The 55084-nt window shown below is 57.5% G+C and carries 65 protein-coding genes (2 of these 65 running past the window's edge); 26 read left to right on the top strand and 39 right to left on the bottom strand.

The window, feature by feature from the left end; all coding sequences use genetic code 11:
* Nucleotides 1-2115: the 5' portion of a DNA topoisomerase IV subunit A gene (parC, locus tag AC2FH9_RS18920; RefSeq protein WP_496872586.1), read on the bottom strand. It extends 234 nt beyond the left edge of the window; the window shows 2115 of its 2349 coding nt (coding positions 1-2115); it begins with the start codon at nt 2113-2115; its stop codon lies off the left edge, out of view.
* A gap of 201 nt (nt 2116-2316) precedes the next feature.
* Between parC and AC2FH9_RS18915 the strand changes: the two genes are divergently transcribed.
* From AC2FH9_RS18915 to AC2FH9_RS18890, 6 genes are all read left to right on the top strand, one after another.
* A complete protein-coding gene (locus AC2FH9_RS18915; RefSeq protein WP_246097307.1) occupies nt 2317-2919 on the top strand; it encodes an SH3 domain-containing protein in 603 nt (200 codons plus the stop codon).
* A gap of 67 nt (nt 2920-2986) precedes the next feature.
* Nucleotides 2987-3814: an SDR family NAD(P)-dependent oxidoreductase gene (locus AC2FH9_RS18910; protein WP_496872585.1), complete on the top strand. Its 828-nt coding sequence runs from the start codon at nt 2987-2989 to the stop codon at nt 3812-3814.
* An 80-nt stretch (nt 3815-3894) separates the two neighbouring features.
* Nucleotides 3895-4098: a twin transmembrane helix small protein gene (locus tag AC2FH9_RS18905; protein WP_142639289.1), complete on the top strand. Its 204-nt coding sequence runs from the start codon at nt 3895-3897 to the stop codon at nt 4096-4098.
* Complete coding sequence (locus AC2FH9_RS18900; RefSeq protein ID WP_281973486.1) at nt 4099-4671, top strand: cob(I)yrinic acid a,c-diamide adenosyltransferase; 573 nt, start codon at nt 4099-4101, stop codon at nt 4669-4671.
* Nucleotides 4672-4935: 264 nt separating this feature from the next.
* Nucleotides 4936-5694, top strand: a complete 759-nt coding sequence (locus AC2FH9_RS18895; protein ID WP_271951297.1) for an electron transfer flavoprotein subunit beta/FixA family protein — start codon at nt 4936-4938, stop codon at nt 5692-5694.
* Nucleotides 5694-6623, top strand: coding sequence for an electron transfer flavoprotein subunit alpha/FixB family protein (locus AC2FH9_RS18890; protein WP_142639283.1), 930 nt, complete (start codon nt 5694-5696; stop codon nt 6621-6623). Before AC2FH9_RS18895 ends, AC2FH9_RS18890 begins: the two co-directional genes overlap by 1 nt.
* Before the next feature lie 61 nt (nt 6624-6684).
* Here AC2FH9_RS18890 and AC2FH9_RS18885 read toward each other — a convergent pair whose 3' ends face one another.
* Nucleotides 6685-7506, bottom strand: coding sequence for a DUF6473 family protein (locus AC2FH9_RS18885; RefSeq protein ID WP_496702987.1), 822 nt, complete (start codon nt 7504-7506; stop codon nt 6685-6687).
* 162 nt (nt 7507-7668) lie between these two features.
* Between AC2FH9_RS18885 and AC2FH9_RS18880 the strand changes: the two genes are divergently transcribed.
* Nucleotides 7669-8544, top strand: coding sequence for a 3-hydroxybutyryl-CoA dehydrogenase (locus AC2FH9_RS18880; RefSeq protein ID WP_496698409.1), 876 nt, complete (start codon nt 7669-7671; stop codon nt 8542-8544).
* 65 nt (nt 8545-8609) lie between these two features.
* Here the strand turns inward: AC2FH9_RS18880 and AC2FH9_RS18875 are convergent, their stop codons facing one another.
* The 7 genes from AC2FH9_RS18875 to AC2FH9_RS18845 are packed head-to-tail and all read right to left on the bottom strand — an operon-like array spanning nt 8610 to nt 14033.
* Nucleotides 8610-9509: a lysophospholipid acyltransferase family protein gene (locus tag AC2FH9_RS18875; RefSeq protein WP_271951305.1), complete on the bottom strand. Its 900-nt coding sequence runs from the start codon at nt 9507-9509 to the stop codon at nt 8610-8612.
* 39 nt (nt 9510-9548) lie between these two features.
* Nucleotides 9549-9818 carry an HPr family phosphocarrier protein gene (locus AC2FH9_RS18870; RefSeq protein WP_142639277.1) on the bottom strand — a complete coding sequence of 90 codons (270 nt, stop codon included), beginning with the start codon at nt 9816-9818 and terminating at the stop codon, nt 9549-9551.
* Complete coding sequence (locus AC2FH9_RS18865; protein ID WP_496872582.1) at nt 9815-10228, bottom strand: PTS sugar transporter subunit IIA; 414 nt, start codon at nt 10226-10228, stop codon at nt 9815-9817. Before AC2FH9_RS18865 ends, AC2FH9_RS18870 begins: the two co-directional genes overlap by 4 nt.
* Nucleotides 10225-11118, bottom strand: a complete 894-nt coding sequence (gene rapZ, locus AC2FH9_RS18860; protein ID WP_271951311.1) for an RNase adapter RapZ — start codon at nt 11116-11118, stop codon at nt 10225-10227. Before rapZ ends, AC2FH9_RS18865 begins: the two co-directional genes overlap by 4 nt.
* Nucleotides 11103-11573 (bottom strand): HPr kinase/phosphorylase, encoded by a 471-nt coding sequence (locus AC2FH9_RS18855; RefSeq protein ID WP_496707234.1) that lies wholly within the window; start codon nt 11571-11573, stop codon nt 11103-11105. Before AC2FH9_RS18855 ends, rapZ begins: the two co-directional genes overlap by 16 nt.
* 4 nt (nt 11574-11577) lie before the next feature.
* Nucleotides 11578-13296: a sensor histidine kinase gene (locus AC2FH9_RS18850; protein WP_496750787.1), complete on the bottom strand. Its 1719-nt coding sequence runs from the start codon at nt 13294-13296 to the stop codon at nt 11578-11580.
* Nucleotides 13297-13328: 32 nt separating this feature from the next.
* On the bottom strand, nt 13329-14033 hold the full coding sequence (locus AC2FH9_RS18845) for a response regulator transcription factor (protein WP_142639269.1): 705 nt from the start codon (nt 14031-14033) through the stop codon (nt 13329-13331).
* A 347-nt stretch (nt 14034-14380) separates the two neighbouring features.
* Here AC2FH9_RS18845 and AC2FH9_RS18840 point away from each other — a divergent pair, with 347 nt between their 5' ends.
* From AC2FH9_RS18840 to AC2FH9_RS18830, 3 genes are all read left to right on the top strand, one after another.
* Nucleotides 14381-15979, top strand: coding sequence for a phosphoenolpyruvate carboxykinase (locus tag AC2FH9_RS18840; RefSeq protein WP_142639267.1), 1599 nt, complete (start codon nt 14381-14383; stop codon nt 15977-15979).
* A 273-nt stretch (nt 15980-16252) separates the two neighbouring features.
* Nucleotides 16253-16630, top strand: a complete 378-nt coding sequence (locus AC2FH9_RS18835; protein ID WP_246097302.1) for a hypothetical protein — start codon at nt 16253-16255, stop codon at nt 16628-16630.
* Nucleotides 16631-16666: 36 nt separating this feature from the next.
* Nucleotides 16667-17209 carry a hypothetical protein gene (locus tag AC2FH9_RS18830; protein ID WP_496698419.1) on the top strand — a complete coding sequence of 181 codons (543 nt, stop codon included), beginning with the start codon at nt 16667-16669 and terminating at the stop codon, nt 17207-17209.
* Here AC2FH9_RS18830 and AC2FH9_RS18825 read toward each other — a convergent pair.
* Nucleotides 17206-17970, bottom strand: a complete 765-nt coding sequence (locus AC2FH9_RS18825; RefSeq protein ID WP_496692203.1) for a sulfite exporter TauE/SafE family protein — start codon at nt 17968-17970, stop codon at nt 17206-17208. The two genes, AC2FH9_RS18830 and AC2FH9_RS18825, sit on opposite strands and share 4 nt — an antisense overlap.
* 144 nt (nt 17971-18114) lie before the next feature.
* On the opposite strand from AC2FH9_RS18825, the gene AC2FH9_RS18820 reads away from it, so the two are divergent.
* Together AC2FH9_RS18820 and AC2FH9_RS18815 are read left to right on the top strand one after the other, a co-directional pair.
* Nucleotides 18115-19806: an acyl-CoA dehydrogenase family protein gene (locus tag AC2FH9_RS18820; RefSeq protein ID WP_496872579.1), complete on the top strand. Its 1692-nt coding sequence runs from the start codon at nt 18115-18117 to the stop codon at nt 19804-19806.
* A gap of 214 nt (nt 19807-20020) precedes the next feature.
* Nucleotides 20021-20575 carry a hypothetical protein gene (locus AC2FH9_RS18815; RefSeq protein WP_496692201.1) on the top strand — a complete coding sequence of 185 codons (555 nt, stop codon included), beginning with the start codon at nt 20021-20023 and terminating at the stop codon, nt 20573-20575.
* A 2-nt stretch (nt 20576-20577) separates the two neighbouring features.
* Here AC2FH9_RS18815 and AC2FH9_RS18810 read toward each other — a convergent pair whose 3' ends face one another.
* Nucleotides 20578-21807, bottom strand: coding sequence for an SGNH/GDSL hydrolase family protein (locus tag AC2FH9_RS18810; RefSeq protein ID WP_496750794.1), 1230 nt, complete (start codon nt 21805-21807; stop codon nt 20578-20580).
* 232 nt (nt 21808-22039) lie between these two features.
* Here AC2FH9_RS18810 and AC2FH9_RS18805 point away from each other — a divergent pair, with 232 nt between their 5' ends.
* Nucleotides 22040-22432: an META domain-containing protein gene (locus tag AC2FH9_RS18805; RefSeq protein WP_142639257.1), complete on the top strand. Its 393-nt coding sequence runs from the start codon at nt 22040-22042 to the stop codon at nt 22430-22432.
* Here the strand turns inward: AC2FH9_RS18805 and recO are convergent.
* From recO to folK, 13 genes are all read right to left on the bottom strand, one after another.
* Entirely contained in the window at nt 22416-23141 is a 726-nt protein-coding gene (gene recO / locus AC2FH9_RS18800; RefSeq protein ID WP_496703725.1) for a DNA repair protein RecO, read from the bottom strand. The genes AC2FH9_RS18805 and recO overlap by 17 nt on opposite strands.
* Nucleotides 23142-23237: 96 nt before the next feature.
* Nucleotides 23238-23612 carry a SemiSWEET transporter gene (locus AC2FH9_RS18795; protein WP_496698429.1) on the bottom strand — a complete coding sequence of 125 codons (375 nt, stop codon included), beginning with the start codon at nt 23610-23612 and terminating at the stop codon, nt 23238-23240.
* 97 nt (nt 23613-23709) lie between these two features.
* Nucleotides 23710-24039 carry a DUF1491 family protein gene (locus tag AC2FH9_RS18790; protein ID WP_496690317.1) on the bottom strand — a complete coding sequence of 110 codons (330 nt, stop codon included), beginning with the start codon at nt 24037-24039 and terminating at the stop codon, nt 23710-23712.
* Entirely contained in the window at nt 24036-24944 is a 909-nt protein-coding gene (era, locus tag AC2FH9_RS18785) for a GTPase Era (RefSeq protein WP_496690318.1), read from the bottom strand. The genes AC2FH9_RS18790 and era overlap by 4 nt, the downstream gene beginning before the upstream one ends.
* A gap of 202 nt (nt 24945-25146) precedes the next feature.
* Nucleotides 25147-25827, bottom strand: a complete 681-nt coding sequence (gene rnc, locus AC2FH9_RS18780; protein WP_142639249.1) for a ribonuclease III — start codon at nt 25825-25827, stop codon at nt 25147-25149.
* Complete coding sequence (gene lepB / locus AC2FH9_RS18775) at nt 25824-26663, bottom strand: signal peptidase I (protein ID WP_271951346.1); 840 nt, start codon at nt 26661-26663, stop codon at nt 25824-25826. The genes rnc and lepB overlap by 4 nt, the downstream gene beginning before the upstream one ends.
* A 57-nt stretch (nt 26664-26720) precedes the next feature.
* The gene (acpS, locus tag AC2FH9_RS18770; protein WP_496872575.1) at nt 26721-27140 is read right to left on the bottom strand and encodes a holo-ACP synthase; all 420 of its coding nucleotides are present in this window, start codon (nt 27138-27140) and stop codon (nt 26721-26723) included.
* Nucleotides 27137-27760 carry a LysE family translocator gene (locus tag AC2FH9_RS18765; RefSeq protein WP_271951355.1) on the bottom strand — a complete coding sequence of 208 codons (624 nt, stop codon included), beginning with the start codon at nt 27758-27760 and terminating at the stop codon, nt 27137-27139. Before AC2FH9_RS18765 ends, acpS begins: the two co-directional genes overlap by 4 nt.
* On the bottom strand, nt 27757-28503 hold the full coding sequence (locus AC2FH9_RS18760; protein ID WP_142639241.1) for a pyridoxine 5'-phosphate synthase: 747 nt from the start codon (nt 28501-28503) through the stop codon (nt 27757-27759). Before AC2FH9_RS18760 ends, AC2FH9_RS18765 begins: the two co-directional genes overlap by 4 nt.
* On the bottom strand, nt 28496-29194 hold the full coding sequence (locus AC2FH9_RS18755) for a DUF2062 domain-containing protein (protein ID WP_142639238.1): 699 nt from the start codon (nt 29192-29194) through the stop codon (nt 28496-28498). The genes AC2FH9_RS18760 and AC2FH9_RS18755 overlap by 8 nt, the downstream gene beginning before the upstream one ends.
* A gap of 16 nt (nt 29195-29210) precedes the next feature.
* A complete protein-coding gene (locus tag AC2FH9_RS18750; RefSeq protein WP_142639236.1) occupies nt 29211-31343 on the bottom strand; it encodes a RelA/SpoT family protein in 2133 nt (710 codons plus the stop codon).
* A gap of 26 nt (nt 31344-31369) precedes the next feature.
* On the bottom strand, nt 31370-31723 hold the full coding sequence (gene rpoZ, locus AC2FH9_RS18745; RefSeq protein WP_142639234.1) for a DNA-directed RNA polymerase subunit omega: 354 nt from the start codon (nt 31721-31723) through the stop codon (nt 31370-31372).
* A gap of 94 nt (nt 31724-31817) precedes the next feature.
* Entirely contained in the window at nt 31818-32387 is a 570-nt protein-coding gene (gene folK, locus AC2FH9_RS18740) for a 2-amino-4-hydroxy-6-hydroxymethyldihydropteridine diphosphokinase (protein ID WP_496842536.1), read from the bottom strand.
* A 140-nt stretch (nt 32388-32527) separates the two neighbouring features.
* On the opposite strand from folK, the gene AC2FH9_RS18735 reads away from it, so the two are divergent.
* From AC2FH9_RS18735 to AC2FH9_RS18710, 6 genes are all read left to right on the top strand, one after another.
* Nucleotides 32528-33097 (top strand): LabA-like NYN domain-containing protein, encoded by a 570-nt coding sequence (locus AC2FH9_RS18735; protein WP_142639223.1) that lies wholly within the window; start codon nt 32528-32530, stop codon nt 33095-33097.
* 190 nt (nt 33098-33287) lie between these two features.
* Nucleotides 33288-34238: a 4-hydroxy-3-methylbut-2-enyl diphosphate reductase gene (gene ispH / locus AC2FH9_RS18730; RefSeq protein ID WP_496872573.1), complete on the top strand. Its 951-nt coding sequence runs from the start codon at nt 33288-33290 to the stop codon at nt 34236-34238.
* Entirely contained in the window at nt 34235-34687 is a 453-nt protein-coding gene (locus AC2FH9_RS18725) for a DUF3429 domain-containing protein (RefSeq protein ID WP_282022242.1), read from the top strand. The genes ispH and AC2FH9_RS18725 overlap by 4 nt, the downstream gene beginning before the upstream one ends.
* Nucleotides 34684-35268 carry a class I SAM-dependent DNA methyltransferase gene (locus AC2FH9_RS18720; protein WP_496872572.1) on the top strand — a complete coding sequence of 195 codons (585 nt, stop codon included), beginning with the start codon at nt 34684-34686 and terminating at the stop codon, nt 35266-35268. The genes AC2FH9_RS18725 and AC2FH9_RS18720 overlap by 4 nt, the downstream gene beginning before the upstream one ends.
* On the top strand, nt 35261-35728 hold the full coding sequence (rnhA, locus tag AC2FH9_RS18715; RefSeq protein ID WP_496872571.1) for a ribonuclease HI: 468 nt from the start codon (nt 35261-35263) through the stop codon (nt 35726-35728). Before AC2FH9_RS18720 ends, rnhA begins: the two co-directional genes overlap by 8 nt.
* Nucleotides 35725-36354, top strand: a complete 630-nt coding sequence (locus AC2FH9_RS18710; RefSeq protein ID WP_496872570.1) for a trimeric intracellular cation channel family protein — start codon at nt 35725-35727, stop codon at nt 36352-36354. The genes rnhA and AC2FH9_RS18710 overlap by 4 nt, the downstream gene beginning before the upstream one ends.
* A 7-nt stretch (nt 36355-36361) precedes the next feature.
* On the opposite strand, the gene AC2FH9_RS18705 is transcribed toward AC2FH9_RS18710, so the two are convergent.
* Genes AC2FH9_RS18705 through def (AC2FH9_RS18685) form a run of 5 tightly spaced genes read right to left on the bottom strand, consistent with a single transcriptional unit; the run spans nt 36362 to nt 38769 of the window.
* The gene (locus AC2FH9_RS18705) at nt 36362-36598 is read right to left on the bottom strand and encodes a GlsB/YeaQ/YmgE family stress response membrane protein (protein ID WP_496698443.1); all 237 of its coding nucleotides are present in this window, start codon (nt 36596-36598) and stop codon (nt 36362-36364) included.
* A 1-nt stretch (nt 36599) separates the two neighbouring features.
* Complete coding sequence (locus tag AC2FH9_RS18700; RefSeq protein ID WP_142639214.1) at nt 36600-36836, bottom strand: hypothetical protein; 237 nt, start codon at nt 36834-36836, stop codon at nt 36600-36602.
* Nucleotides 36837-36842: 6 nt separating this feature from the next.
* Entirely contained in the window at nt 36843-37757 is a 915-nt protein-coding gene (gene fmt, locus AC2FH9_RS18695; RefSeq protein WP_496698444.1) for a methionyl-tRNA formyltransferase, read from the bottom strand.
* A gap of 2 nt (nt 37758-37759) precedes the next feature.
* On the bottom strand, nt 37760-38254 hold the full coding sequence (gene def / locus AC2FH9_RS18690) for a peptide deformylase (RefSeq protein ID WP_496698445.1): 495 nt from the start codon (nt 38252-38254) through the stop codon (nt 37760-37762).
* Entirely contained in the window at nt 38251-38769 is a 519-nt protein-coding gene (gene def, locus AC2FH9_RS18685) for a peptide deformylase (RefSeq protein ID WP_496698446.1), read from the bottom strand. Before def (AC2FH9_RS18685) ends, def (AC2FH9_RS18690) begins: the two co-directional genes overlap by 4 nt.
* A gap of 94 nt (nt 38770-38863) precedes the next feature.
* Here def (AC2FH9_RS18685) and AC2FH9_RS18680 point away from each other — a divergent pair, with 94 nt between their 5' ends.
* Nucleotides 38864-40036: a MalY/PatB family protein gene (locus AC2FH9_RS18680; protein WP_496692190.1), complete on the top strand. Its 1173-nt coding sequence runs from the start codon at nt 38864-38866 to the stop codon at nt 40034-40036.
* 35 nt (nt 40037-40071) lie between these two features.
* Here the strand turns inward: AC2FH9_RS18680 and AC2FH9_RS18675 are convergent, their stop codons facing one another.
* Nucleotides 40072-40425, bottom strand: a complete 354-nt coding sequence (locus AC2FH9_RS18675) for a hypothetical protein (RefSeq protein ID WP_142639206.1) — start codon at nt 40423-40425, stop codon at nt 40072-40074.
* A gap of 212 nt (nt 40426-40637) precedes the next feature.
* Here AC2FH9_RS18675 and AC2FH9_RS18670 point away from each other — a divergent pair, with 212 nt between their 5' ends.
* On the top strand, nt 40638-41627 hold the full coding sequence (locus tag AC2FH9_RS18670; RefSeq protein ID WP_496872569.1) for a glutathione S-transferase family protein: 990 nt from the start codon (nt 40638-40640) through the stop codon (nt 41625-41627).
* Here AC2FH9_RS18670 and AC2FH9_RS18665 read toward each other — a convergent pair.
* A complete protein-coding gene (locus tag AC2FH9_RS18665) occupies nt 41609-41971 on the bottom strand; it encodes a response regulator transcription factor (protein ID WP_271951393.1) in 363 nt (120 codons plus the stop codon). The two genes, AC2FH9_RS18670 and AC2FH9_RS18665, sit on opposite strands and share 19 nt — an antisense overlap.
* Nucleotides 41972-42153: 182 nt before the next feature.
* Between AC2FH9_RS18665 and cobD the strand changes: the two genes are divergently transcribed.
* The 3 genes from cobD to AC2FH9_RS18650 are packed head-to-tail and all read left to right on the top strand — an operon-like array spanning nt 42154 to nt 45211.
* Nucleotides 42154-43119 carry a threonine-phosphate decarboxylase CobD gene (gene cobD, locus AC2FH9_RS18660; RefSeq protein ID WP_496872568.1) on the top strand — a complete coding sequence of 322 codons (966 nt, stop codon included), beginning with the start codon at nt 42154-42156 and terminating at the stop codon, nt 43117-43119.
* Nucleotides 43116-44036 carry an adenosylcobinamide-phosphate synthase CbiB gene (gene cbiB, locus AC2FH9_RS18655; protein WP_496872567.1) on the top strand — a complete coding sequence of 307 codons (921 nt, stop codon included), beginning with the start codon at nt 43116-43118 and terminating at the stop codon, nt 44034-44036. The genes cobD and cbiB overlap by 4 nt, the downstream gene beginning before the upstream one ends.
* Before the next feature lie 11 nt (nt 44037-44047).
* Nucleotides 44048-45211, top strand: coding sequence for a lytic murein transglycosylase (locus AC2FH9_RS18650; RefSeq protein ID WP_496872566.1), 1164 nt, complete (start codon nt 44048-44050; stop codon nt 45209-45211).
* A gap of 20 nt (nt 45212-45231) precedes the next feature.
* Here the strand turns inward: AC2FH9_RS18650 and AC2FH9_RS18645 are convergent, their stop codons facing one another.
* The 5 genes from AC2FH9_RS18645 to AC2FH9_RS18625 all read right to left on the bottom strand — a co-directional run bounded on the left by AC2FH9_RS18645 (nt 45232) and on the right by AC2FH9_RS18625 (nt 51834).
* The gene (locus tag AC2FH9_RS18645; RefSeq protein ID WP_271951405.1) at nt 45232-46029 is read right to left on the bottom strand and encodes a class II glutamine amidotransferase; all 798 of its coding nucleotides are present in this window, start codon (nt 46027-46029) and stop codon (nt 45232-45234) included.
* A 161-nt stretch (nt 46030-46190) separates the two neighbouring features.
* The gene (locus AC2FH9_RS18640) at nt 46191-46541 is read right to left on the bottom strand and encodes a hypothetical protein (protein ID WP_281973514.1); all 351 of its coding nucleotides are present in this window, start codon (nt 46539-46541) and stop codon (nt 46191-46193) included.
* A gap of 54 nt (nt 46542-46595) precedes the next feature.
* A complete protein-coding gene (locus tag AC2FH9_RS18635) occupies nt 46596-50051 on the bottom strand; it encodes a chromosome segregation SMC family protein (RefSeq protein ID WP_496872565.1) in 3456 nt (1151 codons plus the stop codon).
* Between the two features lie 140 nt (nt 50052-50191).
* Nucleotides 50192-50599 (bottom strand): hypothetical protein, encoded by a 408-nt coding sequence (locus tag AC2FH9_RS18630; protein WP_496872563.1) that lies wholly within the window; start codon nt 50597-50599, stop codon nt 50192-50194.
* 44 nt (nt 50600-50643) lie between these two features.
* Nucleotides 50644-51834 (bottom strand): aminotransferase-like domain-containing protein, encoded by a 1191-nt coding sequence (locus AC2FH9_RS18625; protein ID WP_496872561.1) that lies wholly within the window; start codon nt 51832-51834, stop codon nt 50644-50646.
* A gap of 150 nt (nt 51835-51984) precedes the next feature.
* On the opposite strand from AC2FH9_RS18625, the gene AC2FH9_RS18620 reads away from it, so the two are divergent.
* Both AC2FH9_RS18620 and AC2FH9_RS18615 read left to right on the top strand, forming a co-directional pair.
* A complete protein-coding gene (locus AC2FH9_RS18620; protein WP_496698462.1) occupies nt 51985-52755 on the top strand; it encodes an FCD domain-containing protein in 771 nt (256 codons plus the stop codon).
* Nucleotides 52755-53249, top strand: a complete 495-nt coding sequence (locus AC2FH9_RS18615; RefSeq protein WP_496698464.1) for a metal-dependent hydrolase — start codon at nt 52755-52757, stop codon at nt 53247-53249. Before AC2FH9_RS18620 ends, AC2FH9_RS18615 begins: the two co-directional genes overlap by 1 nt.
* Here AC2FH9_RS18615 and AC2FH9_RS18610 read toward each other — a convergent pair.
* The 3 genes from AC2FH9_RS18610 to AC2FH9_RS18600 all read right to left on the bottom strand — a co-directional run.
* Nucleotides 53246-54106, bottom strand: a complete 861-nt coding sequence (locus AC2FH9_RS18610) for a glycosyltransferase family 2 protein (protein WP_496872558.1) — start codon at nt 54104-54106, stop codon at nt 53246-53248. The two genes, AC2FH9_RS18615 and AC2FH9_RS18610, sit on opposite strands and share 4 nt — an antisense overlap.
* Nucleotides 54107-54283: 177 nt before the next feature.
* Entirely contained in the window at nt 54284-54844 is a 561-nt protein-coding gene (locus AC2FH9_RS18605; RefSeq protein WP_496698468.1) for a F0F1 ATP synthase subunit B, read from the bottom strand.
* A 5-nt stretch (nt 54845-54849) separates the two neighbouring features.
* Nucleotides 54850-55084, bottom strand: partial view of a F0F1 ATP synthase subunit B' gene (locus AC2FH9_RS18600; RefSeq protein ID WP_271951428.1) — the 3' end only. The gene runs 317 nt beyond the window's last position; only the last 235 of its 552 coding nucleotides appear in the window; the start codon falls outside the window, past its right edge; it ends in the stop codon at nt 54850-54852.

The following is a 55084-nucleotide window of genomic DNA, read 5'->3' as shown; positions in this document are numbered from 1 at the left end:
GCGGGTCATTTCAGGCAGTTCCTCGGTCGGGAAGACCAGAAACTTGCCGTTCTGAGAAACCACTGCAACGTGGTCACCTTCGATCGGCTTACAGATAATCGCTGTTTCGTCGCCTTTGACGTTCAGCACCTGTTTGCCGTTTCGGGTCTGTGCCAGCACGTCATCCTCGGGCACGGTGAAGCCGTTACCCGCATCCGAGGCCACCAGCAGCTTGCGCCCCGGTTTGTGGATCAGGATGTCGATTATCTGCGCCTCATTCGGCAGGTCGACCATCAGGCGCAGCGGCTCGCCCATACCCCGACCGCCGGGCAGATTCGCGGCACTGATGGTATAGAATCGACCGTTCGAGGCAAAGACCAGCAGCCGATCGGTGGTTTCCGCATGGAAGATAAACCGTGGCCCATCGCCATCCTTGAACTTCAACTCACGGTTCAGGTCGATATGGCCGGTCATAGCGCGAATCCAGCCCATCTGAGAGCAGACAACCGTGATCGGTTCGCGGTCGATCATCGCTTCAAGCGGGACCTCTTCGACCTGACCGGCTTCGGCAAACTGGGTGCGCCGCGCGCCGCCCTCATAATCCTTGCCGAACGTTTTCTTGGTCTCTTTCAACTGCTCGGCGATGCTGGCCCATTGCAGGCTTTCGTCGGCTAGAAGATCTTCGAGATTGGCACGTTCCAACATCAGCTCATCGCGTTCGCGAACCAGCTCCATCTCTTCCAGACGGCGCAAGCTGCGCAGACGCATGTTGAGAATTGCGTCGACCTGAACCTCGGACAGCTCGCCCTCGCCCGGTGTGGGCGAGACATAGTCGGCCTCATTGGTGGCGCGGACATGGTCGATGCCCCAGTCTTCGCGCATCAGCGCAGCCTTGGGGTCATCGTCATAGCGGATAATGTCGATCACGCGGTCAAGATTCAGGAAGGCAATGATAAAGCCCTCCAACACCTCCAGCCGATGGTCGATCTTGCCCAGACGGTGGCGCGACCGGCGCAGCAGAACCTCTTGCCGATGATCAAGGAAGGCACGAAGCACTTCTTTCATCGAGCAGACTTTGGGCGTCACCCCGTCGATCAGCACGTTCATGTTCAGGCTGAACCGCACCTCAAGGTCTGAGTTACGATAAAGCATGCCCATCAGCACCTCGGGGTCCACGTTCTTGGAACGCGGCTCAAGGATCAGGCGAATGTCATCTGCGGATTCGTCACGAACGTCGCCAAGGATCGGGATTTTCTTGGTCTGAATCAGCTCGGCGATCTTTTCGATCAGCTTCGATTTCTGAACCTGATAGGGAATTTCGGTGACGACGATCTGCCACTGACCGCGGCCCAGATCCTCGACCTCGAACTTACAGCGCAGGCGGAATGACCCGCGCCCGGTGCGATAGGCCTGCGCGATATTCGCAGGCGGTTCAACGATTACGCCACCGGTTGGGAAATCCGGTCCGGGCACGTAGTTCAGAAGCGTATCGTCGCGCGCATCCGGCGTCTTGATCAGATGCAAACAGGCGTCACACAGTTCCGAGATGTTATGTGGCGGGATATTCGTCGCCATGCCCACCGCAATACCGCTGGAACCATTGGCCAGCAGATTCGGAAATTGCGCGGGCAGAACCACCGGTTCGGTCAGCGTGCCGTCATAGTTGTCACGGAAATCGACAGCATCCTCGTTCAGACCCTCAAGCAGAGCCTCGGCCACGATGGTCATCCGAGCCTCGGTATAACGAGAGGCCGCCGGGTTATCGCCGTCGATATTGCCGAAATTCCCCTGCCCGTCGACCAGCGGATAGCGCACATTAAAATCCTGCGCCAAACGCGCCATCGCGTCATAAATCGCGGCATCGCCGTGCGGGTGATAGTTGCCCATCACGTCACCAGAGATCTTCGCCGATTTACGGAAGCCACCCGTCGCGCTCAGTCGCAGTTCGCGCATCGCATAGAGGATTCGCCGATGCACCGGCTTCAAACCATCCCGTGCATCGGGCAAGGCCCGGTGCATGATGGTGGACAGCGCATAGGTCAGATAACGTTCACCAATCGCGCGGCGCAGCGGTTCGGCTACTTCGCCCCCGTTTTCGGGGGCCACCATATTGGGGTCGTCGATCGTATCATTCATAGATGATGTGATACGACGCAAGGGCGCGCGGGTAAAGCAAGCAAGACATATTTTACTGGGGACAAGTGGCGCTTTTTGCAACAGGGGGAGGCAACCCCCCGATTTCCCCCGTTTTTCGACTTGGGTCGCGAATTATGCTAGGATGTCTGACATTAGTCTGCTGCCTTTTTTTGTTTTGATTGATCGACCGGGGGATGCGCCATGACGCGCCTGATTGTAATGAGTTTCGCTGCACTTGGCTGGTGCTTTTACGTCATGAGTGGCGGGCCTAATTTCGAGCCGCGCGGTGTGCGATCGGAACAGCCTGTGCGAGTCGCCTCGAAAGCGGCCCCCAAAACCGTAGCACCGTCTCCGGCAAAAGAGCTTGTGACAAATGTCGCTATGCGCTCGCCGGTCGTGCGCGAGCGCCCGATTGATCCCCAGCCAGCAGTCGCAGCGATTGTCGCAGAACCCGCCAGTCTGGACACTTTCAACGCGCTTTCGGTGTTTGACGATCAGACTGCCAGCATCACGCTTGCGTCTCTGGAAGACGGTGTGACTGGCCTGAAGCAAATCACCAAGGACGTGCAGCCTGAACCCGCCGCCCAGCCTGAACCCAGGAAAGATATCCGGGAAATCTCCGGGACCCGCGTGAACATGCGTGACGGCCCTGGAACGATCTACCCGATTGTTGGCAAAGCGCGCATCGGCCAGAAGGTCGAGGTGCTAAGTGACTCGGGCACCGGATGGTTGCGACTGCGCGTGTTGCCGCAGCAACAGGTGGGGTGGATTTCGACCTCTTTGGTCAGAAAAACACCAGACTGACGTGGAGCAATGATTGTTCCCATACTCTGTGCACCCTAGCTTGGGCTGGTTCAGAATCGGGAAAATCATGCAGAAGACCATTTTAATTACTGGCTGCTCATCGGGCATCGGACTGGATGCGGCGCATGGGATGCGCGCGCGGGGTTGGCGCGTGTTTGCCTCGTGCAAACAACAGCGCGATTGCGACCGGTTGCGGGCGCAGGGGTTTGAAAGCCCGCGCATTGATTATACCGACACGGCCAGCATATCCTCGGGTTTGAACGAAGTGTTGGAGGCCACCGGAGGCACCCTGGACGTGCTGTTCAACAATGGCGCACATGGCCTGCCCGGCGCGGTCGAGGACCTGCCGACCGAAGGCCTGCGTCAGATTTTCGAGGCGAACTTCTTTGGCTGGCACGAACTGACCAGGCAGGTCATCCCGATTATGCGCAGTCAAGGACACGGGCGAATCGTTCAGAACTCTTCGGTGCTGGGTCTGGTGGCCTATCCGTGGCGCGGCGCCTATGTGGCCACGAAATATGCAATCGAAGGGCTGACGGATACACTGCGCCTGGAACTGGCTGATACGGGGATCAAGGTCATTTTGATCGAACCCGGCCCGATCACATCTAAAATCCGCGAAAACTCAATCCCGTTCTTCGAGCGGTTCATCAACTGGCAAAACTCGGCCCTGCGCGAGCGTTATGAGTCCTCTTTGTTGAAAAGACTGTATGAATCGTCGGGGCCGGATCGGTTTGAACTGCCCGCATCAGCGGTTACGACCAAGCTGGCCCACGCCGTAGAATCCAAGCGCCCGCGCCCCCGATACTATGTGACAACACCTACATTTATCGCCGGTTGTTTGCGCCGCATCCTGTCGACACGTGCGATTGACCGCATCCTTGCAGGGGTCTGAGGCGAAATAACCCGTTCGCTTTTGGCACGCACGGGGCTAGATGATAGCCCTAGGCAAACAGAAACGCGGACGGTGTACTCATGGACCTAATGATGGTCATTTTGCTTTTGGCCATGGCGGCGGTTGTCGTCGTATTGGCGCTTGGCATCTCGAATTTTGGCAAAAGCGGCAGGGACGCGGCACTGAAAAGCAACAAGTATATGCGCCTGCGTATCCTGTTTCAGTTCATCGCCGTGATTCTGATCGTGCTTTACGTCTGGCTGCGCGGTCAGGGAGGTCAGTAAATGGTCGTATTGAACAAGATTTACACCCGCACCGGTGATGATGGCAAAACCGCACTCGGCAATGGCGAACGCGTTGCCAAATACTCGGGCCGCGTCACCGCTTATGGCACCGTTGACGAGTTGAACGCCTTTGTCGGCGTCGCCCGGACCGAGGCAGACGGGGATGTCGAAGCTGCACTCGCCCGCATTCAGAATGACCTGTTTGATCTGGGCGCGGATTTCTGTCGTCCCGACATGGAAAAGGATGCCGAAGCAGACTATCCGCCTCTGCGCATCGTGCCCTCGCAGATTGACCGGCTCGAGGTTGAAATCGACGCGATGAACGAAGCCTTGGAACCGCTGCGCAGTTTCATCCTGCCCGGTGGCTCGCGTCTTGCGGCGCATCTGCATGTATGTCGAACCGTATCTCGCCGGGCCGAACGGCTTGCGGTTGAGCTGACCAACATGGAGCCGGTCAACGAAACCGCAGTCAAGTACCTGAACCGTCTGAGCGACTGGTTCTTCGTCGCAGCCCGTTGTGCCAATGAAAACGGAACCGAAGATGTTCTGTGGGTTCCGGGCGCGAACCGCTGAAAGCGGCGTTGCGTCCAGTGGACGCGGCGGCGACCGGAAGGGCGAAGCCCCGGTCCGACGGGCGGGCGCAAACCGATAGCTTCCTGCCTTTTGGGTGGGTGTGTGGTGCTTGGTCACGTCAAAAATAGCAAAACGCGACGTCCGTTGCAGATGACGTGACGATTTTGCCCTGTTGCCGCCTGAATTGAATCGCTATTCAAGCCCTCATGAACATTGGTGGAGTCGCGACGCGGCTTGCCGTTTTTTGTGAGGAGCTAGCGCAAAATGAAGGTACTCGTGCCTGTCAAACGCGTGATTGACTATAACGTTAAAGTTCGCGTCAAAGCGGATGGCAGCGGTGTCGATCTCGCCAATGTCAAAATGTCGATGAACCCGTTCGACGAAATTTCTGTCGAAGAGGCAATCCGTCTGAAAGAAGCCGGCAAGGCAGACGAAGTCGTCGTTGTTTCTATCGGCGTAAAACAAGCCCAGGAAACACTGCGCACTGCGCTGGCCATGGGCGCGGACCGTGCCATCCTGGTCATTGCTGCAGATGATGTCCACCAGGACATCGAACCCCTGGCCGTTGCCAAGATCCTGGCCAAAGTGGTCGAGGAAGAGCAGCCCGGTATCGTTCTTTGCGGCAAGCAGTCTATCGACAACGACATGAATGCAACTGGTCAGATGTTGTCAGCACTTTTGGGCTGGTCACAAGGCACCTTTGCGTCCGACATCGACATCGACGGCGACAGCGCAAAGATCACTCGCGAAGTCGATGGTGGCATGCAAACCATCAGCGTCAAAATGCCGACAATCGTGACCGTGGACCTGCGCCTGAACGAGCCCCGTTACGCGTCGCTGCCCAATATCATGAAGGCGAAGAAAAAGCCGCTGGACGAGAAAACCGCCGCTGATTACGGCGTCGACGTCTCGCCGCGCCTGGAAGTCGTCAAAACCGAAGAACCACAGGCACGTGCCGCTGGCATCATCGTCGGCTCGGTAGACGAGCTTGTCGCGAAACTCAAAGAAGCGGGGGCTGTGTAATGGCTGTTCTTCTTCTCGCCGAAGTCAACAATGGTGAACTGGCGCTGGACGCAACCGCCAAAGCTGTAAACGCAGCAAAGGCACTGGGTGATGTAACCGTTCTGGCCGCAGGCGGTTCCGCTGCTGCTGCCGGTGAAGCTGCCGCCAAGATCACCGGCGTCTCAAAGGTTCTGGTCGCCGAGGACGAATCGCTGGGCCATCGCCTGGCAGAATCCACTGCTGCGCTGATCGTAGGTCTTGCTGATGGTTATGAGCACATCGTTGCCCCCGCCACCACCGATGCCAAGAACGTTATGCCGCGCGTTGCCGCGCTGCTGGACGTCATGGTCATCTCGGACGCGTCCGGTGTCGTCGACGGCTCGACCTTCGAACGCCCAATCTATGCGGGCAACGCGATCCAGACCGTCAAATCTGTGGACGCCAAAAAAGTCGTCACTTTCCGAACCGCAAGTTTTGATGCTGCGGGCGAAGATGGCTCGGCAGCCGTTGAGACCATCTCGGTCGGCGAGAACCCCGGTCTATCGTCCTGGGTCGAAGACAAGGTAGCTACAAGCGACCGCCCCGAGCTGACTTCGGCTGGCGTTGTTGTGTCGGGTGGCCGTGGTGTCGGTTCTGAAGAGGACTTCAAGCTGATCGAAGGTCTCGCTGACAAGCTGGGTGCCGCAGTAGGCGCATCGCGCGCCGCAGTCGACTCGGGCTATGCTCCGAACGATTGGCAGGTGGGTCAGACCGGCAAGGTTGTTGCCCCGGATCTGTATGTCGCTGTCGGCATCTCGGGTGCGATTCAGCATCTGGCAGGTATGAAAGACTCGAAAATCATCGTGGCGATCAACAAAGACGAAGAAGCGCCGATCTTCCAGGTTGCCGATTACGGTCTGGTCGCCGACCTGTTCCAGGCCGTTCCGGAACTGACTGAGAAACTCGGCTGATCAACGGGCTAGACTTTTCAACGAAGAATCTTGCATTGGGCCCGCCATCGGCGGGCCCTTTTCATTGCAGGTTTCTGATCGGACCGACCAAGGCGTCAGCAATCGACCTGTGTGCCGCAGGACCTATCATATATTCCGCCATGGGCTGTTGCAGTGTTCCAAACAGCATATCTTCAAGCTCATCGGACTGCCCCGACACGCTGACCGTCACCTCAACGATCTCGGCGCTGAGAGGGCGCAGGGCCTCGATCATCTGTGGCGTGATCCGAATATCAGCACCGTGCTTGGGCTGATCACTTTCTGCCTCACGCAGGACCTGCAAATTCAACAAGACAACAGGCGCTTCAAGCGCCTCAACAAGCCCCCCAATGCGGTCGATCCAATTCCGTCGCAGCTCTTCTGCGATTACCTCGAACCGCGCATCATTGCGGCCCTGCAACAAAATCATCAGGTGATGTACGAAATGGACATCGGCAAAGTCGATCTCGGGATAGAGAGATTTCAGATCCTCTGTTGGAGCCAGAAAACGGTCGTTGCGTCGGGGATGAACCCGGTAGAATCGATTGGACTGCCCCAATATGTCGCTAAGCTGCACCACGCAGAGCTCTGCTTGGTTCAGTAAACCCTTCAACTCCGTGTCATCGCACAGCGCATCTACGCCGCAAAAAAGACTTCCGAAATTCAGGCATCGCCTGTCCAACCTCTCTTCGAGAACTGCCGCGAATGGCTGCTCGACGAATCGCCCGAATGTTTCGGTCCCACCTGCGCAGGCCACAAATGACGTTTCCAGCGAACGCATTGGTCCACGAAACCACAATCGTGACTCACCGTATTGGCACACGTCATGCTCGAGTCGCCCCGAGCCAGCTTGATGATAGCTCATATCACTCACCCAATTTTCACCCGGATGCCATCTTGCAGCCGCAAGTCTTGAGAATCTCCTAATGTGCGCATTTGAAGCAAAGTCGAACGGTCTGATCCCCTTGCCGCCCGCCCCGATCTGCCGATAGTGTCATCCTACCCCGTGGCACAGAGGCATCAAAAAATGGATGTAAAATCAGTCGGAGTGATTGGCGCAGGCCAAATGGGCAATGGTATCGCCCACGTACTGGCTTTGGCGGAATATGACGTTCTGCTGAACGACGTTAGCCAGGACGCGCTGAACAGCGCCATGGCGACGATTGAAGGAAATATGGCGCGCCAGGCATCGCGCGGAAAAATTTCGGATGAGGAGATGCAATCCGCGCTGAAACGCATCACGACCACAATGGAGCTGCCACAGCTGGGCCAGACTGACCTGGTGATCGAGGCCGCAACCGAGCGTGAGACCGTCAAACAAGCCATTTTCGAAAGTTTGCTGCCACATCTGCAACCGCATACTATCCTGACGTCAAATACGTCATCTATTTCGATCACACGTCTGGCGAGCCGAACAGACCGGCCCGAACGCTTTATGGGTTTTCACTTCATGAACCCAGTTCCGGTGATGCAACTGGTTGAACTGATCCGGGGCATTGCTACGGATCAACCAACATTTGCTGCCTGTAAGGCCGTTGTAGACCGCCTGGGCAAAACCGCCGCCAGCGCCGAAGATTTCCCGGCTTTCATTGTCAACCGCATCCTAATGCCGATGATCAACGAGGCCGTATACACCCTGTATGAAGGCGTGGGGAATGTTCAGTCGATTGACCAATCGATGAAATTGGGCGCAAACCACCCGATGGGACCACTAGAACTGGCTGACTTTATCGGCCTGGACACCTGTTTGGCCATTATGAACGTGCTGCATGATGGATTGGCCGATACCAAATATCGCCCTTGTCCGCTGTTGACTAAATATGTCGAAGCGGGCTGGCTGGGACGTAAAACGCAGCGTGGTTTTTATGACTATCGGGGCGATGCCCCAGTGCCGACCCGGTAAAGGCCACCGCCCGGAATTCATCCGGGCGCAGCCACGAGATTGTCCTGATCAGGTGAAATTGCAGGTCAGAGCTTGGTTGCCTGCCCCAGACCCAGCGTGTGTTTTCTGAGCCAAGCCATAAAGCCGCGCGGATCTCGTTCCAGCAGCTGCATATCCTCATCCGAGATCGGTTCTCCGATCACCGGGGATTGCGGTTTGTTGCAGGATCGAACGATCTCGTGCAGCAACAAACCCTGGCGCAGAATCGCAGAAAGCTTGTTGGCGATCTGGTAGGCACGCGAATTCCTGCCAGGGAAAAAGATCGGCAGGACCTGCGCGCCGGATCTACGGATCATTTTGGCCGTGAACACGTTCCACTCACGCTCGATCACCGGCCCGAACCAGTCATCCGAAGACATCACGACGCCTGAAGGGAACAAGGCCACAACGCCCCCGTTTTTTAGATGCTCCATCGCATTGCCGCGCATCTCAAGCATCTTGGCCTGTGCCTCGGGATCGTGCGGGAAGGGCACCGGAATCATGAACGACGTCGCCGCCTCGTCCAAACCTGTCAGAACCGAACGGGTCAAGATCCGATAGTCGCTGCGGACCCTGCCGATCAGCTCTGCCAGAATCATGCCGTCGACCATGCCATGGGGATGGTTGGCTACGACGACCACGGGCCCCGTTTTCGGAATACGCGCGATCTGTTCCTCTGGCGTGGTCAGGTCGATGCCCATTATGTTAAGCGCACCTGCCCAGAACCGTTGGCCGCGGAATTGTTCATTCTGCTTCTCGAACTTGTTAACCATACCCAAAATGGTCAACTTACCCGTACACCATTCAATGGTGCGGATCGCTGTTGCAGTCCAAGGGTCGTCGAACGAGTTTGCGTAGGTCAGGGTCTTACGATCATAAATCTCGCCCTGGTCCTTGGTCCCATCCACCACCGGGCCTGTCTTGGTCTCGTGCGTTGTTTCCGCCAATTCCTGGTTATCCCGTTCTTCGTATCACGGCGGGTGCGGTCAGAAACCTTCTCCGAACTTGTCGTTCACCAGAGTCTCCAACGCATCAGCCAACGCCTCAGCATCCGGTCCGGACGTCTCGACGTCAATAGTCGTTCCGCGAGACGCTGCCAACATCAAAAGACCCATAATGCTGTCGCCGGATGCGGAAAGCCCATCTTTCGACACCTCGGCCTGAGCGTCGAACCCTTCTACCAACTCGACCAGCTTGGCCGAGGCACGGGCATGCAGGCCCTTTTCATTGATAATTTTCAAGCTTCGGGTGGTCATTCTTTTTCTGTCCGGTTCTCGTCAAACGTCACATTTTGCGCATTGATATACTTACGTCCAGCTTCCATTGCCTGCCGCACGGCTTCGCCAATCGGCAGGTGGCGGGATTTGGCCAGTTTTATCAACATGGGAAGATTTGCGCCGTAAAGGATACGGCGATCCTGCGGCGCGCAGGCACGCAGGCTGAGATTCGACGGGCTTCCGCCAAACAGATCGGTCACGACGACAACACCGTCACCAACATCAACACTGTCGGCGGCCGCACAGATTTCCGATTGCTTCGCTTCGCGATCATGATCGGCCTCGATCGAGATCGCGGCCAGGCCGGGCTGATTGCCGACCACATGCTGCATCGCGGCCAAATATTCTTTGGCCAGCCCACCATGTGCTACGAGTACGATCCCGATCAATCCGGCCTCACATTCAACGATCGTCTTTCCATTTCGCGATGCCTAATTGCCACTTGCTGCCCCCCTTCTGCAAGGGCCTTTGCAACCGCTTCGGCCATTGCAACCGATCTGTGTTGCCCTCCGGTACAGCCAAAGGCCACGGACAGGTAGGCTTTGCCCTCGGCCCGGTAGGCGGGCAACAACAAAGTCAGCAGGTCAACCACCCTTTCGAAGAAAGGCGCATAGTTCGCGTCGGTTTGAATATAGCTCGCCACATCCGAATTGCGACCATCTTCGGCCCGTAGCTCGGGACGCCAGTACGGGTTGGTGAGAAAACGGCAGTCAAAGACCATATCCAATCCGCGAGGCAAGCCACGCTTATAGGAAAATGATTCGATGGTTACCGCCAGATGCCGCCCACCCTGAGGTGCAAACCAGCGCTCAACCTCTTCGCGCAGTTGGTGAACATTCAGTGGCGTGGTGTCGATCAACGTATCTGCAAGTTCACGAATTGGGGCCAGCGACTCTTTTTCCTGGCGCACTCCGGTTTCAGGGCTGGCATCCGCAGACACCGGGTGACGTCTGCGGGTTTCCGAATACCGACGCAGAAGGACTTCATCGCTGCAATCGAGATAAAGCGTGGTCAGGTCAACCTGTTCCATCCACCGAAGCTTAGCCAGCAATTCGATGACGCCAATCGTGGAAAAATCGCGGTTGCGCGCATCAATACCCAGCGCCATGGGACGGTCGGTTTTTGGCCCGTCTAATAGACGCAGCAAAAGACCCATGGGAAGGTTGTCGATGGCCTCGAACCCCAGATCCTCTAACACACGGATTGCGGTGGACCGGCCTGCGCCGGATGGGCCGGTGACAAGTACGATGCGTCTTTGGGTCGTCATTGATTGGGCCATTCCGGGTCTGCACACCCGTTTTTCATCAGTAGCAAGAGCGCTGCTGGTAAATTGGAGACGCCAGCGCCCCGAAGCAAGGGAACAGTTTGCCTCAGGATAAGAATTGAACGGGGTTCTGGCAGGCGCTCGGGTTCTTCTTGCGCCATGTCCACCACAAAGCCAACCGGCACCGGCCCAACCGAGACTGCCCGCAACAGGCCAAGACCTCTTGCCTCGATCAGTCCACCGATATTTGGAGCCGCCTCTGCCAGGGCGAGATTGCCATCCATATACAACCGAACCCGATCGTCCGCGACCAGATCGGCCCCCAACGCCATCATCTGCAAAGACAGCGCTGACTTCCCGGTGCCCGAAGGCCCCACGATCAAAACAGCACGGTCTGCTACCGCGACGCAAGAGGCGTGAACGATGGCAGTATCATGGTGTTCAACAGAGGAGAGTGCGGACGTGCTCACCGCATCAAACCGGCAGGCCCACGACAAATCGCGCGCCTTGAGGGTCTGATGTTATGTCCGCTTCGGTCGGGCGGATATTTTCGGCCCAAATCACCCCGCCATGCGCCTCGACGATCTGCTTGGAAATTGCCAGACCCAACCCCGAATTATTGCCGAAATGCTCGGCTGGCCGCTGGGAATAGAACCTTTTGAACACTTTGGTCAGGGCTTGCTCGGGGATGCCTGGGCCGGTGTCTTCAACAACAACCAGAACCCGATCCTCGCGCCGGCGTACCCACACACGTATGGCATCGCTTTCTTCGCAGAAGGAAATCGCATTGGTGATCAGGTTTACGAACACCTGCGCCAATCGCGCCTCAAGCCCGGTCACGGTGATTGGTTCGGGCGGCAGATCAGTGATGTAATCGATTCCCTTGGCGCGCGCATCCTCGCCCAGATACTGACCGAGGTTTCCGATCAGGTTCAACAAATCAAATGGCTGCTCTTCCTCCTTGACCAGTTCGGCATCCAGGCGCGAGGCGTTCGAAATGTCGCTGACCAGACGATCCAGCCGACGGACATCATGTTCGATCACCCCCATCAGCTTGTCGCGCTGGTCGTCTCTTTTAACCATGCGCAACGTGCCCACAGCGGATTGAAGGCTGGCTAGGGGGTTTTTGATCTCATGCGCCACATCTGCCGCGAATTGTTCGTTTGCATCAATCCGGTTGTACAGCGCGGTAACCATGCCGCGCAAAGCTCGGCTGAGTCGTCCGATTTCGTCCGGTCGCGCGCTCAGATCGGGGATGCGGATGCGGCCCGGGTTGACCCCCGCACCGCGGTCTTTGCCCATCTCGGCGGCGGATGCCAAGTCGGCCAACGGGTTGGCGATGGTCGATGCTAGGACAAGGCTCAATCCGACTGACACCAAAAGCGCCACGACGAACATGCGCAGGATCCGCTCTTGATCACGGCGGGCCAATGCGTCGATTTCTCCGGCGGGACCGGCCATGGCAACCGCGCCAACGGGCTTTCCATCCAGTTGGATCGGGGCCGCAGCAACGATAACCGTTTCGCCTGCGTCATCCTGAACCGCCTGAACCTGAATATGCCCGGTCAGCGCCTGTGGAATTATGGCCTGAACGCGTTGGGCCAAGGTTGGCGCTTCGCTGGTTTCATCTTGCTTGAACACTTTGGACAGCCCGGTCCAGACCGCGTTCAAGGCATCACTGATCAGTGTGCTTCCAGTCTGCGCATCAGCTTCTGAGCGCAGCATGACCGGCATCTCTGAGACCGCAGGCGCGCCGCGCGTCCAACCAATCAGCGTCCCACGAGCATCGTAAACAAAGACTTCACCGCCGACCGGCAGGCTGAGACCAGCCAACGTATCTTTGACATCCAGGATGGCCGCGTCGCGGGTAATGCCAGTCACATTCTGTCGCAGCTGGGTTTCAAATACGTTGCTGACCAACTGCGCATCACCAACCAGGTTCCGGGCGGTTTGCTGCACCTGTTCTTCTCGCGAATTATCCAGATATAGCAATCCGGTGACCAGAATCACCAATGCAATCATGTTGAATGTGATGATCTTGCGCGCCAGAGGCGAGCCCCGCAGGGAAAACAGATTGCGGCGGCCGCGTCTGGCCCTGAGTTCGGCGGAATCGTCGTTCTGGGGGATGACCCAGTCATCCCCCAGAACGACGTCACCGTCGCGTAACTCGTTTTCTTGCTCAGTATCGCGCACGAGACCCAGTAACCCCTTAACTTAGGCCACGCTTATTCTTCGTTGTACCGATACCCAATACCATACAACGTTTCGATGGCCGAAAACTCCGGATCAGCAGCGCGCATCTTTTTGCGCAGACGCTTGATGTGGCTGTCGATCGTGCGGTCATCTACATAGACCTGATCGTCATAGGCAACATCCATCAGCTGATCGCGGCTTTTGACAAATCCCGGACGCTGCGCCAAGGCCTGCAGTAGCAAGAACTCGGTCACTGTCAAAGAGACATCCGATCCCTTCCAGCTCACCGCGTGGCGCAAGGGGTCCATCCGCAATTCGCCCCGTTCCATCACCTTGGCGTCGCCTGTGTTGGCAGCCACGGGATCACCCGAGGTCGCTTCCTGACGGCGCAGCAAGGCCCGTATCCGTTCTACCAGCAACCGTTGCGAAAAGGGCTTTTTGACATAATCATCAGCACCCATGCGCAAACCCAGAACTTCGTCGATCTCGTCATCTTTCGAAGTCAGAAAGATCACCGGCATCTGAGTCTTCTGCCGCAGTCGCTGCAGCAAATCCATGCCATCCATACGCGGCATCTTGATATCCAGCACTGCCATATCGGGCAGCTTCTTGTTAAACGCATCCAGAGCAGCCTGCCCGTCGTTATACGTTTCTACCTCGAAACCCTCGGCTTCGAGCGTCATGGATACGGACGTCAGAATGTTCCTGTCGTCATCCACCAGTGCAATCTTTGACATCGGGTTAACCCCTATTCCTGCTCTCATACGAAACAATTCGCTTATTTGTAGGGCATTTTTGTCGTTTTTATGGCCGCGAATCAATCGCCATCTACGAATCGTGCGATTGTTGTCACACACATGCGGCAAAAAAGCCGTTAATGGCCTTCGAAAAGTGTCTGTATTTCCTGCAGAAAAAACATGGTGGCGCTAAACCTGAACTTGGTTGCGCTAACTGCGCCAAACCGTCCTGTTCACGCACTAAACGACCATGATAAGACCCGCCCAATCGCCGGTTTTCCCGGTACACTGCCCCAAGAGCGCACCTTGGCCAATCTGCCGCCGCGCCGCCACAGGAGAAGACAAACATGACATCTGGACGGGTGAACCCGCAATTCCGCCTCGAAGATCAGGGCATCGAGGGTCTGGGCAATGTCTATTACAACTTCATGGAACCGGCACTGATTGAAGAAGCCCTCAAGCGGGGTGAAGGTACACTTGGCAATGGCGGAGCTTTTCTTGTCAGTACCGGCAAGTTCACTGGCCGTTCTCCCAAGGACAAACATGTTGTCCGCACCGACAGTGTCGCCGATTCGATCTGGTGGGAAAACAACGCCGAGATGAGCCCCGAGGGTTTCGAAACGCTTTATGCCGATATGATCGAGCACATGAAGGGTCGTGACTATTTTGTGCAGGATCTAGTCGGTGGCGCCGACCCCGCTTATTCGATCAACGTGCGCATGGTCACCGAACTGGCATGGCATAATCTGTTCATCCGTCACTTGCTGCGCCGCCCGGATCGTGAAGACCTGGATGAGTTCATCGCGGATTTCACAATCATCAACTGTCCCAGCTTCCAGGCTGATCCGGCCAAGCACAACTGCCGTAGCGAGACAGTGATCGCACTGAACTTCGACCGCAAATTGATTCTGATCGGCGGCACAGAATATGCCGGTGAAAACAAGAAGTCCGTCTTCACCCTGCTGAATTACATGCTGCCCGAAAAAGGCGTGATGCCGATGCATTGCTCGGCGAACCACGCGGTCGGCAATCCCGTTGATACCGCAGTCTTCTTTGGCCTCTCGGGAACTGGCAAGACCACCCTGTCCGCTGATCCGGCCCGCACCTTGATTGGCGATGACGAACATGGATGGTCAGACCGTGGCACTTTCAACTTCGAGGGCGGGTGCTATGCCAAGACGATCAACCTGAACGCCGAGGCCGAACCCGAGATCTATGCAACCACCAGCAAATTCGGCACCGTGATCGAGAATATGGTTTTCGATCCCGAGACCAAGGAGCTGGATTTCGAAGATGACTCGCTGACCGCAAACATGCGTTGCGCCTATCCGCTCGAGTATATCTCCAATGCCTCGAAAAGCGCGTTGGGCGGGCATCCGAAGAACATCATCATGCTGACTTGTGACGCGTTTGGTGTTCTGCCCCCGATTGCGCGGCTGACCCCCGCTCAGGCGATGTACCACTTCCTGTCGGGCTTCACCTCGAAGGTTGCTGGCACAGAGCGCGGCGTGACCGAGCCCCAACCCACATTCTCGACATGCTTTGGCGCGCCGTTCATGCCGCGTCGCCCAGAAGTCTATGGCAACCTGCTGCGCGACAAGATCGCCCAGCACGGCGCGACCTGCTGGCTGGTGAATACCGGCTGGACTGGCGGCGCCTATGGCGTTGGCAGCCGGATGCCGATCCGTGCGACCCGCGGTTTGCTGACTGCCGCTCTGGATGGATCGCTTCGGGATGCGGAATTCCGCAAGGATGCGAATTTTGGCTTTGATGTGCCGGTTTCCGTCCCCGGTGTCGCCGAAGTTCTGCTGGATCCGCGTCGCACCTGGGACGACCAGGCCGCTTTCGATAAACAGGCTGAGAAGTTGGTTCAGATGTTTGCTGAAAACTTTGAGCAGTATCTGCCTTTCATCGACGAAGACATCAAAGCCGTAGCAATCGGTTAATGTTGCAAAAGGGGGCAAACCTCTCCCCTTTTTTTCGGACAGCACATCTGTTGGCAATCGTCCTTATACGTCTAACGTAAGGTGTCCTTACAAATTCGTTGCCCGATTTGCCGGTTTAAGCTATCCAATGATGTCATTAAGACAAATTCGCCCGACGCAATCGCGCCGGGCGTTGTCTAAAAATACCTTGGGTAACTCAGCCGCGCGCTCACATTCGCGAATTGAGAAACCTAATCAGATAGCAAGTGTATGCCAATGGGGATGAGTGTCAATATGAGACTTTCTGAACATTCAGATTTCAGTTCGTCTCATACCGCTGCTTTGTCGCAGCGCGTGACATGGGAAACGACAGGTAACGAAATGACTGAAATCTTGAAACTGACCGAACTGCGCAAACTGATGCAAAGCATGGAGCGCACGTTGGGGCTGGAACAACTCTCACCGGTAGAGCGCGATATCTATTACGCCGCCGAAGAACTGTCCAAAGCTGACCAGGAAGTTCGGACATTTGGGTTGATTGAACACACGCTTGTGCAAAGCGTCTCGCGCCCGACCTTTTTTCGTGCGCTGAAGTCGCTGGTGCAGAAGGGGTATTTGTCACAAAGCGGTAGCGCGAACCGTGGACGGTATGTTGTGCATGCGCCTAAGTAGTAAAGCGTTTGATCTGCGCATTGCTGGCTGACCGCCGTGCGCAGATGGGCCTCTGAAACGTTCTTTGCCTCACTGGCCTACGTGATTGCCTCGTTCCTTACGTTCGAGGTTCTGATGCCACTGCAGAACGTATTCTTCCCCGAATATCCCAGCAAGGCCAGCTTGCTGTTTCTCCCGCATGGTGTGCGTGTGCTCTCTGCTTGGTTGTTGGGGTGGCGGGCGATTTTTGCGCTCTTGCCCGGGGTCTTTCTTGTGTTTGCCTTTCTCGGCGGAAGCGACGTCTTCCTGCCCAACCGTCTGGCCGCCATTGCAATCGCCGTCACAACCGTTCCTGCTGTATTTTACCTATGCAAATGGGTCGGCTTCGATCTGTTTCCCCACCCGGACCGCAAACCATGCTGGTCCTGCGTCATGGGGGTCGGGATCGTCACGTCAATATTGGTGTCCGTGCTGACCAATCTGGCTTTTGGCAGCGGTGGGTTGGAATATATCGCCTTCCTGATCGGCGATATCTCGGGCCTGTTCTTTCTGATGCTGGGGCTCTATTTCACGCTGCGCGCGATAGATCGGCGTGCCTAGCCCATCAGCCCGCGCCGCAACAGGTTCAGCCCTGCGATAAGCAGCACGAACAGGGTGATCTTTCGAAACAGCGCCTGATCTATGCGCGACTGCAGTTGCAACCCCACCCACATGCCCGCAAGCCCCGGCAGCACCAAAGCAGCCGAGAACGGAGCGGTTTCGGCGCGGAAAATCCCGGAGCCCATATGCGCGAACAGCAACGCCAACGCCCCCAAACCATAGATGACCCCCTGCACACGCATCTGCACCGCTTTCGGGGTGTTTAAGGCGGTCAGATAGGCCACGGTTGGTGGCCCCCAAATTCCAGACATCCCCCCGACAAAGCCTGCAACCGCGGCGATCATGGCCTCTATTCGGGCAGATGGGCTGGCCAATTTCAGACGCAGACCCAATACCTGGATCAATGCAAAGACTGTCACCGGGATGCCAATCATCAACAAAAAAGTTGATGCTGGCACAGCGCTGACCAACTGAGCACCAATCAGCAGAAACACCAACCCGACAACCAGAAATACACGGAACTGACGGATCGAGGACACGGCGGCCGGAACACCCCCGCGCAATGCCTGCACCCCATTTGTCACCAGGGTTGGCAGAATAAGCCCCGCGATCGCCATATCCGGCGAAAGGAACATGCTCAGCCCCGAGATCAGAACCATTGGCATGGCAAACCCGACCATGCCTTTGACCCAACCGGCAATGAAGGCAACCCCACAGGCCAGCAGCAGTTCTTGGGCAGAGAGCATAGAAAACAACGTCATGTCCCCCTGATATCACTCCTGACGGGTGCTGCACTGCAAAAATGATCAAGCAACTTTAGAACTTTTTAGTCGCATAATTCGTATTTTTGTTGCGCTGCACGTGCAGCATGATATGACCAGACGACTTTAGGAGAAAGCTGATTCATGGCCCATGACGGACAGGATATGACCCAGATGATTACATCCGCGATTTTGCCCGAGCTTCTAACGCTGACACGTGCGGCTCTGCCCGCCGTGGACACCGTATTCGAACGCGCCCGCGAGTCGGTCCGCGCGATGGTGACAGAAGATGGTCGCGTGTCCGGTGCTCTGATCGAGGCCAATCAGACCGCCGCTCATGGGTTGGCATGGCTGGCAACATACAACCAGTCGCTGCAGCAGATGCAACGCTGGGCCGATGCTTTGGAGGCAGAAGGCAAATTCGGCGAGATCGAACAGCTGCTGCACCAAATCGCCTTTGGTGAATACCTGCATCAGGTCGCGGGCGGCATCCCAATGAACCAGGGCGAGATTTTGCGTCTTCAGGACATGGGTCTGGGCTGGGACGCGCTGTCCGGTTTCCAATGCGCCGAAGTTCAGACACTGATGGCACAGGCCAATTCACAGGCCGCACGCGGTCGCTTGGTTGAACTGATGGAAGAACAGGCCGGTGCCACGATGTTCGGAACGTCGGGCCTGGACGAAGAACTGGAAATGATCCGCGACCAGTTCCGCCGCTATGCCCAGGAAAAAGTCGAACCAAACGCCCATGATTGGCACCTTAAGGATGAGCTGATCCCGATGGAGATCATCGAGGAGCTTGCCGAGATGGGTGTATTTGGCCTGACCATCCCCGAAGAGTTCGGAGGGTTTGGTCTTTCCAAGGCCTCGATGTGCGTGGTGTCCGAAGAATTGTCGCGCGGCTATATCGGCGTCGGATCGCTGGGCACCCGGTCCGAGATCGCAGCCGAGCTGATCATTGCCGGTGGAACGGATGAGCAAAAAGCGCAGTGGTTGCCCAAGATCGCCAGCGCCGAGATTCTGCCGACGGCTGTTTTCACCGAACCCAACACGGGCTCGGACCTGGGCAGCCTGCGCACCCGTGCGGTCAAGAATGCGGATGGTGATTACGAGATCACCGGCAACAAGACCTGGATCACCCATGCGGCGCGAACCCATGTGATGACTTTGCTGGCACGCACCAACTCTGACACCTCCGATCATCGCGGCCTGTCGATGTTCCTGGCGGAAAAGACGCCCGGCACGGACGACAACCCCTTCCCCACCCCCGGCATGACTGGCGGTGAGATTGAAGTGCTGGGTTACCGCGGCATGAAGGAATACGAGCTGGGCTTTGATGGCTTCAAGGTCAAGGGTGAGAACCTTTTGGGTGGCGAAGAAGGCAAGGGATTTAAACAGCTCATGGAAACCTTCGAATCCGCCCGCATCCAGACCGCAGCCCGCGCCATCGGTGTGGCCCAAAGCGCGCTGGACATCGCCATGCAATATGCGCAGGACCGCAAACAGTTCGGCAAGTCGCTGATCAACTTCCCCCGCGTGTCCGGCAAGCTGGCGATGATGGCCGTCGAGATCATGATCGCACGACAGCTGACCTATTTCTCGGCTTGGGAAAAAGACAACGGTCATCGCTGCGATCTTGAGGCCGGGATGGCCAAGCTGCTGGGCGCCCGCGTGGCCTGGGCTGCTGCCGATAACGGCCTGCAGATCCACGGCGGCAACGGCTTTGCACTGGAATACAAGATCAGTCGCGTGCTGTGTGACGCACGTATTCTCAATATTTTTGAAGGGGCTGCCGAAATTCAGGCACAGGTGATCGCGCGGCGTCTGCTGGGCTGACCTGTTACGGCAATCCTGTTTCCCCAACTCGACCCGGCGCACGCGCCGGGTTTTTTTTGCCCGCAATACTACAATCTTCTGTTCCCAGTATTATTATTGATACCTGCCCTCATGTCCACGCTCGACCATGACCAGCCGCAGCACAAACTTCCCCCTATCACTGCGTCGATTATCCCGGTAGATCAGCGATTGATCACGAACCAGCGGCGAACACATGACCCGATCCATTCTTGTCCTTCTGGCCACGCTTGCGGCACTGGCCCTTGCCGGCTGTGCCACCCCTCAACCGACCGCAACGCAGAACGACATAGACGAGCTGGCGCTCGCCATCCGTTCTATGGGCCCTAAGGTTGATCCAGCCGAGGCACAGAAGGCGGCCACCATTGCCTATACCTATTCGCAGCGTCTGGCCCGAGAATGGCAGGTCACCGACCCGGCCATCATCCACAACGCCAAGGTCATCAACGGATTTCGTGAGCGCGGCCTGTGCAACGACTGGGCCGAAGCGATGACCAGCCGTTTAAGGGCCGAAAACTTCCGCACCCTGGAAATGCACTGGGCTACATCACCGCCAACGCCGCTGAGGATCATCCACCATTCCGCAGTGATCAGCGCAAAGGGCGACACGATGTTCGAGGGCATCGTCCTTGACCCATGGCGCAACAGTGGCGCGCTGACATGGGCGCCAACGCGCGAAGATACGCGATACAACTGGCGTACCCGCATGGAGGTGCGCACCGCTTTGCTAAACGGAGAGCAACCCTACTGAGTTTAGGACGGGGTCTTACACTGGCTGATCCGTTCCGCCACCACGGGCAGCATCCGCGCAGCCACCAGCTTTGACCCTTCGGGCGTCAGATGCGTGTAATCGACATACAGCACCTTGTCTTTGTGGAGGGGGCCGCCGATCTCGGCAATATCGGTGAAAGGCACATTGGCCTCTTCAAACAAAGCAGGGAAATCGACCCGCGCGCGATGCATCAGATCTTCGCGTCCCGGCTTGTACCAATCCCGCGTGAGCTGGGCGATTTCGCGGTCGGTCTTGCTTAGGACATTGGTGTCCTCATAGACGACCTCAGGCTGCAAAAAGACGTGATAGCAAAACCCGTGGTAGTCGCCGAATGTTTCGATCAGCTTGTAATTGCGCAAAAATCCGACCTTTGCAGTCTGCGCAAGCTCTGCTGAAAAGTCTCTTTGCAAGGCGGTAACATCCCCATACGTGATATTTTTGGGGATTTCATAGCGGTCGAACAAGCCTTGCGTAAATTTCGAAGCCAGTTTGAAGGTATAGGAATACTGCGCCGGGTACCGCAGGAACGCATAGGCTGAAAAGAAGGGTTTGCGATCATTCAAGGCGTCAATCATGCGTGCGGACGAGTAAGCATAACTTTGGACCGGATTGTCGACCCCAACATTGTAAAAATCATTGTGGCCATCCAGAAACACAATCATGTCCGGGCTGTACTCATATAGCGTCTCGTACAGGTACAACACATGTTGAAAACTGTGATACGCAACAACTCCGGCGTTGATCACCTCAATCGTCACACCGGGCATCTGATCGCCCAACCGCTCGCGCAGGTCCTGCTGCAGGAAATACGCAACCGTTTCCTGATTGGCGAGCGTTGGGTGGTCAGGATAAATACTGCCCTGCGATCCGATGGCATAAGCAGTTGAGCCACCCATCAGAAAAATGCGGAACGTGTCGTCGGGTTTTGGCTGTTCAATCAGCGTATCGTGGCGGAACCCTTGATCGGAATGGATACGCTGCCCGCCAGTATCAAATCCTCGCTGATAGTCTGGGTTCAGTTTGTGACCACGGATCGAAGAGTATAGATGTCGCTCTGCCGTATTGCCCAGCGTGTTGTCATACACATAAACCACGGTGAAATACGAAAGCAGTTCAACCAGCAGGAAGAGAAAGAGGGCATAGATCAAAATCATAAAAAACTTGGTTACAGGTCGCATCCGCCCCATGCCAACATCATCATTTCCGCTCACTACGAAGCTCCAATTCTATCAGGTCAAAATCAAATAAACCTGGCGTATATACCGGTGTAAAAATTCCACCTAACTGCCCAAATCTTAGGAAAGGCCCGTTATTCGCTTTCAATATGTCCAAGATGTTTTGCAAGTCAACGGTCACCATTGTATCCGATTCTTTACCTAGTCGGTTCAAAACAATGCGTCCAAGCCCAGGAAACTGTTCTTCGCTGAATTCAGGAATTCTGCCATGTTGCGTTACATAATGCTGCTTTCCCTTTCCGGATTACTCCAATGTCAGAAGGATGAAACCGTTGCGGCCTATGGTGCTGCCGAACGGGAATGGGCCCTGCAAGAGATCAACGGTCAGCCCTACAATGCCAGTGCCTTATTGCGATTTCTGGAAGAGGGCAAAGTAGCGGGCAACGCCCCCTGCAACAGCTACACGGGCAGGCTTAACGCGCCCTATCCATGGTTTGAGCTGACCGGCCTGACAGCAACCCGTGCCGCCTGTGCCGGGCTTGAGGCAGAAGGGATCTATTTCGCCGCCCTGCTTGCCATGACCCAATCCGAAGTATCAGGGAACCTGCTGATATTGCGCAATGAGGACGGGCAGGAAATGGTGTTCAAAGCTGCCGATTGATCTGATCAATAAACCGCGCCCGTGCGCCGGGCAGAGGGTTGTTCCCCAACGACGGAGCAACATGGTTCTCTAGAAAATGTCCGGTGGTCATCAATCCTTGCACCAATTCGGTATCCGGCGCGTCGCCCACGCCACGCAGGCAAGGTGGCAAGGGAAGCAACCTATCCACCCAGTCCCCTGCCCCATCAGCGCTTACCGCACGACCTGTTTTCGGAGAAACATAATCCAAACCTTCTGTTACACCCGTCACGGCACAGCGTGTCAGGTCAAGGCCAAACCCCAGCTCTTCCAGCAGCGACAATTCCCACCGCAGATAGGCAAGCACCCAAATTTCGTCCTGACCCAGCAGGTCCATCAACTGTTCGGTTTGTTTATAGATGCGCGGATGCGCTTCGCGCTCAGGCAAACAGAACGAGAGCAGGGCCACCACCGTATTCAATCCAGCCAGCGCAAGCCTACCCGAAAACGCCGCCGCCGCCCGCGACCGCAGGGGCTCGACCTGAAAAGTGCCGATATGCTCCTCGAGCCGTGCGCGCCAAAGCACATCTAATTGCGCCCCGGGCTGCAGGATCGGCGCGATCTTGCGGCTGGTTCCACCACGTACGACGCCGGCATGACGACCGTGGCCTTCGGTAAAGACCTCGATAATTGCCGCCGTTTCGCCATGGCGGCGTGAGGTCAGAAGTATGCCGTGGTCGCGCCAGTCCAAAGCGTGTCCAATCTTGTGGGGTCAGTCCTGCCCGAGCAAAAGAACGCAAAGCCGGGACCACTGCAAGAGAGACCGGGAAATCGGCGACCTATTGGGTCAGAACGTGACCCCCGCGTGGATCAGGATACCCAGTACCATAAGAAGGTTCAGCACCATAGAAATGCCGTTGCCAATATAGATGGGCAACTTCTTGACGATCAGACCGTAGATGAACCAAAGCAAAGACAACGCCGCATAGAGCGACCATGTTAACAGCGATTGGCCCGACGCATGTTGAGAGTGGGTAAAGAAGAGCTTCACAAGCTGTGGAAGCGTGGCAAATGGGCCTAAAATGCCGACAAATACCATGAAACCCTCGAAGTGCTTCATCACGAGACCAAGGTTTGACTTTATGAACTTCTGACTAAATGTTTCAGCCAACGTAAGACCTCTATCCTTGTCATATGCCGCAACAACCCGTTTCAGCACCATCCGTTAAATACGCATACAAATAGCGAAAATGGACCGTCTTACCAAGACCTATGACATAACTTTGGCAGAGGCCTGCACCGCGTCTGTGCTACTACCGCTAATCCAGACCGTCCTCACCCAGCAAATGGCGCCCCTGCCGGTCTTCGACCTCAATCACCCAGAGGTCAGGGTCAAAGCTGCGCTGGCGTTGGATAGCCTCGTCCACATCGGCCTCGGGACCAGAGGAGAGTTCAACCCACTTGCGCTCACCGCTCATCAGATCAAAGCTGCGCTGGAAGGCTGTGGCCTGACCGTCCAACGTGTTGAGCTTGATCAAAACCGCGCCGGCTGTGTCGTCACCATGGGCCACAACAAAGGCCGGTATTTCCTGAAATCGCAACCGTGCCAGATAGGCGTGAACCCAGAAGTCTGCCGTCAGTCGCGTCATGCGTTTCCGTCTTTGAATTCCAGACCCATTTCCGAATAGCGCTCGGATTCCTCCAGCCAGTTTGGCCGGACTTTGACCTGCAGGAACAGGTGGATCTTGCGATCAAGGAACTCTTCCAGCTCGGCCCGTGCCGCCTGGCTGACGGCCTTGATGGTCTCGCCCTTTTTGCCCAGAACGATACCTTTATGGCCGTCGCGCATGACATAGATTATTTGGTCGATCTTTGCCGACCCGTCCTTGCGCTCTTCCCAATTCTCGGTCTCGACGGTCAGCTGATAGGGCAGTTCCTGATGCAGCCGCAGGGTCAGCTTTTCGCGTGTCATTTCAGCCGCGATCATACGCAACGGCAGATCAGCGATCTGGTCTTCCGGATATAGCCACGGGCTCTCGGGCAATTCGCCCGCCAACCATTTTCGCAGATCGTCAACGCCATGGCCCTTCTCGGCCGAGATCATGAATGTCTCGGCGAAAGAATAGCGGGAGTTGAGATCGCTGGTCAGGGCCAGCAGAACTTCGGACTGCACCCTGTCGATCTTGTTGATGGCCAGTGCGACGGTGCGGCCCTGCCCGATCTCATTCAGACCTTCAAGGATGCGCTCTACGCCCTCGGTGATGCCACGATGCGCTTCGACCATCAGGACAACCACATCGGCATCCGCGGCGCCGCCCCATGCGGCGGCAACCATCGCCCGGTCCAGACGGCGGCGCGGTTTGAAAAGGCCCGGCGTGTCCACAAAGACCAGCTGTGCATCACCTTCCATCGCCACGCCCCGGATACGGGCGCGGGTCGTCTGAACCTTATGTGTAACGATCGAGACCTTGGCCCCGACCATGCGATTCAGAAGGGTGGATTTGCCTGCGTTGGGCTCTCCGATCAGGGCGATAAATCCGGCGCGTGTCGTCATCTGGGGTTTGATCCTGTTTGCAGATGGGCCTCCCTATCGCAGAAAGAGGCAGCGGACCAGAGCGATTTGCAGCTTTGGAGCATGCGATCAGGATGGCATTGGGTGGGGTATGGTGGGCGACCCGTCACCGGAAATGACCCGGGTTCGACCGATAGGCATTTCCGGCCAGCCCTCAGGAGACAGACTGTTTTTACCCGGTAGACTAATTCTGCAAACGGTCCAGCAACGACTTGGCAGCCGCCTGTTCGGCCTGACGCTTTGACCCTGCTGTTGCCTGCTCTTCTGCCCCGTCCTGAAGACGCGCAGCAATGGTGAAGACCGGCGCATGGTCCGGGCCCGAGCGTCTGACTTCGACATAGCTGGGCGGTTTCTGGCCCCGTGCCTGCGCCCATTCCTGAAGCGCCGTTTTGGCGTCACGGGCGTCGGCCTCGACATCGTGGATGCGATCACCCCAGAGCTTTAGGATAACGGCGCTGGCGACCTCGAAGCCGGCGTCGCGATAAACTGCAGCAATGACTGCCTCCATCGCGTCGCCAAGCAAAGCTTGTTTGCGCCGCCCTCCGGACAGCATTTCGGACCGGCCCAGTTTCAGTACAGCACCCAAATCAATCTGCAGCGCCACATCTGCACAGGCCTCTTTGCGCACAAGCGCATTGAACCGGGGTGCAAGCTGACCTTCGCTCGCTTTTTTGTCGGCTTCCAACAAGGCCGTCGCCATCACCAGACCCAGCACCCGATCACCCAGAAATTCGAGCCGCTGGTTGTCCGGGCGCGTGGCCGAGGATACCGATCCATGGGTCAACGCGCGCACCAGCAGCTCGGGGTTGGCAAATTCATGCCCCAGACGTTTTTGAAACGCCTTTATTTCGGCGGAAAGCTTCAATTCACAGCCTTAAAGAAGCGGTCTCCGCGCCAGGTCCAGAAGAATAGCATCGACCGGCCAGCGGATGAGAACATGATACGATCTGCACGACCAATCAGGTTTTCATAGGGTACATATCCGACACCCCCGGCCGATTGCGGCAGGCGGCTGTCGCTGGAATTGTCGCGGTTATCGCCCATAAAGAAGTATTCGCCTTCGGGCACTGTATAGACGCCGGTATTGTCCGACCCCTGATTACCGATATTCAGCACATCATAGGACACCCCGTTGGGCAGGGTCTCGATCATGCGGGATTTCTCACACACGCCACCACGGCCAACTGGGCCGTTTTCACAGCGCGGGCGCAACCCTTGCGGACCTTGCGGCGCCGCGACCTCGGTGAAGACGCCATCGGGTTGCTGCGGAACCGGAGTACCGTTCAGGATGATCTGGCCCTCGATGATCTGGATACGATCGCCGGGCAGGCCAATCAGGCGTTTGATATAATCGCGGCCCGTTACCGGATGACGGAATACGATCACATCACCGCGCTCGGGATCGCCGGCCCAGATACGGGTGTTGTCATCACTTTGCATCCAGCCACAAACATCCTCGGCGTCGATATTGAGGCCGACGCTAGGAATAATCAGACTGGGGCAAGAGGCATAGGAATATCCATAGGCCATTTTGTTGACGAACAGGAAATCCCCGATCAACAAGGTCTGTTTCATCGACCCTGACGGAATCCAGAACGGCTGAAAGAACAGGGTACGGAAAACGCCCGCGATCAACAGCGCATAGACGATGGTTTTGATCGTCTCCCACACGGGATTTCCGGTTTTGACGTCCTCGGCCATACTGCTCTCCGGTCCTTGGTTTGTTGGGGTGCTACATGCGCGGCGCGGCGGGGTTAGTCAAGACAGAGCGCTGCGTTCGCGAATTGGGCGCGCCTCGATCACCACGAAGGCCTGCGCCCAGGGGTGGTCATCGGTTAGGGTGACGTGGATGATCGCCGCATGACCCTCGGGGGTCATATCGTTGAGCCGTTCCGCCGCCCAACCGGTCACATGCATCACTGGCTGGCCGGTTTTAAGGTTGGTGACAGCCATGTCCTTCCAGGAAATCCCCATACGAAGCCCGGTGCCCAGCGCCTTGGAGCACGCCTCTTTCGCGGCCCAGCGCTTGGCGTATGTGCCTGCTGTGTCGGCGCGGCGTTCAGCCTTGCGTTGTTCAGCGTCGGTAAAAACGCGATTACGGAACCGGTCACCAAACCGGTCGAGCGTGCCTTGAATGCGGTCTATGTTTGCGAGGTCTGTGCCAATGCCTAGGATCATGACAACCGCACCGTCAAAATCTTGTAACTTGCCACCCCAAAGAACCCGGCAAAGGCAAAATCGAACCAGCGGCGGGCGCGGCGGTAGGCGCGGACTGTGCGTTCGGAAGAGAAAAGGAATGCATAGCTGATGAAAATGAGCAGCGAGCCCGCGTAAAGCAGGCCGAAATAGCCAAGCAGCATCGACAAGCTGGCGTCATTCGGGGCAACGATAGCGTAGATCGAGCCCCAGCTGAGGATCGCCTTGGGGTTGGTCAGGTGAATCGCCGCGCCTTTGGCAAAGATGGTGCGTAGCGAGCCGGTGACCGGGTTGCCCAACGCCATCTCATCCGATGACAGCGCCCGTTTCAGGGCCTTGAGCGCCAGCCAGCCCAGATAGGCTACACCAACATAGCGGATTACTTCGAACACCCAGACATTGGCCAGCATGATCGCCGACAGGCCCAGCGCGGCGGCGATGCCCCAGGCAGCGGACCCCGCACAGATGCCCAGTGCAAAGACCAGACCGGCGCGGCGGCCTTCGTTCATTGCAGTTCCGGCGATGCCCATGGTTGCCGGACCGGGTGAGCCTCCGGCCATCAACCAGGCGATCCAGATTGCTATGAAACCCGAGGTTATCATCCCCGCGCCTCATCCATCAGGCGGCGCATTTCCTGAATGGCGGGGGTCATGCCCAAAAAGATCGATTCGCCAATCAGAAAGTGACCAATGTTCAACTCGCGCACCTCGGGGAAAGCGGCGACAGGTTTGACCGTGTCGTATGTCAGACCATGTCCGGCATGCACTTCGAGGCCAAGCGAATGGGCAAAGGCGGACATATCGCGTAGGCCTTCCAGCTCTTGCGCTGCCTCATCCAGTTTGCCTTCGGCATGGGCGTCACAATAGGCGCCTGTGTGCAGTTCGATCACTTCGGCCCCGATGCGATGCGCGGCCTCGATCTGGCGACGGTCGGCGGCGATAAAGATCGACACGCGACAGCCCGCATCACGCAAAGGTGCAATGAAATGGGCCAGTTTGTTTTCTTCGCGCGCGACTTCCAGCCCGCCTTCGGTGGTCCGTTCCTCGCGCTTTTCGGGGACGATGCAGACCGCGTGCGGCTTATGGCGCAAAGCGATTTGTTGCATCTCGGGCGTGGCTGCCATTTCAAAATTCAGAGGCACCGAAAGAACCTCCATCAACCCGTCAATATCTGCGTCCGAAATATGCCTGCGGTCTTCGCGCAGATGGGCAGTAATGCCATCTGCACCGGCCTGCTCGGCCAGCGTGGCCGCGCGCAAAGGGTCGGGATAGACCCCACCACGTGCATTCCGCACTGTGGCCACATGGTCGATATTCACACCGAGACGCAAACGGTTCTCAGACATCCTTTGATTCCTTTCCCAAATCCTGGCTCGAGCCTAGTTGGTTTGACTCTGGAACGGCAGCCTCGGATTCAGCCAGACGTTTGATTTCTTCAAACTTCTTTTTGATCCTGTCGCGACGCCGTTGCTGATAGGTGTGGACCAGCGGCAGGCTGAGATAGTAGCAAACCACCCCAGCCAGCAATCCGGGAAGAATGCCGCCAATCAGGTACGGAAAGAAAACCTCGTCGTAGAAAATTCCCAGCCCGTGCCAGTCAGCCACCCGGTCGGTGAATACTGCAATCAGGTTGTCTTTGAGATCACCGATCGCATTGGCGAACTTCCCCATAAGCCCATGGGTGTCGCCCTCTTCAAACTCGGTGCCCAACAGGAAATGCCCGGTCTGAAGGCAAACCACCCCGATGGGCACATAGGTCAATGGGTTTCCGAAAAACGTACCGCTGAGTGCAGCCAGCATATTGCCGTTGAACAATCGCGCAGCCAGGGCGGCAATGCCAAAATGCAGCCCGTAAAAAGGTGTAAAGGCCGCAAACACTCCAAACCCTACCCCACGGGCGATGCGTTCAGGTGAATCCGGCAATCGCCGGACGCGGTGTTTCACATAGTGAAAGGCCCGGGTCCAGCCACCACGAGGATAGACGAATTCCGATGCGATCTGGACAGGCGAGCGTCGATCTCGGCGCTTGAATACCACTCCTGATCACCCCTTCTCAGCCAGCCGCAACTGCGGATTTAGCTCTGTCTCTGAAACGTTCAACCGCTGCAACATCGCTTTCGGCCTCAAGCATCAACATCAACGAATGCAACTGCTCTAGGTCGCGCAGTTCTACGTTGACCAGCAGGCGGTAAAAATCCGGTTTGCGATCCACAAATTCTAGGTTCGAGATATTGGCCTTTTTCTCGCCGATCAATGTACAAATGCGACCCAGCACACCTGCGTCATTGCCAATCGTAACATCAATCGTTGCCCCGTAAACAGCCGGGTGAGTTCCCGAGTGCCAGTGCAGATCGACCCAGCGTTTGGGCTCACTCTCGTATTCGCTCAGGCGATCGCAGTCGATTGCATGCACGACAACACCTTTGCCGCGATAAGTGATCCCGACGATCCGTTCACCCGGCAATGGCTGGCAGCAAGGGGCGCGGTCAAACTTCTGCCCCGGCTCAAGACCGATCACGGCCCGGCGCATCGGAATGGCATCACCATCATCCTGCGTCAGTTCCGGGTAGACGGCGCTGACCACATCATGGGCAGTTAGTTCTGCACTGCCCAGGCGCGCCAACAGTTCATGCCGGTCTTTCAGGCGCAGATGCTTGGCAGCAGTGTCCAGCGCCTTGTCGGTCGCTTTGCGCCCGACATGTTCAAATCCCGATCGCGCCAGTTCTTTGCCCAGCTTGATGAACCGCTCTCGGTCAACCTCGCGCAGGGCGCGACGAATGGCTGTACGGGCTTTACCGGTGACGGCAATTTCCAACCACGTGACTTGGGGAGTCTGACCGTCAGCTGTTATGATATCCACCGACTGCCCGTTTTTGATCCGGGTCCAAAGTGGCACGCGAATACCATCAACCTTGGCCCCTACACAGGCGTGCCCGATGCGCGTGTGGATGGCATAGGCAAAGTCGATCGGCGTCGCACCACGCGGCAGTTTCACCACGTCCCCCTTAGGCGTGAAACAAAAGACCTGATCCGAATACATCTCGAGCTTGACTGCCTCGAGGAAATCCTCGTGATCCTCTTCGCTGTCGAATTGTTCGGTCAGGTTGGCGATCCACTTAGCCGGGTCGACTGCAAAGGGGTTTTCCGAACGCACGCCATCCCGATAGGACCAGTGCGCGGCCACGCCAGTTTCGGCGACATCATGCATCTGACGGGTGCGGATCTGAACCTCGACCCGCTTGCCGTCACGGCCTGAAACGGTGGTGTGGATCGACCGGTAACCGTTCGATTTCGGCTGACTGATATAATCCTTAAACCGCCCCGGCACGGCGCGCCAACGCTGGTGGATCGCGCCAAGGGTTCGATAGCAGTCTTCTTCGCTTTGCGTAATGATGCGAAAACCGTAGATGTCGGACAGGCGCGAAAAGCCCTGATCCTTTTCCTGCATCTTACGCCAGATCGAATACGGCTTTTTGGCACGACCAAACACTTCGGCTTCGATGCCCGCCTTTTCCAGCTCGTGCCGCATGTCGCCGGTGATCCGGTGAATCACGTCGCCGGTTTCACGTTGCAAGGTGATAAAGCGGCGAATGATCGACTGGCGACCCTCGGAATTCAAAACGCGGAAAGCAAGATCCTCAAGCTCTTCACGCATCCACTGCATACCCATGCGACCGGCGAGCGGCGCATAAATATCCATCGTCTCGCGCGCTTTGACGATCTGCTTTTCGGGCCGCATCGCCTTGATTGTGCGCATATTGTGCAGACGGTCTGCCAGCTTGACCAGAATGACCCGCAAATCCTTGGACATCGCCATGAACAGCTTGCGGAAGTTCTCGGCCTGTTTGGTTTCGCGGCTGGACAGCTGAAGGTTTGTCAGTTTGGTGACCCCATCAACCAGCTTGGCGACTTCTTCGCCAAACAGCTCAGACACTTTGCCGTAATTGGCCTTGGTGTCTTCGATCGTATCGTGCAGTAGCGCCGTGATAATAGTCGCATCATCCAGACGCTGTTCGGTCAGGATGGCGGCAACGGCAACGGGGTGGGTGAAATAGGGCTCGCCAGAATGGCGGAATTGCCCATCATGCATCTGCTTGCCGAACTCATAAGCTTTGGCAATGCGGTCTGCATTCGTCTTGGGATTGTAGTTGCGGACCAGCGCAATCAGGTCTTCAGCAGAAATCATCCGGTCCGCACCTTCATTTGTGGGGATTACCCCTGGCCTTGAGCCTCCATCAGAGCGCGCAGCAGCTTTTCTTCGGACATGTCGTCATCCGCAGGCTTGTCTGTTTCCGCACCCATCAGCAGCGCCATCTGGTCTTCTTCGGGCTCGTCGACCTCGATTTGGGTCTGGTTGGCCTCAATCAGCCGCTCGCGCAGCTCATCAGCGCTCTGGGTCTCGTCAGCGATCTCACGCAGAGATACAACCGGGTTTTTGTCGTTGTCACGGTCAACGGTGATCGGACCACCGGCGGAAATCTCGCGCGCACGATGGGCGGCAAGCATCACCAGTTCAAACCGGTTCGGAACCTTGTCTACGCAATCTTCAACCGTCACGCGGGCCATGGGGCGCTCTCCGTTACTGAATCCATGTCAGGAAGAGGTTTATCTAAGGGCGAATCCCTGCCTTGACAAGCAGGAAATGCTGCAAATGCACCAATCATAACGGGGTAACTGCCGCAATATCGTCCGAAGGAAGCCCCGCAAGCATTTCCCTGACGGTCAGGTCCAGTATCGGATGCCGCCAATTCGGGGCAACATCCGCCATGGGAACAAGCACAAACGCACGATCCTGTACCCTTGGGTGCGGCAGGATCAACTGATCCGGCGCCTGCTGTTTCTGATCTTCGGGCGGCAGCGATAACCAGCTTTGAAAAACCTCGCGGTCGGGCAGAACCAGATCATCGTAACAGACCAGGTCCAGATCCAACGTCCGCATTCCCCAGCGCTGAATCCTCTCGCGCCCGTAATCATGTTCAATTCCATGCAATATCTGCAGCAACTCAAAGGGTGACCTTTCAGTCTCGATCAACACGGCCGCATTCACATAGTCCGGCCCCGCGCCTGCAGGAAAACAAGGGGTCGCATAAAAGCGGCTTTCTGCCCGAATCAACAGCCCCTGGCGCAAAATCGCGTCTATGGCATGCCGTAGCGTCAGATGGGGCTCAAAACCTCTCACTTTGAGATTTGCACCGAGGGCAAGCACTGCTTTTGAGGTGGTTTTGCGCATCCTACTCCCTATATTCGGCGAATTGCATACTTGCGATACACCATAAAACCCCTAATTATGGAGATATCAATGCGCTGTATTTTCCCAAGACTCACTCACGTAACACGCAGCGCGCTGATTTGTACCGGAAGGACCTATTTATGTTTTATAAAGACGAACGGCTAGCGCTGTTCATCGACGGCTCGAATCTTTATGCAGCCGCAAAAGCACTGGGGTTTGACATTGACTATAAACTGCTGCGCCAGGAATTCATGCGCCGCGGTAAGATGCTCAGAGCTTTCTATTACACAGCGCTACTTGAAAATGACGAGTATTCGCCCATCCGTCCACTGGTTGATTGGCTGCATTACAATGGCTTCACCATGGTTACGAAACCGGCAAAAGAATACACCGACAGCATGGGGCGTCGGAAAGTCAAAGGTAACATGGATATCGAACTGACCGTCGATGCCATGGAGCTTGCACCACGTGTAGACCATATCGTGCTGTTTTCCGGCGACGGAGATTTCCGCCCGCTGATCGCAAGCCTGCAACGTCAGGGGGTACGCGTTTCTGTGGTGTCGACCATCCGCAGCCAGCCACCCATGATCTCGGACGAATTGCGCCGCCAGGCCGACAACTTCATCGAGCTGGAAGATCTCCGCGACGTGATCGGTCGTCCGCCGCGCGAAATGCCGATGGAACCGCGCACCGTTGCCGCAGGCGGGTAGTAACTGGCCCCAAAGCAAACTCGGTTGAAAATTAGCGCGGTCAGGGGAAACCCTGACCGCGCTTTTTAAACAAAGATCAGGTGCTGAAAACACCTATTGGCTAGCATTGAACCATGTCGGATCAATGACATTGTCCTGACTGGACCATGGCCTTGAAAAGACTTACCTGTGTCGGTAAGGAGAACGCGACATGACCAAGCCCCCCCTGACCCTCTATCTCGCCGCCCCGCGCGGGTTCTGTGCTGGTGTCGACAGGGCCATAAAGATTGTCGAGATGGCGCTGCAGAAATGGGGTGCCCCGGTCTATGTTCGGCACGAGATTGTCCATAACAAATTCGTGGTCGATGGACTGCGCGCCAAAGGTGCGATCTTTGTCGATGAGCTGGAAGACTGCCCCGACGATCGCCCAGTGATATTCTCGGCGCACGGGGTTCCCAAATCGGTACCCGCGACGGCGGCGCAGCGCCAGATGGTCTATGTCGACGCCACCTGCCCGCTGGTCTCCAAAGTCCATGTCGAAGCACAGCGCCACGCCGAAGCCGGGCTGCAGATGATCATGATTGGACATAAGGGCCATCCCGAAACTATCGGAACGATGGGACAGCTACCGGAAGGAGAGGTTTTGCTGGTCGAAACGGTTGCAGACGTCGCAGACGTCCAGGTCCGCGACCCTGACAAACTGGCCTTTGTCACTCAGACGACCCTGTCGGTTGACGATACAAAGGATATCATTGCAGCGCTTCGGACCCGGTTTCCAACTATCGTGGGCCCTCACAAAGAAGATATCTGTTACGCCACAACCAACCGGCAAGAAGCAGTCAAGGTTGTGGCCCGGAAGTCCGATGCCCTGTTGGTTGTGGGGGCGCCGAATTCATCTAACTCACGCCGTTTGGTCGAGGTCGCGGCACGCGCGGGATGCAGCTATGCCCAACTGGTGCAGCGCGCGACCGACATCGACTGGCGCGCACTCGAAGGTATCTCTTCGATCGCTCTGACAGCAGGCGCTTCTGCCCCCGAGGTTCTGATCAACGAAGTTATTGATGCGTTCAGACAGCATTACGATGTGACGGTCGAAATGGTTGAAACAGCGACCGAGAATGTCGAATTCAAAGTCCCGCGCGTCCTGCGCCAACCCGCATGAGCGGCATACCGAGGGCGCCGCTGTTTCTGGGGTTGGCCGGGCTGATCCCCTTCATCTGGGGCGCTCTGACCTATCTGAACGACGATCTGAACGACTGGGGCCGACAGGCACTGGGCGCACGTTTTGTCGGTCCGTATATCCAGTTGTATTATGGGGCGATCATCCTCAGCTTTATGTCCGGCGTGCTGTGGGGGTTTTCCAGTAAAACCTCTGGCAGCAAGGCCGCGACCTGTTATGCGCTGTCCACATTACCCGCCCTGTGGGCCTTTCTGAAAACCGGCAGCGGGCCTGTCAGCACTGGCACAAATCTGATGTGGGGGTTTGGCGGGCTACTGGTGTTGGATGCCATCTTTTCGTATTGGCGGCTAACACCAGTCTGGTGGATGCGGTTGCGCATTTTGCTGACCGCAGTCGTATTGGCCTGCCTTGCCGTCGGAGTCTATCTGTGAGCGATCCCAAAACTATCAACGCCTATACCAACAACGTGGCCGAATACCTCAAGGTTCCTCTACCACCGGAGCAGCTGACATCGCGTCAGGAATTTGTCGATGCCGTCGGAAAGGGGCATGTGTTGGATCTGGGCTCGGGCCCCGGGTCAGACAGCGCGTTCTTTCTACGCCAGGGCCTGAGCGTGCATGCGCTGGATGCGACGCCCGCTTTTGTTGACTATGCGCGTGCCAATGGCGTGGACGCGCAACTGGGTACTTTCGACGACGTGACCGAAGTGGCCGCATATGACGGCATCTACGCCAGCTTCTCGCTGCTGCACGCGCCTCGCAAGGATTTCCCACGCCATTTGGCGGCCATCCACCGGGCGCTGAAACCGCAGGGCGTTTTTTTCCTGGGCCTCAAACTGGGCACGGGCGAACATCGCGATCATCTGGATCGCTATTATAGCTACTTCTCGCAGACCGAGATCGAGGAGGCCCTGGCAGATGCCGGCTTTACCATCGACGGGATTAGGACCGGGATCGGCAAAGGTCTGGCGGGTTCTTACGATGGCTTCATTCTGGTGCTGGCCCATGCCTGAACTGTTTGCCTATACTGACGGTGCTTGTTCCGGCAATCCAGGCCCGGGTGGCTGGGGCGTGTTGCTGCGTGCAATGGAAGGCGACACCGTCCTGAAACAGCGTGAACTGAGCGGCGGCGAAGCTGAAACCACCAACAACCGAATGGAACTGCTGGCCGCAATCAGCGCGCTTGAAACGCTCGAACGTGCCTCGAAAATCACCGTAATCACTGACAGCGCCTATGTGAAAAACGGCGTCACCGGCTGGATATTCGGTTGGAAAAAGAACGGCTGGAAAACCTCGAACAAAAAACCGGTCAAGAATGTCGACCTGTGGCAACGGCTGGATGAGGCGCAGGTGCGTCATAATGTGACCTGGGAATGGGTCAAGGGCCACGCGGGTCACCCGGAAAACGAAAAAGCCGACGAACTGGCCCGTGCAGGCATGGCCCCGTTCAAGCCCAAGAAGACGCAGCCATGAACGGCCTGGACCTGCTCGATTATGCCTCGGTTCTGGTTTTTGCGCTGACCGGCGCATTGGTCGCCAGTCGCGCGCAGCTTGATCTTGTAGGGTTTGCCTTTATCGCCTGCCTGACCGCCGTTGGCGGCGGCACGGTGCGTGACCTGCTGTTGGATCGGAATCCGGTGTTCTGGGTTGGCCAGCCCAGCTATGTCCTGATGGCCTGCAGTGCGGCAGTCCTTGTGTTCTTTACAGCCCATCTGGTCGAAAGCCGGTATAACTGGCTGGTCTGGCTGGACAGTTTCGCCCTGTCCATCGCGGTCGCTGCCGGCACGGGCGTCGCATTATCCTTGGACCAATCCGGTACGATCGTGGTGTTGATGGGTGTCACCACCGGATGCTTTGGCGGCCTGATGCGGGACGTGGTCTGCAACGAGGTTCCGCTGGTGCTGAAACAGGGTGAACTTTATGTGTCTTGCGCCCTTGCAGGCTCGGTAGCGGCCGTTATTGTCAACCGGATGGGGTTCGAGGAGCTGACCGTGCTTGCCGCCTGCGCCCTGATCTGCTGGGCATTGCGCGCAGGATCGCTGCTGTTCGGCTGGAAACTGCCCGTCTACAAAAGCCGCCCGCCACGCAGTCGCCCTTGATCAAGGCTTAGCGGCGCTTATAGGTCTGCCAGATCCAGATCACCAGAAGCGCGCCCAGCACAGCGCCGATGAACCCGGACAGCCAGCCCATCATCGTGACCAATGCCCGCAGAAGAAATCCACCAACCAAGGCACCAATGATACCGATCGGCATGGTGGTTGGGATATCTGCCTCAATCCGCATCAGGCGGGTGGCCAGAAAACCCGCAGCGGCGCCGATGACGATCAGGGCGATGACGGGCATGTCACTTCCTCCAATGGGTCGGAACGATGATCAGCGCCCCGATCGAGGACAGCACGGCATCCAGACCAGGCGGGCCAAAGCTGACCCCGAACATAATGCGCACGAAATAGAACAGGAATGCACCACCGACGCAGATGATGATCGACTGCAGAATGCCATTATGGGTAAAGCCGGATTTCTCGGACAGATAGCCGACAATCCCAGCAATAACGACAGTCCCCATCAGGATCATGAACATGGTGGCCTACTCCGATGACAGGCGGGTACCAACGGCAATCGGCCACCCCCGCAGAAAAGTTTCCCTATCCTGCGCCCCTTTACCCGCCCGTTGCAAGCGCAGTAGCTCAACCGCGTCATCGTCACAAGCAACCTTCAGTTGGTCGTCAAGAACCTCTCCTGCAACACCCTGCCCCTCGGCCAATTTGGAACCAAGCAGCTTGATCCGCTCCCCATTCATCTCGGTCCAGGCGCCGGGAAAGGGGGACAGGCCACGGATCTGACGGTCAATTTCGACCGCGGGTCTGGCCCAGTCAACACGCGCCTCAGCCTTGTCGATCTTGGCGGCATAGGTCACGCCGTCGTCGGGTTGAGGCTCGGGCGTCAGGTTCGGCAGTTTGGACAGTGCCTCGACGATCAGAGAAGCGCCCATTTCGGACAGCCGGTCATGCAACTGCCCTGTGGTCTCCTGCGCACCAATGTCGGTGGCCCGCTGCAACAGGACTGGCCCGGTATCCAGACCAGCCTCCATCTGCATGATGCAAATACCGGTCTGCGCATCACCCGCCATGATCGCCCGATGGATCGGCGCAGCCCCCCGCCAGCGCGGCAACAGGCTTGCATGAATGTTCAGACATCCTTGCGTAGGCGCATCCAGAATCGGTTGTGGCAACAACAGGCCATAGGCCACGACGACAGCCACATCCGCATTCAACGCGGCAAAGGCGTCCTGTTCTTCCGCTGATTTCAATGAGACCGGATGCCGAACGGTCAGTCCCAATGCCTCGGCCCGAGCATGAACGGGGGTTGGACGATCCTTTTTGCCCCTGCCCGCTGGGCGCGGAGGCTGGCAGTAGACGGCGGCAACCTCATGCCCCGCATCAATCAGCGCGTCCAGCACCGGAACCGAGAAATCGGGTGTCCCCATAAAGATCAGCCGCATGCCTACCCCAGCTTTTTAGCTTTGCGCAGCAGAATGTCTCGTTTGACCTTGCTGAGCCTGTCGAAATACATCCGCCCGTTTAGATGGTCGATCTGGTGCTGCACGCTGGTGGCTTCGATCCCGACAAAGTCACGGCGGTCGATGATGCCTTTTTCGTTGAGGAACTTTACCGTCACAGCCCGGGGACGTTTCACCTTGGCCGACACGCCAGGCAAGTTTGGGCTGGCTTCTTCATGCTCGCGCAATTCGACCGATCTGTGCAGGATCTCAGGGTTTGCCAGCCGCACAGCCCGCCCCCGCTCGGTCGAGCCATCGACCACCGCCAGCCGGAGCATCACGCCGATCTGCGGTGCGGCAAGGCCGACGCCGGGCATCGCCTCCATCGTGTCGATCATGTCATCCCAGATGGCACGAACCCCGTCAGTAATTTCGGTGATATCTTCGGCTTTGGTCCGCAGACGCTTATCAGGCCATGGCAGGCAGGTACGAACGGTCATTCGCGCGCCTGCTCGCGTTTCAGCTTTTGCATTTTTCGGGTGATCATCTGGCGTTTCATAGGCTTGAGATAGTCGATGAACAGCTTCCCGTTCAGGTGGTCAATCTCATGCTGGACACAGGTTGCCCAAAGGCCATCGAATGTTTCCCGCTGCGCGTTACCATCACGATCGATCCAAGCCACGTCCACGACCTTTGGGCGCGTGACGTCGGCGAATTGTTCAGGGATCGAAAGACAACCTTCTTCATAGACATTCGTCTCGTCCGACGACGCGACCACTTCGGGGTTGAACATAATCAGCGGGCGTTGAGCCTCGCCCTCTTCCTTGACACAGTCCATAACGATCAGCCGGTCCAGCATCCCAATCTGAGGCGCTGCCAGCCCGATACCAGGCGCATCATACATCGTCTCAAGCATGTCATCAGCCAGCTGGCGCAATTCGTCCGTCAGATCCACTACGGGAGAGCAGATCTTTTTCAGGCGGGGGTCGGGATGGATCAGTATATTGCGTTTCATGAGGTTGATTTAGGCCATCACGCCCTAAGCCGCAACGCCCCCCTTGCACCTGCCGAATTTGCGGCTAGCTTTCATCCGGACAGATGGAGCAGATATGACATTCAACGACCTGATCGACCGCCGCGGCACTAACAGTTCGAAATGGGACAAGCTTGAAAAGCTGTATGGCCTTTCGCCGGATGACGGTCTGGCAATGTGGACGGCCGATTCCGACTATTCTACGGCGCCTTGTGTGATCGACGCTGTGCGTAACGCGGCGGATCACGGTGTTTTCGGATATTCCTGGATGCACCCGGACTACCTGAATTCCATCCAATGGTGGATGAAGAACCGCCACGGGTGGGAGATCGATTCTGATTGGATTCTGACGTCGCAGGGTCTGGGAAATGCGATTGCGCTCTGCCTCGATGTCTGGACCAGTCCGGGCGACGGAGTGGTCATCTTTACACCCGTCTACCATGAGTTTGCACATAAGGTGAACAAGTCGGGTCGGCGCGTGGTGGAATGCCCCTTGATGCGCGACGGCGACGGCTATGGCCTTGATCTGGAAGACGCGCAGTCGCGGCTGGATGGAACCGAGAAGATGCTTTTGTGGTGCTCGCCTCAGAACCCCTCGGGCCGGGTCTGGACGCCAGAGGAATTGCGCGCAGTCGCGGCATTTGCGGAACGGAACGACCTTATTCTGGTTTCGGACGAGATTCACCACGATCTGGTCTATCCCGGCACGACCTTTGTTCCGATGGATGTCGCCGCGCCGGATGCGCGGCCCTGGACCGTGACACTGACGGCAGCGTCCAAGACTTTCAACATCGCCGGTCAACGGACGGGGAATATGATCATCCCCGACCCGGACCTGCGCGCTGCGATGCGTCACCGAATCCAGACACTGGATTATGATCCCAGCGCATTGGGAGTCGCAATGATCACCGCTGCCTATTCGCCTGAAGGGGCCGCTTGGGTGGATGAACAGATCGCCCATCTTGATAGCAACCGAAAAATCTTTGACGCTGCAATCGCAGAAATCCCTGGCCTGTGGTCAATGCCCTTACAGGCAACCTATCTGGCTTGGATTGATTTCTCGGGCACCGGAATGGACCACGCAGAATTTACCCGGCGTCTGCGCGAGGATGCAAAAATCGCCACCTCGCCCGGCCCCGGCTTTGGTGCGGGCGGAGAGACATTCGAGCGGTTCAATCTAGCGACGCAACGCGGGCGTGTTGAAGAGGCCAGCAAACGGCTGAAACACGCGTTTTCCGATCTGCAATAGCGGAATGCCCATCGGCAGACCCGATGGGCAAAAGCCTAGTCCTTGTTTCCAAGCAGCGCGATGGGCGCGTCCGGAGATCGATAGAAATCCAATGGGGCCTTGTCGGAGGCGGCCGTGCTGCGCTTGAATTCATAGCGCATTTCGCCTGCCTCACATTCATCGGCAATGATCAGGCATTGATATAAGTGACGCGCGCCATCGTAGATATCGACCAATCCGCGCAATCGAGGCGTGGTTGCAGCCTCTACGGTGAAGCCATCCTTCCACAATCGGAGAATTTTGTAGGTATTGTCACCCAATTCGACACGAAGTCGGCTGGTTTTCTTCAGACTCGCGATTCGCGCAGCATCCAATTCGGCGCTGATTTCTTTGGAAACATAGGTACTCATATCAAAACTCCCCCGCAGCGGACTCTATTTTGGAACGTAGACTGTAAAAATCCAGTGAAGCCGATCACTCAACGCGGTCGAATCCAAACCTGTTGCACGGAAATCCCATTCCAACCTGTGCGAAAACGCAGGCACAATGCGCGGCGGCTCGCATAGGATCGGTCCCCTTCAAAGCGTATGTTCCGGGAAACCGCATTACGGAGGATCCAACCATGGGCCTATTGGTCGACGGCAAATGGCATGACACGTGGTATGATACCAAATCCACAGGCGGCGCCTTCAAGCGCAGCGCGGCGCAGTTTCGCAACTGGTTGACCGCCGATGGCAGTGCCGGCCCCTCTGGCAAAGATGGTTTCAATGCCGAGCCCGACCGGTATCACCTTTATGTCAGCCATGCCTGCCCCTGGGCCCACAGGACACTGATATTCCGCGAACTGAAAGAGCTGTCCGATCTGATCCCGGTTTCGGTCGTACACCCCGACATGCTGAACAAGGGATGGACATTTGCAACCGACGAACACGGGGCGGCGGGCGACGTACTGTACGGAATGGACTATGCCCACCAAATCTATACCAAGGCTGACCCGACCTATTCGGGGCGCGTAACCGTTCCGATCCTGTGGGACAAGGAACAGGAAACCATCGTCTCGAACGAAAGCTCGGAAATCATCCGGATGTTCAACTCGGCCTTTGACGGGATCACCGGGAACACCGATGATTACTGGCCCGAGGCGATGCGTAACGAAATCGAACAGGTCAATGCCCGCATCTATTCCGACATCAATAACGGGGTCTACAAATCCGGCTTTGCCACCAGCCAGGCGGCATATGACGCAGCCGTTGGCCCGCTCTTTGACACGCTGGACTGGCTCGAAGACCGGCTGTCCACCAGCCGCTATCTGATGGGCGACCGCATCACCGAGGCCGACTGGCGGTTGTTCACCACGCTGATCCGGTTTGATCCGGTCTACCATCTGCATTTCAAATGCAACCGGCGGCGTCTGATCGACTATCCCAACCTGTGGGCCTATACCCGCGAGCTGTACCAGTGGCCGGGTGTCGCGCGGACCGTGAACTTAAACCATATCGTGCGCCACTATCACTACAGCCATGAGAGCATCAACCCGCACCGGATCATCCCGACGAACCCGATCCTGAACTATCTGGAGCCCCACGGGCGCGATCAGCGTCCCGCCGCGTAGTGCTCAACCATCGCCGCCAGATCCTCTGGCGGCGTGCCGCTTTGCACATAGGCGCAGGCATTCGGGCTATGGGCAAAGATCGAGCCATCCGAAAAGAAAGTGGTGTTGGTCACGAAAATCACACGAGCCTCGGGCCTGCGATAGCTGGCAAAGTCAGCCACGGCCAAAGCGCTGCCGGTCTCCAGCACCAAATCCAGAACAATGATTTCAAACTCGGCCCCATACAGGGCGAGGATTGCATCCTCCTGACCGGCCACAAGCGTGACATCGGCACCCTGGCGTTCAAGATGCCTTTTCCAAACCCGACCCAAATCGGGGTTACTCTCAACAATCAATACATTCATTCTCAACAACCTCGGCACATTTATGGTGAGTGGTGCCGACCCCTAAGGTTTGTGTTCACGCCAATTCATTAACAAAGTGTTAACCGAGCCGGAGCACGCCCCTGATCACGCGGATTTGCTTGTAAAACTGGCAGAAATCCGCTTGAAACAGGCAAAATTTGGTGATTCCGGCGAGGGGCCCGATGGCGCGCGAAAATAGAGATTTGAATCCGCGGGCCGCTCGGGACCATGGCGGTGGGCTGGATGGGGCCATGTCAGTTTATGGCGGTAAGCGAACCGATTGGATCGACCTGTCCACCGGAATCAATCCGGTTCCATACGAGGTTGCCGGGCTCACCCCATCGGATTGGATGGAATTGCCCGACCATGGCGCATTTGAACGGCTGGCCGATGCGGCCCGCAATTTCTGGTCAGTTCCCGAGGGTGCAGAGATCCTGCCTGCACCCGGCGCATCTGCTCTGATCGCCCGCATTCCTGCGTTGGCTGCAACCGGCCGGGTTCAGATTACCACTCCGACCTATAACGAACATGCCGCCGCCTTTGCCGCGCAGGGCTGGACGCTACAGAACTCCGGCCCAGTAGAGGCGCGCGTGATCGTCCACCCCAACAACCCCGATGGGCGCATCTGGAGCGTGGACGATGTGGATGCCCCCCTGACGATCATCGACGAGAGCTTTTGCGACGTCACGCCCGATGCCTCGCTGATCCATCTTGCCGACCGGCCCGGTGTGGTGGTGCTGAAAAGCTTTGGCAAGTTCTGGGGGTTGGCGGGGCTGCGGCTGGGATTTGCCATCGCACGCCCCGAGCTGATCGCACGATTGAACGATCTGACCGGGCCGTGGGCAGTCTCAGGCCCCGCCTTGCGGATCGGAGAGCGGGCGCTGCGCGACACAGCCTGGGCCGACGAGACCCGGCGGCTATTGGCGGCGGATGCCACCCGGATGGACCGGATGGTAACCCAGAAAGGCGCGCAGCTGATCGGCGGCACCAGTCTGTTTCGGCTCTATCAGGTCGACGATGCCAGCGCCTGGCAAGACCGTCTGGCCCGCGCACATATCTGGAGCCGCATATTTCCCTATTCGCAAACCTATCTACGCCTTGGCCTGCCACCGGCAGATGGCTGGGCGCGGCTTGAGGCGGCCCTGTGAGCACCGCCTTTATCTTAGTCTGCGCCATGTGTCTGGATGCTGCACTGGGCGAGCCGGATTGGCTGTGGTCGCGCGTCCGGCACCCCGCCGTTATGATTGGTAAACTCATCGGGTGGCTTGACGACCGCCTGAACCATGGCTCGTACCGTCGCCTCAAGGGCATAGCTGTTGCCGCGCTGCTGGTCGCAGGTGCCGCTGGGCTTGGGGGGCTTCTGTCTTTGCTTGGCCCGATCATCGGCACCATCATCTGCGCTGTGCTGTTGGCACAAAAATCGCTGGTGGAACATGTCCGCGCTGTTGGCGAGGGTTTGCAGACCTCGCTGGTCGATGGGCGCGCGAAGGTCGCCATGATCGTGTCACGTGACACCAAGGACATGACTGAAGCACAGGTCGCCCGATCCGCGATCGAGAGCGCGGCTGAAAACCTCAGCGACGGAGTCATCGCGCCGGCCTTCTGGTTTCTGGTGGGTGGCCTGCCAGGGCTTCTGGTCTACAAGGCGATCAATACCGCCGACAGCATGGTCGGCTATCGCACGGATAAATACCGTGATTTCGGATGGGCAGCTGCGCGGTTGGACGATGTCCTGAACCTGATCCCGGCACGACTGACCTTTCTGTTGATCGTCATCTTGTCAAACCAATGGGCGAAATGGGAGCAGATGGTGGGCGATGCGCGCCGCCATATCTCTCCCAACGCTGGCTGGCCCGAGGCGGCAATGGCACGCGCGCTGAGCGTGGCCCTTGCCGGGCCGCGCAGCTATGACGGGCAGATCAGGGATCTGGCCTGGGTCAACGGCGAAGCCTCGCGCGAAATCGGTGCGCCAGAAATTTTCCGCGCATGTGACATGCTTTGGAGGATATGGGGGCTTGCGCTTGGCCTCGTGTCAGTGTGGGTTGGGGTCAGCTTCATAATCTGACGGACCTGTCCATGCGTTTTCTTTCCGGCCTTGTTGCCGCCGCCTTGTTTGCTTCACCTGCGCTTGCCCAATGTGGCGGGGGTTTCAATTCCTTCGTGAAGGGGTTGAAGGCCGAAGCCGTTCAGCAAGGCTTTGACAAATCCACCGTCAATGCCTTCTTCAAAGGTGTGCAACAAGACAACGCGGTATTGAAAGCCGACCGGGCACAGGGCGTGTTCCAGAAACCGTTCATTGATTTTTCGCGACACCTGATTTCACAAAACCGGATCGACCGGGGTCAGGCCATGTCGCGCAAATACGACGCGGTGTTTGACCGGATCGAGCAACAATATGGTGTCTCGCGCGGGGTGCTGTTGGCATTTTGGGCGTTCGAAACGGATTACGGGTCGTTTCAGGGGGATTTCAACACCCGCAATGCGCTGGTGACACTGGCGCATGATTGCCGTCGTCCAGAATTGTTCCGGCCTCAGGTGTTCGCTGCGATTGAGCTGTACAGCCGGGGAAATTTCGACCCGGCCCGCACGTCAGGTGCTTGGGCTGGCGAGATAGGAATGGTGCAGATGCTGCCCCGAGACATTCTGGAAAACGGGGTCGATGGCGATGGTGACGGCAAGGTTTCGCTAAAGACCTCTGCGCCCGATGCGCTTATGTCGGGCGCCAAGATGCTGTCGCATCTGGGCTGGCAACCGGGGCAGCCTTGGCTGCAAGAGGTCACCGTACCCGCACGGATGGATTGGTCGCTATCGGGCCCGGGCAAACCGCGTTCGGTTTCTGACTGGCAGGCGATGGGCGTTCAGGCACACTACGGGTCCCTCACCAACCTGCCCGCCTCGCTGATCCTACCGCAAGGGCATAACGGGCCTGCCTTTCTGGCCTATCCAAATTTTGATGTGTATTTCGAATGGAACCAGAGCTTTGTCTATGTGCTGACCGCAGCCTATTTCGGCACCCGGCTTGAAGGGGCACAGGTCTATGACGCGGGCAACGCGGCCCAAGGCTTATCGGGTGCACAGATGAAGCAGCTGCAAAGCAAGCTGCAGGCGCGCGGCCATAATGTGGGCAAGATCGACGGGATTCTGGGCGCAGGGACCCGCGCGGCTGTCCAGTCAGAGCAAGCACGACTAGGCCTGCCTGCGGATGCCTGGCCAACGGCTGAGTTGTTGAACCGGCTCTAGTCGCTCTTCGATACGGCGATCTAGGCGACTTCGGCGTCCAAAGATCGCCCGTTCGGCTCAAACACATGCATCTGCAGCCTATCGCCGCGTGTTTCGATGGCGGTATTTGCCGGGATCTCGGCCCAATCGCCATTCTTCGCATCCAGCGGCTCAGACGCGATAATGATCCCATCATCGCAGGGCCTGTAATGCAGGCTGGGTGCGAAACGGTCCGAGGCATAGCGCGCAGCAAACAGGCGATCTCCATCGGACCAGCAGGCGGCAAAGCGCATATGGGGTAGGCTTCCTTTAGCGCGGGCAAGCACCTCGACACGGTGCACCGCACGCTCCATCGCGGCGATGGGTTCGGCGTCCAACCCTTCGCCATGGGCAATCAGAAAAATCGCCTCGCTTTCAGTTGCGCCAAGGCGATGATCGTACAGGTGGCTAGGTATCATCCCGTCAAGCTGTTGGCGGATACGGTCATGGCCGCCGGCCTGCCCGTTATGCATAAAGCTCCACTTACCACAGCCAAAGGGATGGCAGTTGTTCCGCGACGTGGCAGTCCCTGTTGAGGCACGTACATGCGCCAGGAACAGGTGCGATTTCGTGTGATGGGTCAACTGTTTCAGGTTGGCATCCGACCAAGCCGGGTTGGTGTCTTTGTAAAAACAAGGCGTTTCGCGCCCGGAATACCAGGCCAACCCAAAACCATCCGCGTTGATCGGCGTTTTGCCAATCAGGGCATTTCTGCTTTGATGCACCAGCGACTGTTCCTGGTCCATAACAAGTTCGTCCAGAAACCGTTTCGCACCCGCCCAAGCCAGAAATCTGCACATCGACCCGCCTCTTTTGATCCGTTGTTGATACGGGAAATTACAACAACGCGGGGTGAGAATTCGCCCCTGATCTCCATCTAATTTTGAAATATTACGATTAAATGACCACCAAAAATCCAAATATTCAGATCAATTTCAACAGTTGCCCGGTTTCTTGAATGTCACTCGGGCCGTACCGGGAAACGCTCTCCCTTTTCCGTGATCAGGATCAGGCGTCCAGCACTCAGGACATAAAGATCACATCGACCGAACCCGTTTCTGTATTGCACGCAGATACTGCCATCCTCCGCGATGGAATAGGTTCCGAACGCGGATTCTCCGCTGGCATAGGTATAGGAATAGGCCCCGCCAGCCGAGTATCGCGACTGCCCGTCATCATAAAAGGTCAGCGTCCGACCCGCCAGCGCCGTCAACTCTTGTTGGGTCAGAGGGACGTCATCGGGCTTGGTCGTCCATTCCGCGGCCCCTAAAGGGGTAGCAGTCAGTAGGGCGATGATCAGGAAACGGGTCATGGCAGCAGCCTAACCCAATTCTTACGAAACCGCTCATAACGTTGCAGTGAGAGGTCAGGCGACCATCTGTTCGGCTTTCTTCAGATCAACCGAGACCAGCTGGCTGACACCCTGTTCTTGCATGGTGACGCCGAACAGACGATCCATCCGCGCCATGGTCACCGCGTGGTGGGTAATGATCAGGAACCGTGTGTCGGTCTGGCGGCACATCTCGTCCAGAAGGTCGCAGAACCGGGTCACGTTGGCATCATCCAGCGGAGCATCGACCTCGTCCAGAACACAGATCGGAGCCGGGTTCGCCAGAAAGACGCCAAAGATCAGGGCCGTCGCGGTCAGGGTCTGTTCACCACCCGAAAGCAGGCTGAGCGTCGACAGTTTCTTGCCCGGCGGCTGGCACATGATTTCAAGGCCGGCATCCAGCGGGTCGTCGCTTTCGACCATGACCAGATTGGCCTCGCCACCACCAAAGAGATGCTTGAACAACATGGCGAAGTTCGAATTCACCTGTTCAAACGCGGTCAATAGCCGTTCGCGTCCTTCGCGGTTGAGGCTGGAGATGCCGCTGCGCAGCGCTTTGATCGCCTCTTCGAGATCGGCCTTTTCGCCGTTCAGCGTGTCGAATTCTTCCTGAACCTCTTTGCTGTCCTCTTCGGCACGCAGGTTTACCGCGCCCATCGCATCTCGCTGGCGTTTGTGGCGGTTGACCTCGGCCTCAAGAGCATCGGCAGCCGGCATCTGGTCGGGATTCACATCCAGCTGGTTCAGCAACTGGTTCGGGGTTAGCTGTTGATCCTCAGCGATACGCTCGGCCGCTGCCGATACGGCCTCTTTGGCGGCATCACAGCGCGCCTCAGCGGCGGCACGGCTTTCGCGCGCTTCCGAAGCCAAACGTTCCGCTTCGCGCTCAGCCAGCACAATCTCTCGCTGGCGGGACTCGGCGGCAGCCAGCTTGTCGGCGGCCTCGGCCCGGCGGGCTTCGGCAGTTTCAATCAATTCGTTCAACTCTTCACGCGCCTCGGCGATTTCGCCCGGAGCAGCCATCGCTTCGGATAGCTCTTCCTCGGAACTTTCCTTGCGCTCGGCCAGTTCCGAGATCCGCTTTTCGGCGCTGTCCAGGCGGTGCCGCCAACCGCTGAGGTCTTTGGTGACCTCTTGTGTACGGCGGGTACGGGCCTCGCCCTCGCGGCGCAGCTCGTCATGGGACGAGCGGTGAGTCAGCATCGTGATCCGCGCCGCCTCGACCGTCTGCTTGATGTCTTCGACCTGCGCGCGGGCATTGTCGAGATTGCCCAGACCGGTCAAGGCGCCCTCGGCCTCGCGCAGTTGGGCACGGGCGGACATCGCATCCTCTTTGTGGCGATCAACGGCAAGCGCCAGCGTTTCCAGCCTGCCCTGCGCCAGATTGCGATCGGCCTCGGCCCTGCTGAGCAGACGCGCGGTTTCAGCCATGCGCTGATCGGCGGCGCGGCGTGCCTCGCGGGCGCGGCGGTCAGCCTCGGTCACGTCAGCCAGTTGTTGCGACAGCGTCTCGTGCGCGGCGCGGGCCCCGTCGGCCTGCGCCTCGGTCCGGGCCAGTTCCTGTTTCAGTGCCTCAAGTTTGTTGAGCTGTTCAAGCCGCAGGGCGGCCGCACTTGGCGCATCCTCGGCCCAGGCACGGAATCCGTCCCACCGCCACAGATCGCCCGAACGCGAAACCAACCGTTGACCGGGTTTAAGCGAGGCTTGCAAGCGTGCGCCCTGATCCGCGTCAACCAAACCGATCTGCGCGATCCGGCGGCTGAGGCGATCCGGTCCGGACACGTGTAACGCCAGCGGCTCGGCCCCATCGGGCAGCGATTGATCGGCATCGTAACCCGCAACCGGAACCCAGCCTGATGGCCCGTCGCCCTCAACCAAGGGTGCCCTCAGATCATCCGCAAGCGCAGCGCCCAATGCCTTTTCATAACCCGGAGCCACACGCAGCATGTCGAGCACCTGCCCGCCTTCTGCGGTATCCCGTTCAACCAGCTTGGCCAGAGCTGTGGTCTCGGCGCGGATCGCACCCAGCTCACCTTCAGCTTCGGATCTTTTCGCACGCGCCTCGGCCTCGCGGCCCTGGGTTTCATTGCGTAACTCGTCAGCGGCGGCCAGTGCCTCTTCGGCGGCTTCAGAGGCCTCGCGAGCCTCTTCTTCACCCTCTTGCGCGGCCTCAAATGCTTCGGCCGAGCGGGTCAGGGCTGCTTTCGCCTCATCCACCGCAGCGCGGGCCTTTTCCTCTTCGCCTTCCGAGCGGGCCAGCGTTTTGCGGCTGTCGTCGACCAATCGCTGGCCGGACTGGTGGCGCGCAACCAGACGCGCCATATCCTCAGTCTCTTGTGACAAGTGGTCTTCGCGGTCTTGCAGGACAGAGGCCGCTTCGCGCGCGACCTCGGCGGCCTCGGCGACTTTTTCGTCGTGGCCATCGGCAGCCTTGGCCAATTCACGAGCTTCCCATTCCAGCCGTTCGATCATCTGTCCCGCATCGCGGTTCAGCCCGGCCTCGCGCTCGATATCGTTGCCAAGCTGCTGAATGCGATTGGTCAATGTCTCAATCGTCTGACGGGCGCGGGTTTCCTGATCCGACAACTGATCCCGCTGCACCTGTTGGCGCTGCAGGACGGCGGCGGCAATGGCCTCTTCCTCGCGCAGGGGTGGCAGGGTTTCTTCGATTTCCGCCCGACTTGCGACGGCAGAGCGTGCATCAGCTTCGGCGTGCGACGCCTCGGTCAGGCGTTCGCGCAGCTTTTCCTCGGCCTGCTGGCGGGCCATGTCGGCCTCTTTCCAGCGACGATAGAGCAACATGCCTTCGGCTTGGCGCAGCTGCTCTCCGATTTCGCGATAGCGGGCGGCCTGACGCGCCTGACGGGCCAGCTGCGCCAGCTGTCCGCCCAGTTGTTCCAGCACGTCATCCACACGGGTCAGGTTGGCCTCGGTACCCTTCAGCTTCAACTCGGCCTCGTGTCGGCGCTGATAGAGGCCCGAAATTCCGGCCGCCTCTTCCAGAATGCGGCGGCGAGAGCGGGGTTTGGCGTTAATCAGTTCGGCAATGCGGTTCTGTCCGACCAGCGCCGGAGAATGTGCACCCGTTGACGCGTCGGCGAACAACATCTGCACATCACGCGCCCGCACATCCTTGCCATTGGTCTTATAGGCGCTGCCGACATCTCGGGTGATGCGGCGGACAATCTCAAGCTGGTCGCTGTCATTGAAACCCGAGGGCGCGAGCCGTTCGGAGTTGTCCATGGTCAGCACAACTTCGGCAAAATTGCGGGCCGGCCGCGTGGCGGCCCCGGCGAAAATCACATCTTCCATCGCGCCACCGCGCATGGATTTGGGTCGGTTTTCCCCCATCACCCAACGCAGAGCTTCCAGCAGATTGGATTTGCCACAACCATTAGGGCCCACAACACCGGTCAACCCATCCGCGATAATCAGATCGGTCGGATCAACAAAGCTTTTGAAGCCGGTGAGTTTGAGTTTGCTAAAGCGCAAAGGCAATGGGTCCCGTGATTCCTATACCTTTGAAGTCTGCGCAACGGATTGGGGGTGAGTCAACGGAGTCGCGCAGGATATGGGATATATGGCCCACTTATCCACAACATCTTGCCTAAATCCGCAAGAAAAAGCGCGATTCAGTAGGCTGTACACTCAAAGACCTGATAGCCGTCGCCGTCACCAAGGTCTTGAAACAGCCCGGTATCAATGCATTCGTAATTCGGGACTGAAACCGCCGTCAGCAGCAACCGCTTGCCCATGGCGCGGTCACAACCCAAAACGCCAACGGTCACGGCCGCGTCGCCCAGGACATCCAGTATCGGGCATCCCGAGACCTGAGCCATCGCCATGGCCGCTCGTTCGCGGATCGGGCCAAGACGCGGAGCATATTGCGAATTGACCCGAACGGCTTCGGCCAGATCTCCGCGCAAGCGAACATCAAATACGCTGCCATTCACAGCGATACGCGTCGCATGAACATCGCGAAAGTGGGGGGTCCCGGCCGAACATGCAGCCAGCATCAGAAAAGACAAAATCCGGATCATATCCGCATCATTGCCAAAACTGGTTAACAGAACCTTTCCTTCGCTCAGGCCCTAAGTACTATTCCCAAGCGGCGAATACCTTCGCGGATCGTATCCTCATCCGAGTTCGAGAAACTCAACCGGATCGTATTGGCGCCCGAGCCATCTGCGAAAAAGGCCCGACCCGGTACAAAGGCCAGTTTCACTGTGTCGAGCGCACGGGCCAGCAGGTCTGCCCCGTTCATACCAGTAGGCAGAGTCACCCAGATAAACATACCACCCTGGGGATGCGTCCACTGAACGCCATCGGGCATGTTCTGTTGTAACGCATCCAGCATAGCATCGCGCCTGGCACCATAGGTCTGGCGCAAAAGCGGGATGTGCGTGTCAAAATGCGCGCGGGCAACCTGCTCAACCGCCATCTGGTTCAACGTGGGCGAATGCAAATCCGCCGCCTGCTTGACCAATACCAGTTGCGAGATAATGGGCTTGGCGGCCACCACCCAGCCAACGCGCAAACCGGGAGACAGCGTTTTCGAGAAGCTACCGCAATAGATCGTACGGCAGACCTCGATCGACCCTTTTCGCGCCTGTTCTAACGCCAAAACCGGAGGGATGGCATCTCCTTCATAGCGCAGAGCCTGATAGGCGCCGTCCTCGATCACCGCTATATTCAGATCATCGGCAAGATCCAGCAGGTATTCTCGACCACGCAGGTCAACGGTCTCACCGGTTGGATTTGCGAAATCAGGCGACAGATAAGCGAATTTGACCGCGCCCTCGCCTGCGGCTTCGGAATATTCGGCGGCACCTCCATTGCCATTAAGCATAAGACGGTCGAACCGGGGCTCGTAGGCATCAAAGGCGTTGATCGCCCCCAGATAGGTCGGCCAGCCGATCAACGCAGTATCCCCTGGCGACAAATAGAGCTTGCCCAGATAATCCAAGGCCTGTTGCGATCCCGAGGTGATCAGGATGTTATCGACACTACAATCGACGCCGATCTCGCGCATATGCTGCACAAGCCATTCGCGCAATGGACCATAGCCCTCGCTGACTGAATATTGCAGCGCCTGCGGCCCAGCATTCAAAGCGGCCTGACAAGCTTGGGCAAAGGCCTCGGTGGGAAACAGGTTTGGGTCTGGGATGCCGCCGGCGAACGAGATGATTCCCGGCTGATCAAGAAGTTTCAACAACTCGCGGATTTCCGATGCTTTCATCCGGGACGCGCGCGTTGCAAACAGATTCTGGGTCATCCTTGGCCTCCTCCTGCCCTGTTGCGACCCACCCTAGGTGCAAATTTTATAATGTCAATATTGCTGACCTAAATTCAACTCCACCCCCCTGCTTGAACCAGGCCCGGATACGTGGTCATATGAATTGACCAATTTCGAAAACGCGCCGCCATGCCCTTCCAAAAGATCCAAACTGAAAAGCTGTCCATTGCGGTGGTCAAACAAATCGAGTTGCTGATTCTGCGCGGGATCCTGCGCCCCGGAGAACGTTTGCCTGCAGAACGGGAATTGGCCGACCGTCTGGGCGTTTCACGCCCCTCACTGCGCGAAGCGATTTCTGATCTTCAGCATCAGGGTTTGCTGACAGCCAAGGCAGGGTCAGGAATCTATGTTGCCGAAGTCTTAGGCTCGGCTTTTTCACCGGCTCTGATCCGGTTGTTCAGCAGCCATGACGAGGCGGTTTTCGACTATCTGTCCTTCCGCCGGGACATGGAAGGGCTTGCAGCAGAACGCGCGGCAAGACTGGGGTCCGAAAGCGATCTGAAGGTCATACAGGCGATCTTTGACAAGATGGAAGCCGCCCATGCCCGCAATGCGGCCGAGGAAGAGGCCCATCTGGATGCGCAGTTCCACATGGCCATCATTGAGGCCAGTCACAACGTGGTCATGCTGCATATGATGCGGTCGATGTTTGACCTGCTACGACAGGGTGTCTTCTACAATCGGCAGATGATGTTCCGGCAGCGTACGACGCGAGACGCCATTCTGGATCAGCACCGGGAAATCAATTCAGCGCTGCAGGCTCGCGACCCTGAGGCGGCGCGCGTTGCAGTCCAGGAGCATCTGGGCTTTGTTCGCATCTGCATGGAAGACCACCAGAAAGCCCTGCGGAACGAAGCCATTGCGCAGCAGCGCCTGGACCATGAGACAGGACAGCACTGATGTTCATTGGGCACCTACCTGGTGCGTATCTGGTCTTTCGCACTGCGACGCCCGGATTGGATAAAGCTGCGTTTGCCGCTGCGATGATTGGTTCCATCGCCCCAGATATCGATTTGCTGTGGTTCTATTTCGTAGACAATCGCAGCCACCACCATCACGAATACCTCACACACCGCCCTCTGCTTTGGCTCGGCATCCTGACGCTCGGCCTGCTGCTGCGGCTAAGATTCCCGCGCGCAGGACTCATTACTGCAGCCTTCGGCGCCGGGGGTCTGGTGCATATGACCTTGGATTCGATTGTTGGCGAAGTGGCATGGGCTTGGCCAATTTTCGAATTCACCCACCCGCTGGTGGTTGTTCAGGCCACGCATTCTCATTGGATTTTATCTTTTCTAAGCCATTGGACCTTCAAGATCGAAATCGCAATCACTCTCCTGGCGGCCTATGTGTGGTGGACCAGCAGGCGCAAGAAACAGCAGGGCCTTGAGGGTTAAATTCCGTTCAGCCGCCGCTTAAGACTGTGAACCCACAAATTTGGCCGTTTCATTGCCTTCGGGTCCTGACTGGACAGCGACGGAAACAACCCTTCAGCTTCGGTCCGAGAGCGCAATTCCAACGGCGTGTCCAATATCGCCCCGATCAGGTCATCCGACCGGCTCTGCGCCTGACGCTCGACCTCAATCGCCTGAAGCATTTCCGAATGGTAAGCCTCAGCCGCTTCGGACCGCTGGCCCTTGCGGAACCGGAAAGCCCCGACCTGAGCATGCACGGGCACCAAATCGGTATGTCGCGAAAACCGCAGCCATAGCTCTCCGTCGACGGCAAGCTTGAGGTTCTCGTTTAGTTGGCCCCCGACCTGATCCCAAAGGTCACGCCGCCAATAGGTCGATTCCTGCTGAACCCACTGATAATCCCCGGCAAGCAGTCTTACCCGTGAAACGGGCTTTGGGCGCCGTACAGTCAGGACATTGTCTTCTTCGTCAATGCACGTGACCCGCCCGGTCATCCAATTCATGTTATTGTTCAACGCAAACAGCGATCCTACCGTGGCAAGGCCGCCGGGAATAAGAACATCGTCCGAATTGATCCAACCCATTACGTCGCCCGTGGCCACTGCAAAGCCTTTGTTTACAGCGTTGGCCTGCCCGGTATCCGGGCCCGAGATGATATGTGAAAACGCATCGCGGTACTTTTCGACCACCTCCATCGAACCATCGGTGCTACCGCCGTCCGACAGGATCAGGTCCAGCTTGGGATATTCCTGCTCAAGCACAGAGAGGATTGTCCGTTCGATGAAATCGACGCAGTTCAGGTTGGGAATAACGACACTGATCGTCGGCAATTCGGTCATAAAGGGCTCTTATCCAGTCCGGTTTCGGCAAATGCCGTCGCACGGGCGCAAAATTGGTTGGAGTGTTTCCGAATATGTAACGCAGACAATCAGTCCCCGGTCAAATCGGGAAGCGGGGTGCGATATTCGCAGCCCAATGTCCGGACCCGGCAGATGTGCTGCCGGGTCGGAATTGTCTTAGTGAAGCTTTTCGTTCACATCCACAATGGATGCGTCGATCAGCTTGTTGGCCTGCGCGGCGGTCATCTGCTTGGCCAGCACAGCATTGGCTGCAGAAATAGCAACGGTGATGGCCTGATCGCGGACTTCCTTGACAGCCGACGCTTCAGCCGAAGCAATCTGATCCTGCGCGGTCGCCAGACGGCGCGCGATGGATTTCTCCAGATCGTCCTTGGCCTGCTCAGCTGCCAGAACCGCATCTTCCTTTGCGGCGGCCACGATGGCATCCGCCTGACCCTGAACCTCGCGTTGCTTGCGCTCGTACGAGGCAAGCAGGCTGCGCGCTTCTTCATGCAGGGCGCGAGCTTCGTCCAGTTCGGACTTGATGCCTTCGGCACGCTTATCCAGCGCTCCACCGATCATGCCCGGGACCTTGAAGTAGAACAGGACTGCGATGAAAACGATGAAGCCCAGCAGAACCACAAAGTCGGTGTTGCCAAGCGAGAAAAACGGGCCACTTGCGGCCAGCGCGGGGCTGGCGGCAGCAAATGTCAGGATAAGGGCAAGAGTGTTCCGCATGTCACTTATCCTTTTGTCTGCGCGTCAACCGCACCGTTGATGGTTTTGGCATCAGCCTCGCCACCCAGAGCGGTAACCAGTTCTACTGCCGTATCCTTGGCAACGATTTGAATGCTTTCCAGCGCACCTGCACGGATGTCGGCAATTGCCTTTTCCGATTCAGCCGCTTTTGCAGCGATTTCAGCATCTGCCTTGGCAATCGCGTCATCCAGACCAGACTGGATTTCGGCGCGTGCTTCG

The organism is Ruegeria sp. CDSC081, from assembly GCF_059610485.1.
Note: the sequence above shows the minus strand (reverse complement) of the source record. Positions and strands in the feature narration are given on the sequence as shown.

Coding starts and splice junctions, on each gene's coding strand:
- AC2FH9_RS18650 (WP_496872566.1), top strand. CDS start 44,048: ATGCGTTTTCTTTCCGGCCTTGTTGCCGCCGCCTTGTTTGCTTCACCT.
- AC2FH9_RS18910 (WP_496872585.1), top strand. CDS start 2,987: ATGCAGAAGACCATTTTAATTACTGGCTGCTCATCGGGCATCGGACTG.
- AC2FH9_RS18760 (WP_142639241.1), bottom strand. CDS start 28,503: ATGTCTGAGAACCGTTTGCGTCTCGGTGTGAATATCGACCATGTGGCC.
- AC2FH9_RS18610 (WP_496872558.1), bottom strand. CDS start 54,106: ATGACCGAATTGCCGACGATCAGTGTCGTTATTCCCAACCTGAACTGC.
- ispH (WP_496872573.1), top strand. CDS start 33,288: ATGACCAAGCCCCCCCTGACCCTCTATCTCGCCGCCCCGCGCGGGTTC.
- AC2FH9_RS18895 (WP_271951297.1), top strand. CDS start 4,936: ATGAAGGTACTCGTGCCTGTCAAACGCGTGATTGACTATAACGTTAAA.
- AC2FH9_RS18815 (WP_496692201.1), top strand. CDS start 20,021: ATGACCCGATCCATTCTTGTCCTTCTGGCCACGCTTGCGGCACTGGCC.
- AC2FH9_RS18890 (WP_142639283.1), top strand. CDS start 5,694: ATGGCTGTTCTTCTTCTCGCCGAAGTCAACAATGGTGAACTGGCGCTG.
- AC2FH9_RS18840 (WP_142639267.1), top strand. CDS start 14,381: ATGACATCTGGACGGGTGAACCCGCAATTCCGCCTCGAAGATCAGGGC.
- AC2FH9_RS18670 (WP_496872569.1), top strand. CDS start 40,638: ATGGGCCTATTGGTCGACGGCAAATGGCATGACACGTGGTATGATACC.
- rnhA (WP_496872571.1), top strand. CDS start 35,261: ATGCCTGAACTGTTTGCCTATACTGACGGTGCTTGTTCCGGCAATCCA.
- AC2FH9_RS18835 (WP_246097302.1), top strand. CDS start 16,253: ATGAGACTTTCTGAACATTCAGATTTCAGTTCGTCTCATACCGCTGCT.
- lepB (WP_271951346.1), bottom strand. CDS start 26,663: ATGGCCGAGGACGTCAAAACCGGAAATCCCGTGTGGGAGACGATCAAA.
- AC2FH9_RS18870 (WP_142639277.1), bottom strand. CDS start 9,818: ATGACCACCCGAAGCTTGAAAATTATCAATGAAAAGGGCCTGCATGCC.
- AC2FH9_RS18795 (WP_496698429.1), bottom strand. CDS start 23,612: ATGGTGCTGAAACGGGTTGTTGCGGCATATGACAAGGATAGAGGTCTT.
- AC2FH9_RS18735 (WP_142639223.1), top strand. CDS start 32,528: ATGTTTTATAAAGACGAACGGCTAGCGCTGTTCATCGACGGCTCGAAT.
- era (WP_496690318.1), bottom strand. CDS start 24,944: ATGACGACACGCGCCGGATTTATCGCCCTGATCGGAGAGCCCAACGCA.
- cobD (WP_496872568.1), top strand. CDS start 42,154: ATGGCGCGCGAAAATAGAGATTTGAATCCGCGGGCCGCTCGGGACCAT.
- rpoZ (WP_142639234.1), bottom strand. CDS start 31,723: ATGGCCCGCGTGACGGTTGAAGATTGCGTAGACAAGGTTCCGAACCGG.
- AC2FH9_RS18620 (WP_496698462.1), top strand. CDS start 51,985: ATGCCCTTCCAAAAGATCCAAACTGAAAAGCTGTCCATTGCGGTGGTC.
- AC2FH9_RS18765 (WP_271951355.1), bottom strand. CDS start 27,760: ATGATAACCTCGGGTTTCATAGCAATCTGGATCGCCTGGTTGATGGCC.
- AC2FH9_RS18790 (WP_496690317.1), bottom strand. CDS start 24,039: ATGACGCGACTGACGGCAGACTTCTGGGTTCACGCCTATCTGGCACGG.
- AC2FH9_RS18900 (WP_281973486.1), top strand. CDS start 4,099: ATGGTCGTATTGAACAAGATTTACACCCGCACCGGTGATGATGGCAAA.
- AC2FH9_RS18725 (WP_282022242.1), top strand. CDS start 34,235: ATGAGCGGCATACCGAGGGCGCCGCTGTTTCTGGGGTTGGCCGGGCTG.
- AC2FH9_RS18700 (WP_142639214.1), bottom strand. CDS start 36,836: ATGTTCATGATCCTGATGGGGACTGTCGTTATTGCTGGGATTGTCGGC.
- rapZ (WP_271951311.1), bottom strand. CDS start 11,118: ATGGCCCAATCAATGACGACCCAAAGACGCATCGTACTTGTCACCGGC.
- AC2FH9_RS18705 (WP_496698443.1), bottom strand. CDS start 36,598: ATGCCCGTCATCGCCCTGATCGTCATCGGCGCCGCTGCGGGTTTTCTG.
- AC2FH9_RS18680 (WP_496692190.1), top strand. CDS start 38,864: ATGACATTCAACGACCTGATCGACCGCCGCGGCACTAACAGTTCGAAA.
- AC2FH9_RS18605 (WP_496698468.1), bottom strand. CDS start 54,844: ATGCGGAACACTCTTGCCCTTATCCTGACATTTGCTGCCGCCAGCCCC.
- AC2FH9_RS18710 (WP_496872570.1), top strand. CDS start 35,725: ATGAACGGCCTGGACCTGCTCGATTATGCCTCGGTTCTGGTTTTTGCG.
- AC2FH9_RS18645 (WP_271951405.1), bottom strand. CDS start 46,029: ATGTGCAGATTTCTGGCTTGGGCGGGTGCGAAACGGTTTCTGGACGAA.
- AC2FH9_RS18845 (WP_142639269.1), bottom strand. CDS start 14,033: ATGTCAAAGATTGCACTGGTGGATGACGACAGGAACATTCTGACGTCC.
- AC2FH9_RS18825 (WP_496692203.1), bottom strand. CDS start 17,970: ATGACGTTGTTTTCTATGCTCTCTGCCCAAGAACTGCTGCTGGCCTGT.
- acpS (WP_496872575.1), bottom strand. CDS start 27,140: ATGATCCTAGGCATTGGCACAGACCTCGCAAACATAGACCGCATTCAA.
- AC2FH9_RS18805 (WP_142639257.1), top strand. CDS start 22,040: ATGTTGCGTTACATAATGCTGCTTTCCCTTTCCGGATTACTCCAATGT.
- AC2FH9_RS18640 (WP_281973514.1), bottom strand. CDS start 46,541: ATGACCCGTTTCCTGATCATCGCCCTACTGACTGCTACCCCTTTAGGG.
- AC2FH9_RS18880 (WP_496698409.1), top strand. CDS start 7,669: ATGGATGTAAAATCAGTCGGAGTGATTGGCGCAGGCCAAATGGGCAAT.
- AC2FH9_RS18665 (WP_271951393.1), bottom strand. CDS start 41,971: ATGAATGTATTGATTGTTGAGAGTAACCCCGATTTGGGTCGGGTTTGG.
- def (WP_496698446.1), bottom strand. CDS start 38,769: ATGAAACGCAATATACTGATCCATCCCGACCCCCGCCTGAAAAAGATC.
- AC2FH9_RS18675 (WP_142639206.1), bottom strand. CDS start 40,425: ATGAGTACCTATGTTTCCAAAGAAATCAGCGCCGAATTGGATGCTGCG.
- AC2FH9_RS18905 (WP_142639289.1), top strand. CDS start 3,895: ATGGACCTAATGATGGTCATTTTGCTTTTGGCCATGGCGGCGGTTGTC.
- AC2FH9_RS18820 (WP_496872579.1), top strand. CDS start 18,115: ATGGCCCATGACGGACAGGATATGACCCAGATGATTACATCCGCGATT.
- AC2FH9_RS18885 (WP_496702987.1), bottom strand. CDS start 7,506: ATGAGCTATCATCAAGCTGGCTCGGGGCGACTCGAGCATGACGTGTGC.
- AC2FH9_RS18625 (WP_496872561.1), bottom strand. CDS start 51,834: ATGACCCAGAATCTGTTTGCAACGCGCGCGTCCCGGATGAAAGCATCG.
- AC2FH9_RS18615 (WP_496698464.1), top strand. CDS start 52,755: ATGTTCATTGGGCACCTACCTGGTGCGTATCTGGTCTTTCGCACTGCG.
- AC2FH9_RS18915 (WP_246097307.1), top strand. CDS start 2,317: ATGACGCGCCTGATTGTAATGAGTTTCGCTGCACTTGGCTGGTGCTTT.
- AC2FH9_RS18750 (WP_142639236.1), bottom strand. CDS start 31,343: ATGATTTCTGCTGAAGACCTGATTGCGCTGGTCCGCAACTACAATCCC.
- folK (WP_496842536.1), bottom strand. CDS start 32,387: ATGCGCAAAACCACCTCAAAAGCAGTGCTTGCCCTCGGTGCAAATCTC.
- def (WP_496698445.1), bottom strand. CDS start 38,254: ATGACCGTTCGTACCTGCCTGCCATGGCCTGATAAGCGTCTGCGGACC.
- fmt (WP_496698444.1), bottom strand. CDS start 37,757: ATGCGGCTGATCTTTATGGGGACACCCGATTTCTCGGTTCCGGTGCTG.
- AC2FH9_RS18630 (WP_496872563.1), bottom strand. CDS start 50,599: ATGATCCGGATTTTGTCTTTTCTGATGCTGGCTGCATGTTCGGCCGGG.